The organism is Plectonema cf. radiosum LEGE 06105, assembly GCF_015207665.1.
Lineage (GTDB): Bacteria > Cyanobacteriota > Cyanobacteriia > Cyanobacteriales > Nostocaceae > Rivularia > Rivularia radiosa_A.
Window position 1 is genome coordinate 1 of the sequence record NZ_JADEWL010000024.1, and the last position, 57671, is coordinate 57671.

The following is a 57671-nucleotide window of genomic DNA, read 5'->3' on the forward strand; positions in this document are numbered from 1 at the left end:
GAAGATAATTCTTATTTTTAACTCCTAACTCCTAACTCCTAACTCCTAACTCCTAACTCCTAACTCCTAACTCCTAACTCCTAACTCCTAACTCATAACTCCTAACTCCTAACTCATAACTCCTAATTCCTAACTCCTAACTTTTATTCAATTAGTGCGTATTCGGACTGAGATTCTTCGACTACTGGTTTTTGTCCCCGCAGTACGGAGTTACCGCTAAATAATTGCCGCTGGTCGATTGGTGATGGATTTAACCAATCGGATTCCTGTATTTGACCACTTTGGCTGTATGCTGCGAGGGCGTTTTCGTAACAGGTGGCTCGGACGTGGGCTTCTGGAATCCCTCTTTCTATCATTAATTGAGCGGTTTTTGGTACGGCTAAGGGGTCACTTACTCCCCAGTCGGCGCTGCTGTCTACGATGATTCGTTCGCAACCGTATTGACGCACAACTTCCACCATGCGAGCGTTACCCATTTTAGTATTGGGGTAAATTGTAAACGCTGCCCAAAAACCCCTATCTAATACTTCTTTGACGGTTTCTTCGTTATTGTGGTCTACAATCACTTTTGATGGTTCTAACCCATGTTCGATACATACATCCATACTGTGACTCGTACCCGCTTTTTTATCGCGGTGTGGTGTATGAATCATCACTAACATATCTAATTCTTTTGCTAACTCTAGCTGCAAGCGAAAATACTTATCTTCCGCAGGTGTCATATCGTCGTAACCGATTTCACCAATAGCAACTACACCTTCCTTACAAGCGTACAAAGGTAGTAATTCCATTACCTGTTCGGCTAAAGGTTCGTTATTAGCTTCCTTCGAGTTCAAACCAATAGTGCAATAATGTTTAATGCCAAACTGCGATGCTCGAAAGCGTTCCCAGCCCACCAAGCTGCTGAAATAATCTTGAAAAGAACCAATATTAGTCCGGGGTTGTCCCATCCAGAAAGCAGGTTCAATCACCGCAACAATACCCGCATTACGCATTTTTTCGTAATCATCGGTAGTGCGGGAACTCATGTGAATATGTGGATCTATATACATAATTTGATAGTTGATGGTTGATGGTTGATAGTTGATGGTTGATGGTTGATAGTTGATGGTTGATGGTTGATAGTTGAGTGAGGAGTTAGGAGGATGGAAGTTGAATCTTCTATAGTCGTTCCAATTAATTTTCGTAGTGGAAGCGTCTCGCTCCCTGGTAGTAGCTAGCGAGCAAGATGCTCGCACTACAAAAAATATTTAACTTAGCAAAACTAATGCAATTGAGTACTAGTTACGAGAGAGCTTTTTAAGTGAGACTAAAAATATTTTATTAATTCATCACTACTAACTCCTAACTCCTAACTCCTAACTCCTAACATTCTTCCAAGTCAGCCTTCCTGCTTGAATATCAGCTTTTAATTCTGGATATTGAGCAAGAATATCTTGCGCTTGGGGTAGGGGACATTCAGCACAAGCTAAAGCAGCAGCTGTTCGCTCAAGTAGTTTCTGTTGCCCTTTTCCGTTTGAATAAGGTTGAGTGTGAGATTCTGTTAAAATACGCTCTAAATCTGTTAATATTTCATCGTTGGCAAATTTTCCGACGCATCGCCACAATTCGGGTGATACGTCGCGTCCGGCTGCCCAACGTTCGTGAGCGTAATCAACTAACATTCTTGCTAGTTCTGGGTTTGCTCGTTCGTCGAGTCCTTGAATTAAATGCAATGGACTACCGACAAACAAGGCTTTTAAGACCATCTGATTCCAAGCTAGATTGTCTAAATATTCTGCTGGATAAGGATTTTGCAAAGCAACGGCATTGAAAACCGCTGTCATATTACTCCGGATTCCTTCAGCAGCCCGATCGCGAAGCGCTGCTCCAAGCAGATCGCAAAGTTGTTCGGGATGAGCAAGCAAGGGTAATGCTTGATATAGTGCTACTAATTCACCCATATCCGCAGCGGCAAATACTTGGTCTAATGTCCGCAAATATTGTTCTACATCTTTGAACTGTAAATTTAATACCAGTAAAACTCTGGCGGCTTGGTCTACAGTCCAATTAGCAGGAAACCAGTTATTGCAAATATTAGAGGCTGATTCTAACTCTTCAACAGTTGGCTGTATATCCTTTTTACCCGTATAACGAGGTACCGCACTAAAAGCGGTAAAAAATACCCGCGTCGCTGCACCATCCCTTATTAACTGTCGCTTTTCGTTCAACCAATTAACAGCCTCAGTATTGACTAGTCGGGACACCCAGCGATAAAGTAAATCTTCGGCGCTAATATTTTGTGTTTTTATAAAACTTGTTGCCAAAGTCATTATTTTATATGGTAATAAAATTTTTCTTGCTCTTTTGATTGATTCCGCTTTGTAGAGACGTAGCACTGCTACGTCTCAAAATCTAGCTGAATAACGTTAAATCCTAATTAAGCAGATTGTTGCTTGTTCTTTCTCATTTTAGTCGCAACACCACCAAGTGCAAATACTCCTAGACCTAATAAGGCTGTAGGTTCAGGAACCTTCTTGGAATCTTCATCACGGTTTACATTCAATACCTGTACGCGACCTTGGAAAAAGTCACCTACATAAAGTTTGCCATCGTTTAGTGATGTACCCGCAGTCCAGTTAAATCTACCTGGTGTAAGGTCTAATGGGTCGCCAAAAGGAGGTTCACCAAGTTGAGGGGGAGCAACAGGTTGACCTTCTTCATTAAGAGCAGGTTCGCCATAAGCAGTTAAGAAGTTACCTTGTCTGTCAAATACCTGCACGCGGCTGTTGATCGAGTCAGCTACATAAATATTTTCTTGGTCGTCAACTTCAACACCAATCGGCTGATTAAATTGACCTTCCCCGGTACCTTGTTCCCCAAAGACCAAGAGGGGTTCTCCTTCGGGAGTGAGTACCTGAACACGGTTATTAAATTGGTCGGTAACAAAAAAGTTTCCGCTGGTTGGAGATATTCTTACACCTGCTGGACCTTGGAATTGTCCTGGTTCTGTACCAGCACTACCAATACTACCGAGCAACTCGCCATCCTCGGTAAATTTAAGAATGCGATCGTTACTGAAATCTCCTACATATACATTGTTAGTTTCATCGAATGTGATTCCAGATGGCCCAAAGAAAGCTCTACCTTCAATAAGACCGCCAAATAAACCTTCGCCAAAGCTATTGACAAAGTTACCTTTTGAATCGTAAACATTGACACGATTGTTAAAAACATCACCTACATAAAGGTTTCCGTTTTTAGGGCTAAATTCTAGAGCTGAAGGTTCGTCAAATTCTCCAGGTCCGGTTCCACCGCTACCAACTGCGCCAATATATTCACCACTAGGGTTATATATCTCAACTTTATTACCAAGCTCTGGATTGAAAGAGCCATCTGGATTAAGACCACGACCGTTGGATACATAAACATTTCCAGTATCGTCCTGTACGGTTATACCTTGGGGAACGAAAAGCTCTCCCGGACCGAATCCTGGCGAACCAATTTGGCTATCGTATGTTAAGTTGATTGCTTTAGCTTCGGCGGTAGCTGCCAAAACCATAAATCCTGCACTTACAAAGGCTAATGATATATTTTTGACTAATTTCATCAATGAACTCCCGGTAGGGGTGGGTTAATACGTCCAGGTTTAAACCTAAAACTCTCAAAGCAAATAGCTTTTTTTATACTTGTCTAGTCCTAAGTAATTTTGAAATACACAATTAGCGATAAAGTAAATCTTCAGCAGTAATATTTTGGATTTCTGTAGAAATTAAATTCTTTTTGTTCCTGATGTAGAGACGTAGCATTGCTACGTCTTAAAATCTACCTTAATACGGTTAAATCCTAAATTAAGCAGATTGTTGCTTATTCTTTCTCAATTTAGTAGCAGCAGCACCAAGGGCAAATACTCCTAAACCTAACATTGTTGCAGGTTCGGGTACTTTCTTGGAATCTCTACCTTCTACATTTAATACCTGTACGCGACCAGTGAAGAAATCACCCACATAAACTTTGCTATCGTTGTAGCTTAAGCCACCACTCCAGTTAAATTTACCTGGTTCTAAGTCAGCAGGATTAGTAGCAAAAGGTAATTCTCCAGGTGCGGGGGGACCGGCATTTTCTACAGGTTCACCAAATACGGCTAAGAAATTACCATCCTTATCGAATACCTGAACGCGGCTGTTTTGCGAGTCAGCAACGTAAATATTCTCGAATTCATCTACGTCAATACCGATTGGCTCGTTAAATTGTCCCAATTCAGTACCTTCAGTACCAAAAGCAAACAAAGGATTAGCTTTGGAGTCGAGTACCTGAATCCGGTTATTAAATTGGTCGTTGATGTAAATATTGCCTGTATTTTGAGATATAGCTAGACCGGCAGGTCCATCAAACTGTCCCGGTGCGTTACCCAAACCACCATAGGTTTTAACTAATTCGCCATCTCTACCGTAAACCTTTACTACGTCAGCACTAAAATCAGTGACGTGCAAATTGCCTTCTCTGTCAAAATCTATACCACCGGGTCCGAAGAACAAATCGCCAGGTCCTTGACCACTGAATGAACCAAAGGAGGTCACAAATTCTCCAGTTTGGGGATTATATACGTCAATTTCGCTGTTAAAAACGTCAGCTACGTATAAGTTGCCAGAGATAGTGTCAAACTTCAAATCTCCTGGTTCGTCTATACCCGCTCCTTTTTGCCCTGTAACACCAGTTCCAATAGCCCGGAGATAAGTACCATCAGGACTAAATACATCAACTCTGTTGCCAACATTAGGAAGAAAACCAGCTCCTCCTGGTGTTGGGTCAAAACCGCGACCGTTACTTACATAGATATTTCCATCTGCATTGTTATAAGCAACACCTTGGGGAACGAAAAGCTGTCCGGGACCAAACCCCGGTTCGCCAATTTGGGTATCGAAAGTCAAATTTACTGCTTTAGCTTCGGCTGTTGCTGCCAAAACCATGAATCCCGCACTCGCAAAGGCTAATGATAAATTTGTGACAAACTTCATTGTTGAAAATCCTGATAGTGCTAGTTATACTTTTGATTAGGTAATGCGTCCGGGTCTAGACCTGGAAATCTTAACAGCAAGTTGCTATGCCATTTTAATGAGACAGCAAGTTGCTGTTTTTACTTGGATTCTAAGTATTCAGTCATCGTTTACGAAATTTTTGTAGTGGGAGCATCTTGCTGCCTGCTAGAGCTTTGTGCTAAAGCATCTTGCTGCCTGCTAGCGACCAAGATGGTCGCACTACTGTGACAGCGACTAAGATGCTCCCTGCTAGCGACCAAGATGGTCGCACTACTGTGAGATGATAACTGTTAAAGAACTTCTACGTTGTCCAAGATTTCTTCTAGCTTGTCTTCTTGACGCTTACGCTTGGCATATTTAGAAGCTGCACCAGCGGCTGCAATTCCTAATAAACCAAGCATGGAAGCAGGCTCAGGAACTTTTGTGGGGTTGTCAACTCCACTCTTTAAGTCAATCTTGACTAATTGACCTTGTTCTGCTAAACGAGCGCGGTTTGCAGTATACAAAGCACCATCACGATAAGTTAAACCAGAAGCTGCTTCTAAGCCGTTACCGTTCCAAATGGTTTCGCGAGTTCCATCTGCGTTCACTTTGATAATCGAACTGCTGATATCACCAATTACTTCCCCACCTTGCAGAATGTTTTTCCATTCTGAGGTGTTCATGTGTTGCAGTACGTACAAGTTGCCTTCTTCGTCGTATGCGGTACCAGTTAACTGAGTAAAGCCATCACCATCATTGGTGATTGTCTCTTGGATATTCAAATCTTCCCCAACTGAATATAAACGCGCTCTACCTTCTGGATAAGGGAAGTAGGAGTATTCAGCTACCGTAAAGCCTCCATTGGGAGACTCAACAATACCTGTAGGTACCGATTGGAAGGTGATAGGAAAATCTTGGCTTGCTTCTTCTCCTTGTGGAGGACCGCTAGGTACTTCCGTATCGTCACCTTGACCATTGATTGCTGGAAGTCCAGGTGCGTCAGATGGAATGTCTCCTGGGGGTTCAAAGCTAGGAAATTCAAGTTCGCTTTGGCTGACTGGTAGGATGGGGAATGCGGCTACATTTTGAATTCCGCTACCATCAAGTGCTGCTTTCCAGATGACGTTTGCACCACCATCTACGACGTAAGCAAAATCGTCTTTAATGGTCATTGCGTAAGGATTGGTAATGATGTCAGTACCATCTGGATTAAAGTCCACTTCATACTGAGCAAAATCCGCAACTTCTCTTCCTAAAGCACCATTTACTAGGTCAACTTCAAATAGTTTTCCCAGGGTAGGAGTTTGTAAAATTGGTCCGCTGTTGGAAGGGTCTCCAGCATAACCCATTAATAAATAACCGTTTCCTTTGCCATCAAATTTGAAGTCAGCAGGACCTGCTGCTTGTTCCCCAAAGGGTGTTAATGCTAAGGACGCAAGGTCTGAAATAACTGTTTGTTTGCTACCGTCGGTACCGATTTTGAGTAAAGAACCAGTGCTACCCGCACACAAAGGAATAAATTGTGAACTTGGTGATGGAACGCATCTTCCATCTGTTCCATCTCCACCTCTACCGCTGGTTGTCAGGTAGATATTTCCTTTAGAATCAAAGTCAAAATTACGAGGATTATCCAGACCATCCGCTAATACTGACAGCGAGGCTGCTTGTGCAGCTGTGGTTCCAAAAATTGAGGCAATACTTACAGTAAAAAGTGTCAGAGCAATTGACTTGAACTTCATAATTTGTGAAATTGATTAGTAATTTATGGAATAAATGCGGTTCCCTGAAGAACAGCCCCAATTATTGGGATATGAAAATCAAGCATATTGTGAAACACTTGGCGGTGTCGGTTTCCGTCCCGCCAAAGTGTTGAACCCGGAGGGTTAGCTTGAAACTTGTTTTCCGGTGGATATCACAATCTAATCGCGGCTTAAAATTACTTAAGCCATAACGTGCTATTAAATGTGACGGGAAATCTTTTGCGGATTCTCAACTCGGATTACCTGTCCCTTACCCGGACGACCACCTCGATTGATGATATAAAAATCACCATCAGGTCCGATTGTGAACGCAGATGGCATCTCTAATCCATCACCCTCGATTAGCGTTGTACGTTCGCCGTTCGGAGCAATTTTAATCAATGCTCCCTCTGGTTTTCCTTTCCATCCTGATTGATTCATATGTTGTAAAACATACAAATTACCTTCAGCATCAAAAGCTAAATCTATTAATTGCGTAAATCCATCAGCGAAAATCTCTAATTCGCCACGTGCATCAATTCGATAGATTCTCGCGCCACCTTCTGGAAAGGGAAAGCCAGTAAATTCACAAACGTAATCAGCACCATCCGCACCTTTAACTACATCCGTGGGTACCGATTGAATCGGTAGTTGGGAGGGTGGCGCTTGAGGATAAGCACTAGGAGGTGGTACGTGTCCCCGGTCAAAATTCTCTGCTTTTTTACCAGGAAATATGGGATTGGTTAATATCCGATTGGGAATCTTAGCAATTTTCTCTAAATTGCTACCATCAGTATTTATGCTGAAGAGGCTATTTGCGCCTGCATCAACTACTACCAATTTATTATTGTTTACGTAGAAAGACAAGGGATTACTGACAACTTCACAATCCCTTGACAAAATCTTATTAGTAACTTCATAATAAGAGATATCAGCAATGCTTGACCAAGTGCTTGTACTCAAATCACAAGTAATTACTCTTCCTAGGTCAGTATCGCCGAGGGTATCACGCAAAGCTGGATTCGCTGCCAAGCCTAACAAAACGTAAGCTTTGCCGTTTGCATCAAACTTAATATCATGAGGACCAGCAGCACCTGTACCGTCTGCAAAAGCCACAGAAGGTAATCCCGTCAAAACACGTTTAGTAGTGCCATTCTCAACTTTGGTAATAGCACCACTCAGACCGTAACTTAAATTTCCCTGACCGCTAGGAGAAGGAATAGAGGCTCCATCTCCACCAATTCCTGCTTCTGCAATATAAAGATTACCATCGGGGGCAAATGTTAACCCTTTGGGATTATCAAGATTGGAAGCAAGTATTTTAAAAGATGTATTTGTAAGTTGTTGTACAGTCATTCGATTTTAGATTTTAGATTTTAGATTTACCAAACAAGACTTTTATTAAAAACTAAAAAGCGAATAGCAATAAAATAGGTTTGATTTCCTCATATAATTGGCTAAAGTTATACCTGTGAAAAATAGTAAATAAACACCCTGTTAAATAGCTTTAAAATTTAGAATTCAATTAAGAGATTTTGGATTTACTTTATTGCATTAATTTTAGAATAAAGCCTTGAGACTTATAACTTTTAAGGATGAAAAGCTGAAAAAATATTTCAATCCAAAATCCAAAATCTAAAATCTAAAATTCTATTGCGGAATATAGCTCATTCCTCGATTAAAGCTTTCCAAATTACCAGCTTTGCTTTCTAACATTCGTTTGATGTTCATGCTTTCAGCCCCCAAATCTTCCATTTGCAGCTTGCCATGAATTTGCGATTTATCTGCTTTCCAAAAACTGATTCTGTGCATAATAAAACCGCGTGCTTCTGGATCAGCAAAAGCATAGGAACATGGAATTAATAACATGGGAGTCCGCTGATAAAATTCGTGTTCTGGATAGTAAAATTCTTGTTCGAGTAAATAATATTTACTCAAACCATGTAACTGTACCCTTGCTTTTACCGTTTGATTGTATTCATCGAGAAACTCACCCTCTGACTGGGAAACATCGCCATTAGGTCTGAGCATATGCGCCCAATCATCCATATTCCGCAAATCTTGCAAAAATTCGATACCCATTTCAATGGGAGCATCGACATATATAGTGTCAGTATCTATAAAATACTTTCCTTTGGCAGCTGAGGTTAAACCAGCTTTTCGCTCTAAATTTGCTTTGAGCGATCGCGATTCAGAAGTATGGACATTATGAATACCTTGCATAATCATCCCAGTTTGCCGTTTGGGATCAACAAAACTCAACCAGTGGAAATAGACTCCTTTTTCGTCTGTTCCTGGTTCTATATAATCGGTAGGGAAAAGTAGAACTGGGTAAACTTGGTAATATTTTTGATATTCCAAACCACAATGCCACTCAATGCCGTAAAATTTGGGATTGTCCAGTTTTTTAACGTGATAATAAAGATTTTCGTGATAACCAGAAGCTGTTCCCAGCCAAGTATCTTCGTCAATCTGTTCTATCATTCGACTAAATAACGTCCATTCATCCAGATTCTTCAAACTACAAAGATAGTCAAAAGCTGTCTTTGGTGAAGTCGCAATATAAGCAGATGTCGCAAATGTGTTTTTTTCCATAATCACCCTTTTACAGTTAACAATTATCAGTTACCAGTTATCAATTACTTAGCTTTTACCGTTTGTTGAACCAGCAGTTACTAAAACCTTTTTCATATTTTTAGCATTAGCAATTCTTTCTTCTGCTAACTGTTTGGAAGCTGCATCTGTGGTAATTTGCTGCTTTTCGGCTCGGTCAAAAATATCTAGCAAAGTATTATAAATATTTCTTACTTGCTTAAAGGCTTTCTCTTCGTTATAACCAATCATTTCGTTATAAACGTTGATTAATCCTCCGGCATTAATGACATAATCGGGAGCATACAAAATGCCTTTTTCTACAAGCATCATTCCGTCTGCTTTTTCTTCTCCAAGCTGATTATTCGCAGCACCAGCAATTACACTCGCTTTGATTTGGGGAATTGTTTCGCTATTAAGAATTCCACCCAAAGCACAAGGAGATAATACATCTACATCAAGTCCGTAGATTTCTGAAGGTTCAACTACAGTCGCACCAAACAGACGTTGAATTTCCTCGGTTCTCTCTTTGCTAATATCAGTCACAAAAAGTTTTGCGCCATTTTCATGTAAATGACGGCAAACATTTGTACCGACATTTCCTAAACCTTGAACCGCTACTTTTAATCCTTGTAAATTAGAAGTTTTCAAGCGAAATTCCACTGCCGCTTTTAAACCTAAAAAGACTCCCCATCCAGTTATAGGAGCAGGTCCCCCGGACTTTTCTTCAACACCTACAACATAGCTGGTTTCTCTGCTAATTTTTCGGACATCTTCCGGGGTCATATTAACATCTTGACCCGTAATAAAACGTCCGTTCAAACTATTGACAAAACGCCCATAAGCATATAAAAGTTCGTCGGTTTTATATGCAGGGTTGCCAATAATTACGGCTTTACCTCCACCAACGGGAATATCAGCACAAGCGGCTTTATAAGTCATACCCCGACTTAAACGTAAAGCATCTTTTAAAGCGGCTGCTTCATTGACATAAGGCAACATTCGTGTTGCACCCATCGCGGGCCCTAAACTCGTATCGTGAATCGCAATTATTGCTTTGATATCTGGGTCTTTACCATTACAAAACAATACTTGCTCGTGTCCCATTTCGGTGACGTTTTCAAAAAGATTCAATCTAGCTGCTCTCCTTATTAGAGGTTAAATCATAACTCCGGTAAAGACGTAGCAATGCTACGTCTCTACAACTCTGTTAAATATTCGGGAATGATGCTTGTACTTTTGGCTTACTCTCAGAAGTCGATTTGATTCCTTGAGCCGCTAGACCTTTATTACGTCCTTTGGAAGGAGCTGGTCTATCTGGATCGATCAGAACATCTATTACTATCGGGCCTGTTGCTGCGATCGCCATTTCTAGCGCTGCTGTAATTTCAGATTCTTTGGTAACGCGGATACCTTTGGCTCCCATTCCTCTGGCAATCATTTCAAAATCTGTCTGAGGGATGATTGCATCTGCACCAGTCATACCCAACATTTTCATGCCTTGATGACACATATTGTACCGAGCGTCGTTGAGGACAATCCATATTGCCGGAATCTGATATTTAACTGCTGTGCTGATTTCGTTGTTCATCAACATGGCTCCGTCTCCCACAATCGCAACAGCTTTACCGTTACGAACTTGGGCTGCACCGACAACACCTGTGACTGCGTGTCCCATGGCTCCGACTCCGGTGCTAACTCGGTAACGATTGGTTTGACCAAATCGCAATAGATTTGTTGACCAAGTAAAGGAGTTACCGCATTCAGCCATTACAACCGCATCGCTACCCTCTACAATTACTTTTTGAATCGCTTCCATCAAAACTTCTGGTCTAATGGGTGATTCTTTTCCAGGTTCCACTGGGGAACGTTCCGGTTTGGGTAATGATGAAGGTTGAAGGGATTTGACTCGATTTAATGCTTCGACATCGGTTTCTAGCTGACGCAACAATTGCTGTACAAAAGTTTTAATGTCTGATTGAATTCCCAAAGTCTTTGCATGAGGATAAGCTACTCCCGGTACGCTGGGATCAATATCAACATGAATGAAACCTTGTGCGGGAACCATTTCTTGATTCCAAAATGATGTCGGTTCGCTCAAACGACTTCCCAACACCAAGGTACGGATGGGAGCTTGTTCCTGCATATAAGTCATTACCGAACCATGACCACCCAAACCTGTCACTCCAACGAATTGGGGATGGTTTTCGGGGAAAATTCCTTTACCCCTGGGTGAACACATTACCGCTGCTCCAGTTTTTTCCGCAAGCTGACGAATTTCGTCGGCTGCATCACGCGCTCCAAATCCCAACCAAATGGCGAATGTACCTTGTGAAAGTAGATCGGCAACCTTTGCGATCGCGTTTTCATCAGCTGCTACCAAAGAACAGCTAACACCTTGTGCTGGTAATCGAACATCGCTCATAGCCATGTTCTGCACAGCGGTAGGTATGCTCAAGTGAGCGACATAACCCCCAGGCTGGGCAAATCCCAAAGCAAGTTTACGAAATATTTGCGGTAATTGAGCAGCAGATTCCACTGTGCTAGCATAATTAAACACTGTACCCGTGGTGAATATACCACTACTGGGCAAGGTGTCGGTACTGGTTTCCTGAATTGCCCACCGTCCCCGTTGTGCTGCGGAAGTGCAAGCTGACAGCAAAATCACTTTTGCACCTTCGCCACGCGCAGCGAATAACCCGGTTAAGGCGTTGGTTATACCAGGTCCTGCTGTGGTAAATACCACCGTAGGACTACCGCTGGCAAAATAAGCTTCTGTTGCGGCAAATGCTGCTCCAGCCTCGTGGCGGAAATTTAACACTTCTACACTACTGTTGGATAAAGCGCCCCACAATGATGCCATAGCACCTCCGGAAACGCCGTAGGCGGATTTTATCCCTAAGTTTTCAAACATTTGCGCTACTGCGTCAGCAACCGTCATATTCTCGTTGCTTTCGTCAATGCGTTTACTTGCAGATGCCTCTAGATAACTTTGATGAAGAACTTCCTTCGGCTGTAAACTCACAGGAGAAGATGTTCTAGTAAAATTTTTAACCATTATTTAAATATACGCTCCCTCAATGAGGTTCCGGTGTAACTAACTATTTACGACTTACGACTTCTCGGATGCTCTTCCAATTACAGTCAAAACTTCTTATGGTTGTACTTCTGAACTATTTCCTTATAACTTCACACCCAGCTATACAAACACTGGGAATGGTTAATTACCACTTTTGCTGTCAATAAAAAAATTTTAACTGGAGAAGCAAAACAACCAAGACTCTGTGTTTATACAAGACAGAGTACATAAATCTTATAGATAGCTGCAATGAAAAATCTTTTGATTGGCTTGGCAATTCTTTTGTTTTTCTTTACATTAATCCTTGATATCCCGGACTTATAGTGACTATTGATACTTGCTTAACTCCAACAAACTGTGTATATCGGTAATTTACAAGTATTATTTAGTACAGAAAACCAGATGATCATCGTAAAATACTGTTTTTAAGTAGTTCAAAATACTTAAAACAATCAAAAGCATACTTACGATAATTGAGTATTACATAGTATCAACCATGACAAAAACTCTTGAGTCCGCAAAAATTCGTTAATATAACTTAATCTATCTCTAAGGATAGATGCGGATATAATTTTCAGTAATAATTCTAATCTGCAAATACTTCTAGTGATAGATGCTCTGGGAATCGGCTTTATAGTTAAATCTTTGAAAGAATAATGAGAGAATAAACTAACTGGTCAAAAGAAATTAGCCACTATTTATCACAAAGAGGTCAAAATTATTTCTATATAATACCCGAATCACTCCGTAATTTTGGCATTTTTATCACTAGCTTGACTCTATTTTATACTTCCTCTTCCGTAAATGCTATTTGTTTCTACGCTGCAACTAAGTTTCAACATTATGCCGGTAATGCTTTCATTTAAGTAGTACAATAAGGCTTGTTAACACAAAAAAAGATTGTATTTTTGTCCTTATCTAACCTGTTCTTGGGCAATTTTAAAATATTGCACTACCTTCTATTCTGGTTGTTTTTAAGAGCTTGTTTGTTTATTATTCATAATATATTAGTTTGATTGCAATCAGCTTATTTGTAAATAGCTAAATAATTCAGTGGCTCATGGAATGTAGCTAATTATACGTGGAGCTCTAATTTTGAAATCTTAAGGATAAAAACATAATTTTTTTTGTAAAGTTATATTAATTTCTTAATTTTTTTGATAAGTTATTTAAAGTAAAAATATTTAGTAAACTTATCGCCAAACAATTTTATGTCTAAAAATCCAAGTAATAATGCTTATCAATGCTAAAAACTTATCCAGGGATAACTTAGAATTGCTCAAACTTGATGACAACCTTTCGGGGATAGCAATTAAACCTTTAAAGCGTGAAACCAGTACAAGCCGAAAGTAACTTTGAACAAAACTACTATGATTATCGAACCCAACTCTAGATTCAGATTGGAGCTGCAAGAAGAGTTGAAATTAGCTCAAATATTAATTAATCATGCGAAAGATGCTGCTTTTTGCTTAGAAGAAAATGGGGAGTTTGTTTACGTTAATAATGCTACTTGTTCGCTTTTCGGGTATTCCCGTTCGGAAGTGCTTTCGATGACGTTACAAGAAGTGGATGTTAATTGGGAACAACACAAATGGCTAGAACAATGGGAATTACTCAAACAACAAGGTTCGATCAGCTTTAAAAGTTGCTATCGGAACAAAGCAGGTAAAGTATTTCCCGTTGAAATTAGTTTCGTGATGGAAGAATTGCAAGGAAAGCTGATTTGCTGCGGTTATGCTTGTGAGTTAAGCAGCGAATTGCCGCAATTCACGGTAGAATCTCCCAATATTCAAAATCATGTCCAGCAAAAAATCGTTGAATATCAGAAAATAGATGAGCAATTAAAAAACTCTCTATCTTTATTGACTTCAACCTTGGAATGTACCGCAAATGGCATACTTGCGATCAACTTTGAAGGAAAGATACTTTACTACAATCAGAAGTTCATAGATATGTGGCATCTTCCATCTGACGTGAGGATGTCAAGGAACTGTACTAAAGCCAAAGCTTTTTTTGAAAGTCAAGTCAAAGACGTAGAAATATTTCGTTCGCATATTTGGGAATTTCCTACAAAGTCCGATTCCGAGACTTATGATTTGTTAGATTTAAAAGATGGAAGAATATTTGCACATTATTCAGAACCTTATAGATTAAATGGTAGTATTATTGGTAGAGTGTGGAGTATCTGGGATATTACCGAGTCAAGGCAAACAGAAGAAGCTCTCAAACTGAATGAAGCAAGATTCCGTACTTTAGCTCAGAATACGGAAGCTGGTATTTTTTTAATTCAGGAGAATCACATTTGTTATGCAAATCCAGCAGCAGAAATGCTTACAGGCTATTCAATTAAAGAATTAGTTCATAATAGCTTTGATTTTGAGCAAATAGTTAAAGTCAAACAGTGCAGACAGGTACGCGAGCAAGATGGGGTAGCGAGTTGTCGATACCAAGAAATGCAAATTTTGACAAAACAAGGTATTTTGCGCTGGTTAGCTTGCACCATCGAGCAACTCGATGGAGTACTTGACTTTGCTGGAAAGCGAGTGAGAATGATTACGGCCATCGATATTACCGATTATAAGCAAGCCGAATCGGAACTTCGTCAAACATTAGAACAAGCAAGAAAATTAAGCGAACTCAGACAGCGTTTTGTTTCGATGCTTTGCCATCAGTTTCGTACTCCCCTCAACGTTGTTTCTTTCTCATCTGATCTGCTCACACGCAATTTTCATCAATGGAGTGAGGAGAAAAACCACTCTTATCTCGACTTAATTAAAGATGCTGTAGAGCAAATTAGCGAATTGCTTGATGAAATTTTGTTATTTGGTAAAGCTGAAGCAGATAAATTAAAGTGCCAGCCAAGACCATTAGATTTAAAGCAATTCTGTCGAGACATTATAGCACAGATGCATTTGGCATCAGGCAAGCAAAAAGTAATTAACTTTATCAGCGATGGTGAATGTGCCAGCGTTAGTGTAGACCCTAAATTATTACATCATATTTTAACAAACTTAATTTCTAATGCTCTTAAATACTCCGTGGGTAAGACTCCCGTAACTTTAGAACTTATGTGTAGAGAGGATAATGTGGTTTTTATGATTAAAGATGAAGGAATTGGGATTCCATCTGTAGATCAGCAACAAATATTTGAGCCTTTTTATCGAGGCAGCAATATTGACAGTATACCTGGTACCGGCTTGGGTTTATCGATTGTCAAAACTCTTGCAGATTTACACGGATGTGAAATTTCCTTGTCAAGTGAAGTGGGTGTTGGAACTACTTTTACTCTCAAAGTCCCATTAAACAAGCATTGAATTTTAAGTTGAATTTTAGGTTGAATTTAAAACCGATCGCTCTCCATATAAAATATAAAATTTTTGATCGTTGCTTATTAATAACTAAATTTGAATATTTGTTTTATCACTAACCAATTATATAGTCAATCAATTTCCATAAATTCCCATAAATTCTCATATATATTAGATTCCCTTTTTACTCGGCATTTAGTTTCAATTGTAAATTCTCTCATTATTGTAAATAACCATCATGGATGTAATTTCAAAAAAAATTCTGGTCATTGAAGATGATACTCGTACCCGTAATATGTATTTAGATGGTCTTGAAACTGAAGGTTTTGAGATGATCAGCGCTAAAAATGGTACTGCGGGAATTAGAGAAGCTCTTTTTCATTTACCCGACTTAATAATTTGTGATATCCTAATGCCAGATATGGATGGCTACACCGTTTTAGAAAAACTCCGCCAAAATCCACTTACATCAATTATTCCCTTTATTTTTCTGACTGGTAGGGGTAGTAAAGAAGATTTCCGTAGAGGTATGGAGTGTGGTGCTGATGACTATCTCACTAAACCTGCGACATTAGAGCAATTGTTAAGGGCGATCGCCATTAGGCTAGAGAGAAAACAGACCTTATTTAGTTATTGCTACTCCAAGTATAATAATATTTCACCATCGCGACTCAATGAAACCGCAGCATCAGACGAAGAACAATCGATTTTTCCTGTTGTTCCTCAGTTAAAAGAAGTTTTTGATTTTATTGAAGCCAACTATCATAAAGGAATCACCTTAAGCGATGTAGCTGATGCAGTTGGTTATTCTGCGGCATATCTAACTAATAGAGTCGCAAAAATAACCGGAGAAACGGTAAACTGTTGGATTGTCAAGCGTCGAATGGCAGCTGCACGTAGCTTACTCAAAAATACTAGCCAAAACATCGAAGAAATTGCTACAACTGTTGGTTATCAAAATGCCTGTCATTTTTCCCGACAATTTCGCCAACACCATGATATACCTCCCCAAAGCTGGAGGAAAAAGCATCAACTCATTGAACGCTACCCCGTGGAAGTATAGCACTTCACCACATTAATTATGAGGGGTCATTTATTCGTAGTGGGAGCGTCTCGCTCCCTGCTGATCACAACCCAGCCCCTCGCTCCCTGGTAGTAACATTGCAGACACCTTAAGCGAACTATCTGCACTATATAGTTATTTAGCTTTTGGCGTTGCTGATTTAATAGACATTTGGTGGAAATTAATTATGCGTCATCCAGAAACCTTGTAGAGACGCGAAATTTCGCGTCTCTACATTCTTTTTCGGAGATGTCTAATGTATGAACACGATTCGTCATCTCTTGTAGAGACGCTCATAGTATCGCCTCTCTACATTTTTAATTCGTACCACGATTCAGCAGCATCTAGCTTTTTAATACTTGCATTTGTAAGTATTATTTTTGTATTTATTTACCTGAGAATACTTAGGTATAATTCTTGAGAACTTAATCAAAACTTTATAAAAACGTCATTAAATTAAAATAAATTTGATTATTTTGTTCAGTAAAAAGATATATGTTATACGTAAATGTAGATAATCCTGATTAAAATTTATATTATGACAAGATAAAAAAAGTCGAGGTAAAAGATATTTTAATAAGTAGGACAACTAAAATAGCATTTTACAAAAGTTGAGTTCATTAAAGCCTGTTTAATAATTAATGCTTAACTTTAGAACAGTTGTCTATATTAAGAGGTGACATTTTTAATCAAAAAACGATTTACTATGTAAGTGAAAAATTGATTAATACAAAGTAATTCATAGTTATTTCAACCATCAACTTGATATACAAGTTTTTCTCCAATTATCTGGATTATTAACCCAATTAATCAATTATTTTTCGTCACAAATCAACTTGTTTCTCATTGATGCGATATTTTTTACAGGTCTTTTTGTATCTGTGATTATACTCTGTAAAAAGAAAATATGTTATGTGCTGTAGAACTGAAACTAATTGGTTTTTATCATCCTCTGAGATAGAGAAATCCAGTTTGATTGTTGAATAAAATTAATGGGATTACCCCTGGGTATGATATTGCTATGATAGAAAACTCTCTGCAATCAATCCTTCAATTCGTAAACTATACAAGTCGGGTTTTTATCAAATTTGTCAGCTTGTTACAGATACTGATTCTCAAATAAATAATTTTGTTTTGGAAAATAATAATTTAAGGTTATTGATTTATTGATTAGACAAATAATTGCTAAAAATAAATTAACATCTTGCTTGATAAAATTAATCACCAAATTGATAAAAACAAACTAAACTAGCAGTAAAATCTTCAAAACCTCAAATCCTCCAACTATATAGTCATGAAAAAATCCCATTTAAAAATGAATCGTCTGCAAGAAGTTTTAGTTACTGGTTTAATCGGAGAACTTCCTGGGATTGCTTTAGGACCAAAATTAAGAAAGTTAATATATCCAACTATATTAGCTCAAATGGGTAAATCAGTTTACATCCAAAATGGTGTTGAACTTTTAGGTGCTTGCAATATAAAACTTGGGAGTGGAGTACATCTTTTTAAAGGAGTTCGTATAGATGGTTTGGGACATGAAAACAATCAAATTATTATAAAAGAAGGAGTTGCTGTTGAACGTAACGTTGATATTGGAGCCTTAGACAACACACAAGTATATATTGACAAAGGTACATTTATTGGTGTAGGTGTTTGTATTGCTGGACCAGGAAACATTAAGATTGGTAAACGTTGTTTAATTGCAGCTCATAGTGGAATCTTTGGTAATAACCATATCTATGCAGATCCATTAAAATGCATTGCCGATCAAGGAGTGATTCGTAAAGGAATTACCATCGAAGATGATTGCTGGTTGGGACATAATGTCACGGTAACAGATGGAGTAACTATTGGTAAAGGTAGTGTTATTGGTGCGGGTGCGGTAGTTACTAAAGATATTCCTGCTTATTCAATCGCTGTGGGTATACCAGCACGAGTTATTAAAACTCGTCTTCTCAAAGAATCGATAAATCCTCAAGAGTTGCAAGTAATGTCAGCTAATTCTAGATAAAATCGCGACTCAGCTAGGGACAAGTTCTAATTTCATCGCCACAGAGTAAGTTTTAAAATTAGTTCGAGCATTGCAGCTTTGTTACACAAAATCAGGGAAATATAATTATGAATCGTAAGCAAATTCCAGCAAAATTGAAGCGGTTACAAGAAATAGTTTTAATCGTCCTGTTAACAAATATTCCTACAAAATTTATCGGTTCTAGATTACGAACTTTTTTCTATCGCAGTATCTTCAGAAGCTTGGGTAAACAAGTTTATTTACAAGATAGCGTTGAATTTATTAATACTAATTGTATAGAAATTGGCAATGGAGTACAAATTTTGCGAGGTGCAAATATCAATGCTATAGGACATCCTAACAATAAAATTTCTATTGGTGATGGGGTACAAATTCAACAGGGTGTTGATATTAGAGCATTGAATGATACTCATATCAAAATTGCAGAAAACACATTTATCGGTCCTTATGTTTGTATCGCTGGATCGGGAAACATTCAAATAGGTAAAGGTTGTTTAATTGCAGCCCATTCGGGATTGTTTGCCAACAACCATAATTTTACAGACCCATTTGAATATATTGCCAAACAAGGTATTACTCGTAAAGGAATTATTATAGAAGATGACTGCTGGCTCGGACATAATGTAACGGTAATAGATGGAGTGACTATAGGTAAAGGTTGCGTGATTGGTGCTGGTTCAGTGGTAACAAAAGATATCCCTCCTTATTCCGTAGCCGTAGGTACTCCAGCAAAAGTTGTAAAAAGCCGTATTCAACAGAAGGAACTGGTGAATCTGAATTGAGATGGGAAAAAGTATACCCGACAACTGGAAGTGCGGGGCTATACAAGCAAAGCCCAGCGGAGGTGGTTAAGTGGATATTCATACAGAAAAAGTATTAGAAGTCGGATTTCGTCACAGTTACTCGACTTCTTTGCTCAAGAAACATATTTATTTAAATCAACGTCGAAAAACAACAAAGCCGCCGATTACACTTGGATTTGTCACAAGTAAGTGGTAAGCGTTGAGTGAGGGATTGATTTTCCCACTACTACTCACTACTACTTCCAACTTCCTTCTTGTTTGTGAGAAATGGGGGTAAAGTGCCAAACTTCGATCTAAGAAAATAATTGTAGGGTATCTATCATTATATATTCTCCAAAAATAGGTCTATTTTGGGTAATATAAAGAAGTTATCTTTTCTGCAACAGCAGATACTAAAAAGAACTTTTTCGATTAGCCCTGTGGAGAAATTGCTATGTTGAGTTTAAAAATCGCTGTTTATGTTGTTGTTGGGTTATTTTTAGCTACATTTATCTTTGGATTTTTGTCAAATGACCCAGCTCGTAACCCCGGACGTAATGATTTTGAATAAATATAGTCCCTTTCGTCCATAATCCCTGCTATATTGGCAGAGGTTAGTATTAATACCAAGGACACGTCGAAAGAATCGTCAGTAATTGTTTTTTAACTATTTTCTTTCGTAAACGTGTCCTTTTTTGGGCGGAATCTGCTCGTAGGCTAAGTAGAAGGCTTTAGTTAGAAGTTTATTTTTAAATTTGTTTGGAAATTTCTTTAGAAAATTTTCTAAATATTTTATGCTTCTAACTTGTTTATTAACTGTTCTTTAGCTTGCCTTAAAGACTGTTTGTTGGCTTATATAATGCGTAAGTATGCTTCATCCAGTTCTACCGCCCGAATTACCACATTTTCTCGAAACACCAGCCGTAGTAGATGTCTCTGTAAATACTAGTAGCACAAAAATTAGTACTTTACCCCAACAATCTTCTACAAGAAAACCGATTTTTCACGGGCAAGATAATTCTTACCCACCCGAATCTTTTGGGAAAACCCAAAATCCATCGAAAACTGCTATACCCGAAACTATTCTCCCACCGGAATTTTCACCAGTTACTGTCTCTAGAGATGCAGCATCTTTAGGGAAAAATTTGAGTATTGGCTATCAATTGGAGACTTTTGAAGCTGAAGCTGTTACTCAAACGGTGAACAAAGGTAAGAATTTATCTCAACCTCAAGCAGAATCTATTACTAAAAATTTAACTAAAGCACCGCAGAAAATTGCTAACAACAAACCTACGAAAATAGAATTTTATTCTCAAAATACAAACTCGACAACAGCACCAGCGACAATAGAATTCAAATCACGTTCTCAGGTACAAGCTCAAGAAGAAACTATACCCGAACCGCAACCAGAAACAAACACTCAGCCAACCGACGAGCAACAACCACCATCACAACCACCATCACAACCACCATCACAACCACCAGCGGAAACCAGAAGAGTAATTGAAATTCTTGCAGATAGGCAGATTTACGATGAAAATCGTCGGGTTGTCACGGCTGAAGGTAATGTAGTAGTAAGATTTGATGGGTCTGTAGTAGATGCCGATAGTTTACAGGTCAATATAGATAACTTAGTTGCAGTGGGTGAAGGAAACGTTGCAGTCACCAGAGGGGAGCAAGTTTTAAGAGGAAATCGGTTTACATACAATTTTATTCAAGATACCGGGGATTTAGAAGGGGGAAGCGGCGAAATTAACTTAGCCCAAGCCCCAGAAGATTTTTCTTTCACTTCACCAGAAGTAGCAGCTGGTGGCGTACCTCGTCGTCCTCTGAGCGATAGAATTAGAAGAAATCAACCTTTAACTGGTATTGGTAGTCCTGGAGGGATTGGGGTTCAACTGGGTGGTAGAGATGCTCGAAATTTACCATCGGCTCAACCAACTGGAGGTGAAGTTAGACGTGTCCGGTTTGAAGCCGCACGAGTCGATTTTTATCCCAGAGGTTGGCAAGCAAGAGATGTCCGTATTACTAATGATCCCTTTTCTCCCCCAGAATTAGAGTTACGTGCAGACTCAGTTACTTTAAATCAAATTTCCCCTCGCCAAGATAAATTAAGATTAAGACGACCCCGTTTAGTCTTTGACCAAGGCTTAACTTTAGGTATACCAGGTTATACAAGGACTATTGATCGTAATCAGCGCGATGCTACTCCCGCTCCAGTTTCCATCGGTTTCGATGGTGACGAACGTGGTGGTTTATACCTAGAACGCTCCTTTCAAGTATTAGATACACCCCAGCTAAGTTGGAAAGTTACACCCCAATTTTTTGCTCAACAAGCCATACAAAATAATAACGGCAACTTTCCGGCATTATTCGGTTTGAAATCAAGCTTGAATGCTACCTTGAACGAGCGATCGCAAATTAATGCATCCACATCTTTAACAAGTCTGGATTTAACAGAATTAGAAGACAATTTACGTGGCAGCGTGCGATACAACTATTTATTAGGCAATATTCAAAATCCCTATCAAGCAACAATAGAATACAGCTACCGCGATCGCCTTTATAACGGTAGTCTTGGTTTTCAAACTGTACAAAGCAGCTTCGGTGGAGTTATTATTTCTCCAAATATACCTTTAGGTAAAACTGGTTTAAACTTGAGGTATCAAGCAGGCGCTCAACAAATCAGTGCTAATACTGACCGTCAAGACTTACTCGATATAAATCGCAGCAATGACCGAATTTCCCTCGGACGCTTACAAGCCAGCGCTACCATTGGTGGAGGTATCACTCTTTGGCAGGGTAAGCCTTTACCAGCAACCAGAGAAGAAGGATTAAAATATACAGCTAATGTCGTAGTTCCCTACGTCCAAACATTTGGTTCAATAACTGGAACTGGTAGTTATTACAGCAACGGCGAGAACCAAAATACCCTAGTAGGTACAATTGGATTGCAAGGACAATTCGGTCATTTTTCCAAACCATTTTTAGATTATACCGGCTTCAATATCAGTTATTCCCAAGGTACAAACGACGGATTATCACCTTTCTTATTCGACCGCTATGTTGATAATAAAGTTTTAAGCGCTGGTATTACCCAACAACTTTACGGACCATTTCGTTTCGGATTTCAAACAAGCATCAATTTAGATACTAGTGAACGTACTAGCACTGATTATATTTTAGAATACAGCCGCCGTACTTACGGTATTAGCCTGCGTTATAATCCCGTATTAGAATTAGGTGGTATAAGTTTTCGGATCAGCGACTTTAACTGGAGTGGTGGAACTGACCCATTTTCCGATGATACAGGAGGAGTTAAACCTGTTGTGGGAGGAGTTGAACAACGGTAATGGGGTATTACAAGACAACTGTTCGGCTACCAAAGAGCGAGACGCGGACACACGAAATTTATTACCCAGCATAATTAACGTAGTGGAGTACTAGTACTCCACCACATTAATTTTGAGGAGTTAAAATACCTCTTCGTAGGTTGGGTTAAGCGTTGGCGAAGCCTGTCCGACAGGACATAGCGCAACCCAACGCGGGTGCCGAGGCTCCACTACGTTTTGCTTCGCAACGCTTGCGCGAACAGCCCAACCTACAATATTACATTGATTACCCCTCATAACTTATGTGACAGACTACTAGTACTTGACCACATTAATTTTGAGGAGTTAAAATACCTCTTCGTAGGTTGGGTTAAGCGTTGGCGAAGCCTGTCCGACAGGACATAGCGCAACCCAACGCGGGTGCCGAGGCTCCACTACATTTTGCTTCGCAACGCTTGCGCGAACAGCCCAACCTACAATATTACATTGATTACCCCTCATAACTTATGTGGTGGACTACTAGTAGTCCTTTGCATTAATTTTGACTGGTTCGTTTATTGCCGAAACCATGTAGAGACGCGAAATTTCGCGTCTCTACAACCCCTTAAAATTAATGTGATGGAGTACTAGTTTATAAATGTTTATTTCCCACAAGCAATAAATTTAATTAGTTAAATTTTGGTAATATTGTAACCTTAACAATATAAGACAATTGTACTGATGTGACAAAAAGGCATATTGCTACATTGCAACAGATTGTATTTTAATTTCGCTTACTCCTCACGCTCATGACAACAACCATTGACTTTTTAAGTCACCTTAACCCCCATCAACGTCGCGCTGTCGAGCATTTTTGCGGTCCCTTGCTAGTTGTTGCTGGTGCGGGTTCTGGTAAAACACGAGCCTTGACTTATCGCATTGCTCATTTAATTGTCGAACATAAAGTTAATCCTGAAAATATTTTGGCGGTTACTTTCACCAATAAAGCCGCACGGGAGATGAAAGAACGGATTCAAAAATTATTTGCCGAACAAATGGCAATGATTGAGTTTGGCAAACGTTACGATTTACTATCAGAATACGAGCAAGTAAAGCTAAGGTCGAAAGTTTATAAACATATTATTAAAGATTTATGGTGCGGTACTTTTCATAGTTTACTTTCTCGGATTCTTCGCTTGGATATTGAAAAATACCAAGATGAAAAAGGACGCACTTGGAAGCGTAATTTTTCGATTTTTGACGAATCTGATGCTCAAAGTTTGGTTAAGGAAATTGTTACCAAACAGTTAAATCTCAGCGATAAAAAATTTAATCCTCGTTCCGTTCGCTACGCCATCAGTAATGCGAAAAATCAAGGTTTATCGCCGCAAGAATATGAGAAAGAAGAACCAAATTATAAAGGAAGAGTAATTGCAGAAGTTTATAATTGCTATCAAGATAAATTAGCTGAAAACAACGCCCTGGATTTTGACGATTTGATTTTGGTTCCGGTAAGATTGTTTCAGCAAAATGAACAGGTTTTGGGTTATTGGCATCATAAATTCCGTCACATTTTGGTAGATGAGTATCAGGATACAAACCGCACTCAATATCAATTGATTAGCTTATTATCTACCTACGGAGACAATAAAAGTCAGTGGAATTGGCAAAACCGTTCTGTGTTTGTAGTCGGCGATGCTGACCAATCAATCTATTCTTTTAGAATGGCTGACTTTACTATTCTGCTCGACTTTCAGCAAGACTTTGGTGATGGTTTAGAGGATGATGATACCCGTTCCATGGTCAAATTAGAAGAAAACTATCGTTCCTGTGAAAATATTCTGCAAGCTGCGAACTACTTAATTGAAAATAATACTCAGCGGATTGATAAAGTACTTAAAGCAACTAGAGGTCAAGGCGAACAAATTTTTTATTTTAAAGCAGATGATGAAGTAGCTGAAGCTGACTTTGTAATTAAGAAAATTTGTGCTTTAGAGAAAGAAAATCCCAATTTAAATTGGGGAAGTTTTGCGATTCTTTATCGTACTAACGCTCAATCTCGCCCCTTTGAAGATGTTTTAGTGCGGAATTCCATTCCCTATACTGTTGTTGGTGGATTAAAGTTTTACGATCGCAAAGAAATTAAAGATGTTTTGGCTTATTTAAGGGCGATCGCCAACCCCGCAGATAATTTAAGTTTATTAAGAGTAATCAATACACCCCGACGCGGGATTGGTAAAGCCACCATCGATAATTTAACAAACGCTGCTCAAGAATTGGGTATAACCATGTGGGAAATACTCAGTGACGAGACATCAGTTAATACCTTAGCAGGACGTTCGTCAAAATCGGTAAATAATTTTGCGAAGATGATTGGACGCTTGCAGCAACAAGCTGAAAATACTAGTGCATCAGAAATATTGCAAATTATTTTAGATGAATCCGGTTACGTCCAAGATTTGCACAACCAAGGAAACGACGAAGCAGAAGATAGAATACGCAACGTCGGAGAACTTTACAATGCTGTCCGTCAATATGAAGAAGAAGCAGAACAAGATGCTTCCCTGCAAGGATTTCTCGCAAGTACCGCTTTGAGTTCCGATTTAGATAATTTAAAAGACGGACAAAGCGCGGTATCTTTAATGACATTGCATTCTTCTAAAGGATTGGAATTTCCTGTAGTCTTCTTAGTCGGGTTAGAGCAAGGATTATTTCCCAACTATCGTTCTATAGATGACCCAGCAGCTTTAGAAGAAGAACGTCGTTTATGTTACGTCGGTATTACTCGCGCTCAAGAAAGGTTATTTTTGTCTCACGCACGAGAACGCAGGCTGTATGGAACCCGCGAACCCGCAGTCCGATCGCAGTTTCTTGATGAATTACCCAAGGAATTATTAGCTACTGAATATCCTCGTAGTGTTACTTATACAAATAATGGCGGTCGTAGTTCTGCTAGTTACGATAATGGTTTTGATAATACAAGTAATGATACAGCAACCCCAAACTTCAATTGGCAAGTTGGCGATCGAGTAATGCATAAATCATTTGGAGCAGGTGAAATAACTCATATTTTTGGAGGAGGAAACAAACTTTCTGTAGCCATTAAATTTCCCGGTTTAGGTCAAAAAATCATCGACCCCAGAGTTGCTAAGTTACAAAAAATGGAGTAGTTTCAACTATCAACTATCAATTAAAAATTGTTTATTGATAACTGATAACTGATAACTGATAACTGATAACTGTTAACTGTCTCGTCTTACTCTTTCCCAATTCTTAGCTTGCTGAATTTGTTCATCGGTGAAATTTTTAGCTTGGGAAAAGTCTGCTATATCCAAGTTAGCATTTTTGAAATTAGTTCCTTTGAGATTGGCTCTAAAAAGGTTTGCTCCTTCAAGATGGGCATTATCGAAATCAGCATTTTCTAAATTTGCTGCTTCCAAATTAGCTCTATAAAGGTCGGCAAATTGCAGATTTGCTGATGTTAGGTTTGTCAATTTTAAATTAGCTTTTTGCAAATCGGCTTTTTGTAAATTAGCTCCGACTAACTTAGCTGATTGCAAATTCGCTCTGTAAAGGTCTGCTACTTGTAAATTGGCTCGATGCAAATCGGCTCTATAAAGACGAGCTTCTCTAAGAAAAGCGACTCGAAGATTAGCATCTAAGAGGTCAGCTTCTTCAAGATTACTGTATCGGAGGTCTGCTGCTTCCAAATTAGCTGCTTTCAGATTTGCTTTTACCAGATTTGCTTTTTGCAGATTAGCTCTTTGAAGTTTGGCACAACTGAGGTCAGCTTTTTCTAAGTTAGCTTCTTGAAAATTTGTGACTATAACTTCTTCAAATTCGGTTACTTCTCTTAAATCTGCTGCGATAAAACTCGCATTTTTCAGGTTAGCTTTTTTAAAATTAGCTCCTTTGAGGTTCGCTTCTTGGAAAGTCGCAGCTTCAAGATTAGCTTCTTGAAAATTCGCTTGCTGTAGTCTAGCGCCACGGAAATAAGCTTGTTGTAAATTTGCCCCTTGTAAGTTAGCTCTTTGCAGATTAGCTACTTTTAAATTGGCTCCTTGAAGATTAGCTCCTTGTAAATTAGCTTCTTCCAAAGTAACTTCTAATAAGTCAGCTTTTTGAAGATTACTATGTCGTAAATCCGCTTGTTGATGAAATTCAGCTTCTTTAAAATCTACCCCTTCTAAGTTCGCTTTTTCAAAGTTAGCTCCTTGTAATTTAGCTCCCCAAAGATTTGCTCCTTGTAAATTAGCTTGTCTTAAAATAGCCCCTTGTAAGTTAGCTTCCTTCAAATTAGCTTTTTGCAGATGAGCTTCACTCAAGTTAACTTGTTGCAAATCAAATTTACTTAAGTCTCGACCTTCAACTATTTTATTAACCAACTCCCAAACTAATTTCCATTTTTCGTCGAGTTGAGTTTCAGCACTAATTTGACTACTTTTTAAATTCACTCCTTCCAAAGCAGCATTACGAAAATCAACACCACAAAGGTTTGCATCTCTAAGATTAACTTGCTTAAGATTGGTATTGACCATTACAGCTTCCCAAAGATAAGCTCCTTTGAGATTTGCACCTTCTAAGTTAGCTCCTTGAAGATTTGCTGCTTCCAGATTTACTCCTTCTAAAATAGCCCCTTGCAAATTGGTTTCTACCAAGTTTGCTTTCGACAAATTAGCGTTAAATAAATTTGCTTCTTGTAAATCAAATGTACTCAAATTGCGATTTTCAAGAGGCTGATTTACAATTTCCCAAACTAGTCTCCACTTCTCATCTAATAAAGTATCACTGTTGATTTGAGTAAATTTAAAATTTACCCTTTCTAAAGCTGTTTTTTGCAAATTAGTCCCGCGTAAATCCGCTCTTCTAAAAGATGCTGAGCGCAGATTTGAACCATAAAGGTTAGCTTTACATAAATCCGCTTCAAAAAAGTCAACTGCTTCTAAATCAGCAGACTTTAGAGTCGCACCTTGAAGATTTGCTTCTTGAAAACTTGCGTTTTTCAAACAAGCTTGATCAAAAATCGCTCCTTGAAGACTTGCACTAACAAAAGTCGCTCCTTCAAGATTCGCATTTGTAAAATCTTTACCTCGCAAATCTTGATGGTCGAAGTTTTTATCAGCTAAGTCTTGACCTTTATAGGAGAAAGGTTGAGAATTATCGCCTAACATATCTCAGTAATAGATAAGCCTACATCGACATTTTGATACATAATCCCAATAAAATCAGCCAGTGTTGAATACAAAATGATTAAAGGTTAGGAGTTGTAGCATTTTTGGATTATTTATTAGCACTATTTTCTTTTTGTCAAGTACTATCATTAAATCGCTCTTAACCTCTATTTCTCTAGGTTGATGCGTAATTTCGTCGCTTTAGATACAATTTAAAAGTAAGGAGCGCGAGGAGAATGTTCGTGGTGCTATCAAAAGGTTTTGAGATTGAGATATATACTGGTACCCCTCAAGGTGATATCGTTGGTCTCTCTGACAAAATTACATCTGAATTGGATGGATTCATGCGGGAACCGGATAGCCGGAATGTAGAATACGTAACCGCTCCATTTTTCGATTATGAACAGCTTTTATGCGGTTTATTGTGTCCTCGTTTGAAGTTAAGAAAATATCTTCAAAAACTAGGTAATTATACTTTAATTCCCGGAAGTACTTTGTCATTGGGAGGAAGCGATAAATTCTTGCGTTCTGACCCCAACAGTGCCTATCACGAATATATCGAACAAACTTACGGAACCAAAGTGGTTACTGCCAGCGTTCATATTAATGTAGGTATTAGTGACCCCGAAATATTGATGCGGGCTTGTCGCGTTATTCGTTTGGAAGCACCTTTGTATCTCGCTTTAAGCGCTTCATCTCCCTTCTTAGATGGCAAAGCTAGCGGATACCATTCCACCCGCTGGGGTCTTTTCCCGCAAACTCCTTCATATGTGCCTTTATTTACAAGCCATGCAGACCATATTAATTGGGTAGAACAACAGCTAGAATCCGGGACAATGCAAAACGTGCGACATTTATGGACATCCGTTCGACCAAATGGCGATCGCCGTCCTTACGATCTAAATCGTCTAGAATTGCGAATTTGTGATTTAGTCACCGATCCCATAGCATTGTTAGCCATTTCAGCTTTATTAGAAGCCCGTTTGTTACAAGTAATTGATAATCCTAACCTCGATCCCTTGATCAAAAGTAGCTTCTCTCCCGAAGAATTAATCGCAATTACAACCCAAAATGAAATTGCTTGTGCAACCTCTAGCTTGGATGCTCAATTAATTCATTGGGCTGACGGAAGAACTATTAAAGCCAGAGATTGGATTAGCGAGCTTGATGAAAGTGCAACGGCGATCGCCAAACAATATGGCTTTAGATGTTTCCTCTCACCGCTACAAAAAATCCTTCGTGAGGGAAATCAAGCTCAAAGATGGCTACAACTTCACAGTTTGGGAGTTAGCAGTCGCAACGTGATTACCCAAGCTATTAGCTCAATTCGAGAACGAGAGTTAGAACTAGAGGATAAATTGTGTTCCTCTTTAGTGGCTTAACACCACTCCCTATTTTCTTGAAAAAAATGGTATGCTCTTTTGTCGGAAAGATGACAATCGACTTCCTCAAAACTTTACTATTTTTTTATATTGTCTTTAAAGACTCTTCATACAAGGATTTTAGAAGTGTTTTTATTAGTTTTATTTTTTTTATCTATTGTTGTCTTGAGAGAGTGATTAATAAAAACTATATGTGTCTTCTATCGTAAGATGGTCTTGAAAAAACAAACACATTGTGCTTTAAAATATTTTTTGCTCAATTGCCAATGCCACAAATAGTTTTAGTTCATCCGCAAATCCCTCCAAATACAGGTAATATTGCTCGGACTTGTGCGGCTACAGGCACCGAATTGCACTTAGTTGGTCCTTTAGGATTTGAAATCAGCGATCGTTATTTAAAGCGAGCAGGCTTGGATTATTGGCCTTATGTAAAGCTACACCATCACGAATCTCTAGAAGCATTCAAAGCCTTGTATCAGCAGCGGGGAGGAAGGCTGCTAGGATTCAGTGTTAGGGGTAGTTTAAATTACGTTAATTTTGAGTATCAAGCAAATGACTGGCTGCTATTTGGTAGTGAAACCACCGGCTTACCTAGCGATGTGTTATCGGATTGTGATGCGACTCTTTATATTCCGATGAAAGAACAAAATGTCCGGAGTTTAAATCTATCTGTAAGCGTTGCTGTGAGCTTATTTGAAGCCCGACGTAGATTAGGATACTTAGAGTAATTTTTGCTTACGAATTTAGCTAAATATTGATTGGGGTATTTTACTTGAGTATTTATGCTTTGCAATCTAAAAAAATTGATTTTATTGAGTTTTTCTCCGACTAAATACTTAATTATTATTTTAAAAAATGTTTTAAATAGCACTTGATTCGTGATGAGATTTGTGATAGTTGGTTGAAAATACTTACGTATCAAGGCATTGAAAGATAAGAAATTTGTATATAAAATTTGAAGTTTTGCCCAAATTGAATTATAGATTTTTGTTAATTGGAATTATCCCGATAATTTGATTTAGTGCGGGTAAAGTTTGTCATAACAAGCAATTGAGCTTCTATTCTCCTGCTTGAGATTGTTTTTGCAGCGTAAATGTACTTGCGAATAAATACGGTTGTACTTTATGGAAAAATCAACGTAAAGTCTCGGTTGGGAAGATGGAATAAAATGCGATCCCTGGTTGATTTCTTCAGCAAGAGATATGCTTATTCCAGAAAATTTGACATTGGACTGGGACAAGAATTCAAATATGATGTTTTCTTGAAGCAGACGTAAATGTTAAATATAACCGTATCGAGGAAAACCAAATTTTGGGTGTGGGCAGTAGAACAGACAAGTAAGCACAAAAATTTTAATTTTACTAGTACAGTGTTAACTTGTCTAAAACAGAGAACCGGGTTAATCTTGCGTAAGTATCTCTGGTAAATGTGATCTCGATCTATTATTCTGAGTGATCTAGATCATTGACTACTGGATTAAAAATCGAGATCGGTTAAGCGCTAGTGATCATAGGAGGTCGTCTTTGAAACGAGCATTGAAGAAGAAAATGAAAACTGTGTTAGAAAGTACCATTAACAGTAGTGATGCTTCCATGGATCACAGTAGCGTAGTTACTCCACAAGTAAAAAATCGGATGCCAAAAGCCGCAATGATCGGCTTGGCAATCTCGATGGGAGCAACCAGTCTTTTCGTGACTCGACAAAGCGACCAAGCCCTAGCAGCAGAACCTGTAGGCAATCAAAATACTGCTTCTACAATTCCTGCTGCATCTGATGAAGTGAAGTTTGCTCCCACACACAAGCAGTCGTTTAATGCTATCTCTAACGAGATTGGGGCTAAAATCCCTGCCGTAGTGGAACCAACAGCAATTTCACCTGTAAAGGGGCTTGGAGCTAAATGGGAAGTTGCTTCTAGTCTGAAGTCTGCTCGGTTTGCGACACAAACACCCAGCTTAAGTTTAACTGCGGCTAAGAATAATACAAATTATTCCGCACCGCAAGTGGTCGAAGCACAGGTTTTTCCTGAAGCAAGTACCACCACAGTGGGCAGTGTTTCTAATAACAGTTTTACAAACTCTACACAAAGCTTGGATGCTAGTGGAGCTGTAACAACCTCGAAAACTGAGCTTGAAGCTCAGCAAAAGTTCGCCCTTGAGCGTTTAAAACAAAAATCGAACCGCTTAAAAGCAAGTTTAAATCAACTGCGTTCGACTCCTGTTGAGGATGTCAAGGAAGTTGCACTGACTACTCAGTCGGCAATTCAAGTTGAAGAAACATCAACTGTCAACGCCGATCTAAGTGCTAGCCAAAACAAACTTGTATCAAGATTAAAACCGCAAACGGTTCCAGAGCAAGCACAACCGGCAGTTACAGTACCAACACCAGTTGTACCAACTGTAACAGCACCAAAAGTCATTGCTGCCGCACATCTGGTTAAGTCTGGAGATACCCTAGCTAAAATTGCTGACAATTACGGGACTTCAGTTTCTCAACTGGCTAAGACAAATCATTTGTCTGATCCCAACCAACTACAAATCGATCAACAGCTAATTGTTCCTGTTGCTCAAACTCCTAACCTTCGGATAGCAACTAACTCAGGAAACATAACTTCTTCAACACAAGAAGTTTCAGTCCAAGTTGATAGTTCCGATGAAAATGTAAGTTCTTTTGGTGTAGGTGGTGACACTCCCATCCCAACAGTATTTACAGAAATGCAACTGGCTGATAAACGTAATGTTTTAGCCAACAACGTTTCCAGAAATGACCGTCTTCGCAGCTTAAAAGAAGAAATCGAAAGATTACGGGAAAAATACCGCACCCAAGAATCTGGTGTAGTTATACCACAGATCGATCAAAATACAAATTCCGTATCTGTTCCCGTTAACAGACCTCAATCAGCTTCTATACCTATTCCGATTACAACACCTACAACTGGCAAAGCTGCGGTACCAATTCGCGTTGCTAGACCAAATACAGCATCAGTTCCGATTTCCGTTCCGACACCGAACCAAGACATTAACCCCAATTTTTCCCGCGACAGGGGTATTAGAGTAGCGACACCTCCCGCAAGCTTCAATGATCGTTCTCAATCTTCCTCCGTCGTACAAACAACAGTATCTCCACAGCTACCCCCATTAGCAGCAGTTGATAGATACTTGCCCAAACCTATTGACGAATCAATAGCACCTGAAACAGGTTATATATGGCCCGCTAAAGGTGTCTTCACTTCTGGCTACGGTCCTCGTTGGGGAAGAATGCACAGAGGTATTGATATCGCTGCTCCCACAGGTACTCCCATTCATGCAGCTGCTGCTGGTGTAGTTGCATCTGCTGGTTGGAACCGGGGTGGTTATGGTAATTTAGTTGATATCCGTCATGCTGATGGCACCTTGACTCGCTATGCTCATAATAGCAAAATCTTGGTAAGCAAAGGTCAGCAGGTAGAACAGGGTCAGAAAATTTCCTTAATGGGTAGCACTGGCTTCAGTACTGGTCCTCACCTGCATTTTGAAATCCGTAAAGGTGGCACACAAGCAGTTAACCCTGTAGCTTTCCTTCCACCTCGCAAATAATTTCTATTTTCTATTTCTGTAGCATCTAGATAATTGTCTTGGAAGATTGAGGGAGTATGTCTCCCTCTTTTGCTTTTTCTGGGGATTAGGTAATAGGTAATAGGTAATCGGTAATCGGTAATCGGTAATAGGTCAAAGACCGTCTTGCAATAAACAAAACTACTTAGGAAGAAATTAGTTTATTCAGATGCTAGCCAAGATTTTAGTTTTATGATATATATAGTATCTAGTGAAAGTAAATCTATCTTGGCTCAGTAGCTCAGTTGGTTAGAGTAGGGGACTCATAAGCCCTTGGTCGTGCGTTCGAGTCGCACCTGAGCCATCCATCTAGACCTCCGAGGTACTCCCGCCACAGCGCAGCTTGGCGGTGAGGGAGATAGGAGGGCTAATTGAGTGGGGTTCAACACCCCCGAAATTAGCAGATTGGAGAATGCTGGTTCTCAACATATTTTTTAAGTTGTTCAATGGTTACACCTCCAGAAGATGCGACGAAATAAGCGCCACTCCAAAACACGGGTTTGAAATATACACTCTTCAACTGCTCCGCAAAATCCTTACGGATTAATCGACTAGATACAGTTTTGAGATTGTTAACTAACTTGCTCACTTCAACATCCGGTGGATAGTTAATCAGCAAATGTACATGGTCTTGTTCGCCGTTAAACTCGCGCAATTGACTTCGCCACTTAGTGCAGGTTGATTCAAATATTTCTTGCAGCCTAACTAGCATTGCCTTGTTGATTACCTTTTTGCGGTACTTGGTTACAAGCACTAAATGAATATTGAGGTCGTAAACGTTTCGGTAGCCTTTATTTAAAGTCATGGCGGTAAGTGATATAATATCTATATGCTACTTACCTACCAGTACAAACTCAATCCCACAAATGACCAGGCGGCAACTATGGCGCTCTGGGGTGAGTTGTTACGTCGGCATTGGAACTATGCACTAGGGCAAAGGCTGGACTGGTTACGTCGTACCCGCCAATCAATCGACCGTTGCAGTATAGTAAGTGAGCCAATTGGGGAGATTCCAGAAAAAGTAGATTATTGCACTCAAGCATCGGGGTTACGCCAAACAAAAGAACTGTTTTCGGAATATAAAAACATCTATGCTGATTGCCAACAGCAAAATCTAATGCGGTTGGATAAAGCGTGGAAAAAGTGGCGCAACGTTTACGGGGGAAGCTTCCCCCGCAAAGCTTGCTTGTTTATACCAGACTCGAAAGGCAAGAGAGGAGGTAAGCCACGCTTTAAGAAACAAGGTGATATTTGCTCATTTACCTTCCCCAGAGTCAACTGTCCTAAAGCTGGAGCGCATTTAAACGGCAACGTCCTCAAGCTCTCCAAGATTGGCGAGATTGAAGTAATACTGCACCGTCCAATTCCTGATGGGTTTGTAATTAAGCAATGCACCTTAGTCAAGAAAGCTGATGGCTGGTATGCAAGCTTCGCTTTGGAAGATGGCACTGTTCCAAATCCCTTGCCGATTGATGAAATAAAGTCTGCTACTGGCATAGATGTAGGTTTAGAAAAGTTTTTAACAACGGCGGACGGTAAAAGTATTGAAATCCCGCAGCATTACCGCAAAGGGCAAGCTGCTTTAGGTCGCGCACAAAGGCAACTTGCCCGCAAGGAAAAAGGGTCGAATAACTATAAAAAGCAGGCAAATATTGTGGCGCGGCATCACCTTCATGTTGCTCGTCAGCGCAAAGAATTTCACTATGCTCTCAGTCATTGGCTGACTAAAACTTATGACTTGATTGGTTTTGAGAACTTGACAATCATTGGCTTGGCAAGAACCCGACTTGCTAAATCGATTTTGGACGCTGGGTGGCGAAGCTTCCTGACTATCTTGCAAGCAGTTGCGGTAAAACGCGGCAAGCATACAGTTGGAATTGACCCACGCGGCACGAGTATTGAGTGTTCCAGTTGCGGGGAAAGGGTAGAGAAACAACTGAGCGATAGAGTTCATAATTGTAGCTGTGGGCTAGTAATCGATAGGGACTGGAACTCTGGAATTAACATCTTAAATCGAGTAATTAGGACGGTTGGACTACCGTTTTCTGGCTGCGGAGGCTTAGGGGATACCCAGCCCGTGAAACAGCAAGTCTCATTTGTAAATCTGAGAAGCCCCCGTCAGAGCGTACTCGCTTGACGGTGGGAGTTGTCACTATTCAAGCATTAAAAGCCCGTTCACCAACTAAATTTTTAATGTTTGTTAGCTTATGGTGACCGCTAGGTCATAGCCCCCGGTTTTATCCGTGGATTAGACATAGGCGAAGCCCCTAAATTTTATTTATGGGGCATTAATTACGTAGCTTGCGTGGCGCGAATGCACCATATTACGTAGCGAAGCGTCACCCGGAGGGTGATATTACGAATTATACTCACCAAGGGCTTTTGTTTTGATTCGGTCTTTTTGGGTATTTGATTGCCGTTATGAACCAAAGTATGAAGGCGGTCAAAGCTCGTTTTGTTGTGTAGGAGTATGGCAAAGGTTGACTAATTCTAACTTTTAACCTCATCTTTATAATGCCGAATCACTTCAGCAACTGACCAAGCTTGAGCAACTGCTCCCTTGGGAGCGTGCGGTTGATCGCCGTCAAAAATTTCCGAAATAGAACCAATACAACCATCTAGCAAAAAATGATGCATTAGAGGTTCCCAATCAAAGGGTAATGGTTCATTTTTATGAAAACGCTGCCAAGCACGAATAAAAGGACCAATCAGCCAACTCCAAACAGTTCCTTGATGATAAGCGCGATCGCGAGTTGCTGAATCACCTGTATATTTACCTGTATATTCTGGGTCTGAAGGCTCAAGAGAACGAAGACCGTAGGGAGTCAGTAAGGTTTTTGAAGCTCGTTCTAGCACTTGATATCCTTGTTGAGCAGAAAAACCACAATGGCTCAGTGAAAGCGCTAAAACTGCATTTGGTCTAATTTGAGAATTGCGACGGTCATCTGGTTCAATAGTGTCGTATAAATAAGCAGCTTTGGGATTCCAGAATTTTTGCAGCGACTTTTTTACCTGCTGTGCTTGCTGAGTATATCTTTGCGCTTGCTTAGCTAAAACTACTCCCTCTCGATCATTTGCTTGTTCGCTTAAAACTTCTGCCCATCGCGAAGCCCAACACAAAGCAGAATACCACAAAGCATTTATTTCCACTGGCTTACCACGACGAGGAGTAACTGGTACACCTTCAACCACCGCATCCATCCAAGTCAGAGCCACACCACTAGCATCCCAACTTAATAAACCATCAGTAGAATCAACATTAATTTTGTAGTTAGTTCCACCTACAAATGCTTTATAAATATTACGTATAATCGGATATTGTTCCGCTAAAAATTGCCAATCTTGGGTAGCTTCCAAGTAAATTCCCAAAGTTTCAATCCACCACAATGTTGCGTCTATACTGTTGTAAAAAGGTTCTCCCCCAACATCGGGAAAAGCATTAGGAATCAACCCTTGACGACAGTAATGTCCGAAAGTTCGCAAAAGCCCTTTAGCTATTTCAAAACGTCCCGTTACTATCGTTAAACCCGGTAAAGCAATCAAAGTATCCCGTCCCCAGTCATTAAACCAATGGTATCCAGCAATCGCAGTTGGACCGGCAATCGAAGCTCGATAAACGATGAATTGGTCGCTTGCCCGTAATAGTTTTTCCCAGATCACAGATTTTGAAGGAAGAAGAGAAGAGGAGGACGAATTTTCTACCTTGTCTTGTTGTCTACGGACACTTTCTTCAACCCAGGAAACCCCCCCACGCAAGTTTTCTCCCCTTGTCTCCTTGTCCTTGATTTCCCATCCAAAAATTTGCGATAACCTTTTTTGCTCTACTAGGACTTCTCGATTAAAAGTTTCCCAGTCCAGAGCAACATTTGATTCATCTGGAACACCTAGCTTAGCCTCCACTGTTACCGTATCTCCCGGTTCAAGAAAAATACTTAAGTAACCCGGACTGTAAAGGTCTTCTTTGTCTGCTAATCCTCGTCGTGTTTCTTCTGGTAAGCCATAATTCCAGTACCACATACCGCTCGATTCATAACTACCTTTACTCCATCGTAAATGCCAAGGTATACCTAATTCTCCGCCATTATTTGCTTGCAAACAAAGTTGTTCCTTTTCACCCAATTGCCAAAACTCTAATTGAGAACTATATTTTTGCTGATGATGAAAATCGCGATCGCCAATTAGTAACCGCAGCTTCAAAACCGCAGCATCTTTACCTTCATAGCAATATTTAATCAATACACGATGGGAAAATGCCTTTTGATCGGGTACTTTTAAAGAATCAGCTTCTACCTCGGCTTCTAAGCCGTAAGGCATGAGTATTTCTCTGCTCAATTGCCAGTGTTGTTCACCCCAAATCCATTGGGGAATTGGGTTAATCTCAAAAGAGCGTAGCAACTTGTAGCCTTGTGGCTCTATTTCACCACTAGCCCAAAAATTATTCCCTAATGCCATCACTCCATCAGCTAGTTCCAAGCTGGCTTCTAGATGCGACATTAGCAAAGTACGCCCAGAAGGTGGGTTGGTTGCAGCAAATAACCAACCGTGATAACTGCGAGTGCGAACATCGCAAACTGTACCACTTGCGAAACTTCCCAAGCCATTAGTCAACAACCATTCTCGAATATCTAAATCTCCCATTGCCTACTCAAAATCGTTATGAGTATGATATTATTTGTAACAGTTCGTAATTAAATAATCAAAGCGTGGATCGGTGAATTTAATCAAAAACCACCATTACCACGCTTCAAAAGTATAGCTTCAAGGAGAATTAGTATAATGCCCCTTACTTATGCAACAGAAGGATGCCTACGTGTAGGTCAACCGGCTCCAGATTTTACAGCTACAGCCGTAGTAGAACAAGAATTTAAAACAGTAAAACTATCCGACTATCGTGGTAAGTATACCGTTTTATTTTTCTATCCTCTAGACTTTACCTTTGTTTGTCCCACAGAAATAACGGCATTTAGCGACAGTTACGACAAGTTTAAGAATCTTAACACAGAGATACTCGGTGTTTCAGTTGATAGCGAATTTTCCCATCTAGCATGGATTCAAACAGACCGTAAGGCTGGTGGAGTCGGCGACCTGAATTATCCATTAGTATCGGATATCAAAAAAGAAATTAGCGCTGCTTACAACGTCCTAGACCCAGAAGCAGGAGTTGCTTTGCGCGGTTTATTTATTATAGATAAAGATGGTGTAATTCAGCACGCTACCATTAACAACTTGTCTTTTGGTCGCAGTGTAGAAGAAACATTGCGGACATTGCAAGCAATTCAATATGTCCAATCTCACCCCGATGAAGTTTGTCCTGCGGGTTGGCAACCTGGAGATCAAACCATGAACCCCGATCCAGTCAAATCCAAAGTATATTTTTCAGCGGTTTAAGTCCCATTGTTTAATTAAAGTGTGTTTAATGGTAACTTGATTGCAATTAATCACACTTTAATTAATTAGTGGTATCAATGAATAATTCAACTAAAAAATGTACACAGACTAATGGGGATATAAATACAAGGCTTTAATCCACGTCTATCTGTGTTTTTTCTTGTGATTTTTTTTGAGAGTATACATATTAAATAGGTATTAAAATGTTAACTTCAACTGATTTTAGTGGTTTATTTAACGAACGTTTTTTACAAAACTTTTTGCCAATTCCGGCTACAAATAGTTTGCAATTGGGACAGTTAACACCTCAATTTCAACTACCGGATATAACTAGTGGTAGCTTGATTAAATTATCCGATTATAGAGACAAGCAACCCGTAATATTGGCATTAACTAGAATTTTTACTGAAAAGCAATATTGCCCCTTTTGTTTTCCTCATATCAAAGCTTTGAATGAAAATTACGAGCAATTTAAGCATCGTGGTGTAGAAGTTTTAATGATTAGTAGCACAGACGAACGTCAAAGTCAAATCGTTGTCAAAGATTTGAATTTAAAAATGCCGTTGCTCAGCGACCCTAGTTGTCAAGTATTTCGCAATTATGAAGTTGGACAAGCATTAGGTGCGCCTTTGCCTGCACAATTTATTTTAGATAAACAAGGAAAACTAATTTATAAGCATTTATTTTCCTTTTTAGACCATAATGCTAGCATCGAAACATTGCTTTCTTATATTGAAAAAATTTGATAAGAATAGTATTGTGTTTATAATTAAGGAAACTGTAAAACTTGGATTTTTCGTGGGGTTAGAAGTCGGGTTTTTATAACCATTGTCTGTAATCACAAATATTTATCCTAAAAGCCCGACTTCTGTGCTAGTTGTCGAATTGACCTTAATTCATAATTCATAATTATTGTGACTCATTTAGAAGTCGGGTTTTTATAACCATTGTCTGTAGTCACAGAGATTTATCCTAAAAGCCCGACTTCTGTGCTAATTGTCGAATTGACCTTAATTTATAATTCATAATTCATAAAACATAATTACAATTATTACAATTATTACAATTATTACAATTTAACTTGGTGTAAATTACTGCGGGGATTGAAAGTACGGATATCTCGGATTTTTTCATAATATTCCCGTTCTTCCTGGCTGATATCTTTAGGTGTCGCGATCGCAATCTTGACTAATTGGTCAGTGCGATCGCCTTTTGGGTTGCGCCAGCCTTTATTACGTAAGCGTAACGATTGACCAGCACGCACTCCAGGTGGAAGTTTAACATCAACCATACCGTCAGGAGTTGGGACTTGAATTGTTGCTCCTAATACAGCTTCATCAGGAGTAATTAATACTTCACATAGCAAATTATCGCCATCAAATTTGAAAAATGGATGAGTTCCAAGTTCAACTACTAAATATAAATCGCCACGTCTTTGATTGAGAGAGCTAAGGGGACCTTTACCTTTGACTCGTAAGCGACTACCAGGTTTTGCACCAGCAGGTATGCGAACATCAATAGTTTCACCACCCAAGTTAAACCGCTTTTGTACACCATTAAAAGCTTCTGAGTAAGTTAAAGTAATCGTGGCTTCGCTATCTTGAGCCGTAGCACTACCCGTATCTTGGAAACCACCAAAGTCATTAAATCCACCAAAACCACCCGTACCACCAGGAGAAGTCCGGTAGGAATAACTTTGTCTTCCTCCAGGGTTTCCACCAGCAAAACGTCCTAATAATTCATTAATAAAATCATCAAAACTACCATATTGACCAAAATCAAAGCCATTCATATCAACACCAGCAGCACCACCAGGAAAGCCCTGTCCGGCTTGTTTCCAATATTGACCAAACTGGTCATACTTTTGACGCTTGTCAGGGTCTGATAATACTTCGTATGCTTCGTTTACTTGCTTAAAACGCTCCTCAGCATCCTTATTACCTTGGTTCACGTCGGGATGATATTTGCGGGCTAATTTACGAAAAGCTTTTTTAATGTCTTCTTGAGTAGCGCTTTTATTTACTCCTAAAATCTGATAATAATCTTTAAAGTCGGTTGCAGCCATGTACTAGCCTCCTGTGTGATATTTCCTGAATATTTTTTAATGTATTTATCGAGCCAATACAACGCAAAAACTATAATTGCGGACATTCGGACTCTGACTTTAAATTAACAAATATTAAATAATTGCCAAGTGCGGTTCTTGCTATTCAAGAGCAGGGAAATTTCCGTACTCAAAGAGAGTAGGGAGTCGCGGGAGGATAAGTAGTTTTGATTTCCAAAATTTGCAATGATCTATTTTCTGGAGTTACCTATTCTTCCTGTTTAATGTTAAATAACAAGACTTACGCACTCGTGACAAAAATTAGGTATTTAAGACAGAGGAGCATTGCTTATCTTTCAAATAAATAAATTAAAAGATGCGTAAGTCCTGATTATCTAAATGATTGGTGATTATTGATTAAATCACTGTTCCGTCGGCAATCACGGCATTTTTAAGTACCACTATAATACCGCTACGGATATAAAAGCCTTGACTTTCACGGTCGGCTTCTTGAACATTATCTTTGTTGATAATTTGTACATCACAGCCGATGTGAGCATTTTTGTCAATAATCGCACGGCGAACAGTGGTGTTTGCTCCGATACCTAAACTAGCAGGACCTTCGCTACAGTCTGACTGACGTTCAGCATAAGGCTCGTAAAAATCCGACCCCATAATCAACGTATCTTCGATATTGCATCCAGATTCAATACGCGATCGCACTCCCAAAACCGAATTGACAATTCGGCAATCTTTGAGTATGCAACCTTCTCCAATCATTGATTGTGCTATCTGGCAATTTAATAGCTTAGAGGGGGGTAAATAGCGAGAACGAGTGTAAATCGGGGCTTCTTCATCGTAGAAACTAAAAGGAGGTCGTGGTTGCTGAGTTAATGCTAGGTTGGAATTGAAAAATGCTTCAATGGTTCCAATGTCTTCCCAATAATCATCGAACAAGAAAGCTTGAACGTTGTAACCATCTAGTGCAGCAGGAAGAATTTCCTTACCGAAATCAGTTTGGTCTTTTGATTGTTTTAACAATTTGAGTAAAACATTTCTTTTGAAGACATAAATTCCCATTGAGGCAATGTATGGCTTTTCTTTGGCTTGTTCTTCATCCAAACCAAGTACAGTTGTATCAACAGCCATTTTCTTTAAAGCTTCACCCTTGGGTTTTTCACTAAAATCAATGATTCTGCCAGTATCATCAATTTTCATCAAACCAAAGTCAGAAGCACGACGTTCTTCGATCGGAATCACTGATAAAGTGACATCAGCTCCAGTTTCCCGATGACGTTCGACAAACTCACGGTAATCCATCCGATAGAGGTGATCGCCCGATAGAATCAGATATTCCTCTACATCCCATTCTTCAAACAGCCAGAGATACTGACGCACCGCATCGGCTGTACCTTGAAACCAATTTGAATTATCTAAAGTTTGCTGTGCTGCGAGGACTTCTACAAAACCTTCAGTAAAACCAGCAAAGCTGTAAGTGCGAGCCAAGTGACGGTTTAGGGAAGCGGAATTGAACTGCGTCAACACATAAATTTTAAATATTTCTGAATTTATACAGTTACTGACCGGAATATCTATCAAACGGTACTTTCCAGCTAATGGTACTGCTGGTTTAGCACGGAACTTTGTCAACGGATAAAGACGGGTACCCGCACCACCACCAAGAATAATACCTAAAACTTTTTTCATTTATATTTCTCCAGACTGCCTATCTGCTCTCACTAATCAGTTTAGGACTGTGTGTGGCAGCTCGCACAGGGGGAATTAAAGATTAAGGTAAGTTAATAAAAACACGATATTTACTATATTGGTAGTTAAGAATAAAATTTTCAGGTATCAATTGATGTTGATACTCAAATTTCTCGACCAACTACATCCTTATTATCCTAACCCGCACTAACCAAACGCAATTCCTGAGAAAGCCTCAGATACTGCACCCAAGGCTGTTCCGAAAGTTCAGAAACTGCATTTAGCGATAATGTTGCCGTATACACATCTTTTCCGGGCGCGATACCATTGACACCAAAACTTTCTAAGACAGCAGTTGCCCTAGAGTCCAGAACTGGTTGAGTATGAATAAAAACTACCAAACAATATTCTGATGGATCTTTAATTTTTTTCAGTGCCAATATCAAAGCGGTATCTAGCTTAGTAAAGTTCATAAACTGTTTAAATCAAGAAGGGGCAAGTAATAATAATCTTAGTTGCCCCTTCTTCAGCCTATCAAGTATAAACTTAATTCCAATCCATCCTTGAGTAGAGTTAGGAGTTAAGAGTTAGTTTCTCCTCATGCCCAATACCCAATACCTACAGTTGAACTTAAATTTACAGGTTTTCGGTATTAATTAAGCCAAATCCCCACTTATTATCAAATGTTCCTTTTTCTTTCCCAGGGATAGAAGAATTTTTCCGTAGCAATTCTTTGATTGCTTCAGGGTCGAGTTTGGGGTTACGCTGCAATAGTAATGCGACTAAGCCAGTCACGAAGGGTGTTGCCATACTGGTACCCGCTAATGCCACAAACTTAGAATTAATAATCATTGACCGATCTAAATTGGCATCGCTAGAAAGGGCTGAAATAATCATTGCTCCTGGTGCAGCAATATCTGGTTTGCGATCGCCATTTCTTAAGGGACCTTCACTGCTAAATTCTGAAATTGTATCTGGCTCTAAACCCATTTTTCGTTCTTTGCCATCAATATCTGTATATTCAGCTTTAGAAGTATAAGAAGCAACTGTAATCGTACTGCTGGCGCATCCGGGAGAACCAATTTTTACTGAATCAGCAATACTTTTACCTGTAAAAAACACTGAATTTGTATCATCTAAAGTCCAAACGTCTACGCGAGTTTCTTTTGAAGCCGGATTGCGTAACCGTAATTGCCACACTCCACCAGGTACAGGCTGATTAAATTGTCCTTGACCAGTACCGCGAATTTGCACGAAGAAATTATAATCGCCGTTGATTGGGTCTTTACCCGGTGTGACTATTTCTACTCGTGCATCCGACAGGTTGTATTCTTTTGCCGGATTATCGTCAGTAATTACTGGTTGGAAAGGAGTAACAAAACCATTAGGACTCCGCACTGAAACTTCTAGTTCGGAATCTCTGGAGTACCACCCGTTTAACCACACTATACCTACTTGATTTAGCGGTGCAGAAAAACGCATGGTACTCGTTTTGCCTTGACAAACATTGGTTTGACCGTGAATATTGTCGTTACCTTCGTTACCCGCAGCAGTGCAAACAATCCTTCCCGGACCAGTTTCGGCGTTGATAATTTTAGAGAGAGAATCGCTACCATCATGACCGTCTGCGTGTCCACCCAAGCTCAAATTTACTACAGCCGGAAGTCCCATGTCGCTAGCAACCCGGAATACATACCGAACAGCATCGGCGATATGAGCATCCTGTAAATCGGTTTTTACAATCACAAATTCCGCTTGTGGTGCAACACCGCAAAATTTCGCATCAGAACCACCTGCAATACCCGCAACGTGAGTACCGTGTCCGTCAGTATCCAGAGACATGGCAAGTTGTTCGCCAGTCAGTTCGGCACCGTAGGTACCTTCTGCAACTCCTTTTCCCGATAATGTTTGGTCCCAAATACGTAAAATACGTCCGTCGAAGGCAGGATGTTCCGAATCAATACCGCTGTCTATTATTCCGATGACTACACCTTTACCGCTAAGTTGGGAGTTTTTTTGCTGAAATTTGGGTAATGTCACTTTTTCTGGTGCAACATCCATCCGCCGATACAATCTTCGCGATGGTTTGATACGCTCAACTGCTGGTTCTTCGGATAAACGGTCTAAACTTTCCATAGGCAAGAATGCGGTTCTCACTCGACCTCTATTTTGATTGATTTGAATGCCATATTGTGATAAGTGGCTTAAGTCAGCTTGTTCGTCACAGTAAATAAAAACTACAGTCCGAATTGGTTTTAAGGCACTTCTCGGCGAAATTATACCCAGGGAGCGTGTGTGAATTGTTAATGATTCGTCTCCTTCTCTGTGATAGTCTTCGTAAGCTAGCAATATTCCCGGAGAAAGTTTTTCGTGTCTCATATTAACCTCTACTTAACTTTAAGTGCTGCAAGATTTTACCAGGATAAGTCGTTTAAAATACAATGGCTACAAGTATTTTTTTGACCTTTAATTGCTTAATGAGAACATAGTTATATTTTTCTGCAATCAAATTATTTATTTTGCAACTATATCTCGATCCTTGATAAGAATCTATGCCCAGAAATACAGTGCTTTGTTTGTCAATTACAGATAATCGAAATAAAATTAAAAAAATAGCGCCATACATTTGATGCGCGTTAATATAGGTTTGTTTAATTCTTGGCGATAGACAAATGTAGGAATACTACGTCTGTTACAAAGCTGGGGCAATGTAATGTGTAAAAAATTTTTATTATTCAAAGTGATAGTTGCATTATTTGAGTAGTGCCGTATTATTTTGGGTTTGCTGGAAGTGAGCAAACAGCAGAATTGAAACTCAAGCGTACTAAATATTACTGGCTATTTCCAAGAGCTATAATCATGTCTTCAAACTTTATCCTCATTAATACTCTAAAAGTCTTACCTCAAGAGAATTTCTAAAGACAGAAAATTATTTATTTCAAATCATCTAATTCCGTATTTTCTCTGTATTCACTAGTATAAGTGATTTGTTATACTTTTTATTGATGATTGTAATTAAGTTATTTGAGGCTGATTTTAAATTTAGCAAAAGCGCACTCTTTAGGGAGAAGTTTATCTGGTTAAAATGTTAAATTATGCTTAATTTTTTGAAAATAAATTAGTGTAACTACTCATTACCCGCATTTCTCACAAACAAGAAGGAAGTTGGAAGTAGTAGTGATTAGTGAGTAGTGAGTAGTGGGAAAATCAATCCGCCATTCAACGCTTACCACTTACTTGTGAGAAATCCATGATTAAACCTAGACAATTAATTTGTAACCTATCAAGTAGCACTCTATTAAAATCAGTTTTGCGGGAAATTTAGTGAAGATTAGGTATCTTATTTAAGTTATTAGAAAATGTCCAGTTGAGAGTGATTTGAATTGATGGTAGAGTAATTTTTTTCAAAAAAGCTAAATATTGATTAAGATGGAATCTCGTTAATTGTTATGAAAAATCAAATTGAATAACCAAAGGTTTGCGAATATAGTTAAACAAAAGAGTTCAGGTAGATTGAGGATGATATTTTTTATCATTTCTCTTTCTTTTTTGCGGAGTTAAAATCATATCCATAATTGTCTTTACGATATTTTTTTATCTCTAAACAAATTTAATACAATCTTAGCAATGGAAACTACAAATACTTCATAATATGGCATAAGCTGGCATATAAGTCCGAGATATTTTGATTCTATAAAATTTCAGGAGTTGACAGTAAAACACAATTAAATTTAATTGACTAAAAGTTTTATTTGATTGTTCCTATAAGTATAAATATCAAGTATTTTCTGCCATTACTAAAGTCCCATAATTCTACTAATGGTTAGTTTACTTTCCTGCTTGGGAGCTAGAGAAGGTGTGTTCGTGTATGACCAAATATAAATTGCAAACACTACTCAAGCAACAAACGGTAAATCGACATATTTGCTGTCGAATTTACCCAAAAGAATTACAGCTTTGCAAAGATAGATTTTACGGAATTTCTGATATTTGTGAAGAGATATTGTTGAAAATAGATAATTCGGAAAGATGGACATTTTTAAATTCAATTTGGAGTGAATTGACTGGATTCACGGTACCCGAAAGTATTGGTAATAGTTTTCTAGATGATGTTCATCCCGGCGAGTATCAAGGCAATTTAAAATTATTTCAAATTGTGAAAGCACAACAAATAGAAGAAAGTGCATACAAAACTCGTTATAGAACTAAGAGCGACGATGTTTGTATTGTAAAAATTCATAATAAACTTTTAATTGATAATCAAAGTCAGATGATTGGCACTTTTGGTAAGCTCAAATTAGTTGATTTTGAAAACCAGTCAGAATCTCATAAAAAAGAGCAGCATCAAGTCGATAATCAATATCATGGAGAAGTTATTTTAGGGACTCATCGAAAGTTCCTCGAAGCACTTGTTAATCTAGAAACTGCTTTACAGACTTTTGATGGCAGCGATGAATCTTATAAGGAAATTTTGTCCATTTTAGGATTAACTTATCAACCTAGTCGAGTTTACATATTTGAAAATCATCGCTCTAAAAATGGTGATTTATTAATTCATCAGAAAGCTGAATGGTGTAACACAACGATTGCATCTAAACTCGAGCAAAAAAATTCCCAAAATAAACCAATTGCAGAAATTCTTCCTCATTGGGAAAAGATATTAGCACGGGGTAATGCTGTTTGGGGTACCTTGGGGGAATGTGGTTTTGAAGAACAAAAGTTTCTCGAAGCAAGAGGAGTAGTTTCTATCTTACTTTTACCTATGATCATTAAAGGCGAATTTATTGGTTTTATAGGGTTGGATGATTGTCTAGTAAATAGAGTTTGGCAATCAACAGAAATTGCTTTTTTACAAGCTACAGTAGGTGCTATTTGTCTAGCTCATCAAAATTTCTTAACTAAAAAAGACCTGTTTAAAACTATTAAAGAGTCTCAAATTCTCAACTTACAATTAGAAGATAAAATTAATCTGTGTACCGCTGAGCTACAAAAAGAACAGAGGAAACGCCAGGGTATAGAAAAGAAATTAGAAGAATCGGTGTCTTTACAAAAAGCCACTTTAGAAACTACTGCTGATGGTATTTTACTTGTAGACAGTCAAGGGTTTATTGCTGGTTACAATCATCAGCTTTTAGAGATGTGGGATATTCCTCAATCGCTGATCAAATCAGGTAATTATGCACAGGTATTAGAATTTGCTACCAGTCATCTAAAAGACCCTCAAGAATATATAATTTCTGTAAATCAGCTACTGGGTTATCCCGGTGCTGAAATTGATGATTTAATTGAATTGAAGGATGGTAGAGTATTTGAACGTTATTCTCAACCGCAGTATATTGGTGGTAAAATTGTCGGTAGAGTATGGAGTTTTCGAGATATCAGCGAACGTTTTCAAGCAGAAGCGACAATTAATCATCAAGCTACCCATGACCTTTTAACCAATTTACCCAATCGAATGCAGTTTAATCTAAGACTGCTGGAATCTTTAATTAAAGCTAATCAAAGTAATAGTAAATTAGCTGTATGTTTTTTGGATTTAGATCGATTCAAAACTATTAACGAAACATTAGGTCATGGGATTGGTGATAAGTTGTTAAAAAGTGTTGCTCATCGTTTAAATAAATGTTTACGTTCCCGTGATATAGTTGCTCGCTGGGGAGGTGATGAGTTCACTTTATTACTATCTGACATCAATGGTGTGCGGGATGCTGCTAGTCTTGCAGAAGAAGTTTTAACCGCTTTGAAACCAGGATTTTTGATCGATAATCATCTTTTACATATCAGCGCTAGCATTGGAATTGCTGTTTATCCCAATCATGGAAAAGATGGAGAAACTTTAATTAAAAATGCCGACGCTGCATTAAATAGAGCCAAATTACAAGGAAGAAACCACTATCAAATTTATAACTCGGCTATTAATTCTCAAGCTTCAGAATTACTGAGTTTAGAAAATAGTTTACATTACGCTTTAGAGAGAAATGAATTGAGGTTGTATTACCAACCTCAAGTTGATATTACTACAGGAGAAATTTGTAAGTTTGAAGCTTTATTACGTTGGGAACATCCTAAATATGGATTAATTTCTCCGAGTAAATTTATTCCCATTGCTGAAGAAACTGGATTAATTATACCTATTAGCGAATGGGTTTTAAGAACTGCTTGCGTTCAAAATAAAATTTGGCAAAATCTTTTGGGATTATCATCTGTGGGAGTTGCTGTTAACTTATCTGCAAGACAATTTCAGCAATTGAATTTAGTTAACACAGTCCGACGTATATTAACAGAAACAAAACTATCTCCTCAATATTTAGAGTTGGAAATTACTGAAAGCGCTGCAATGCAAAATGTTGAATTTAGTAAAGAAATTTTAACTCAGTTGCATGATATGGGTGTTTCCATCTCGATAGATGATTTTGGAACCGGATATTGCTCGTTTAATTATCTCAAACAGTTCCCCATCCACTGTTTAAAAATTGATCGCTCTTTTGTGCGAGATTTAACTAACGATACTAATGATGCCGCTATTATTACAGCAATGATTGCTTTAGCACATGGGCTGAATCTTTCTGTTGTTGCTGAAGGTGTAGAAACTGAGGAACAACGCAATTTGTTAAGAATTTTGGAATGTGAATTAATTCAGGGAAATCTTTTTAGCCCTGCTGTTTGCGCTCAACAAGCTACAGAATTATTATTAAAATCTCATTCCCGATTAATTAATACTTCTGTTTTAGTTGCTTAAAAGTAAATAGTGAGGAGTTAGTACCACCGGAGTACCCCTGAAGACGGTGTACTCAAAAAAATGGTACATTTACCTCTTTAAGCCTTTGGGCTTCTTCGGGTAAACTTAGGTTGTTGATAAATTTCCATTCAACATCAGGAATTGCGATCGTCATTCCCGTATAAGTGGTTTGAATTTCCTCAACTAAATAGTAATTGGAAATATCCGCATCAATTTTTTCGTGTCCATGAACGCTACGCAATGCTGCTTTAATTACAGACAAAATATTGTAGGCAACTAATGCCATACAAAAGCTGAATAGAGCGGCTCTGGGATAACCTAAAGTCTTAATTTCACATTTATCGTTACCTTGTAAACTCATAATCTCATGTTTGACCAACTCGTTTGTTGTTTATTTTTCGCCCTTTGACGATTACTATTGATATAAATCTTTGTAGAATAAGGATTTTAGCTTTTTATCAAATCGCTGTAATACCCCTGCCTCAACGCTTCGTAGGCAGGGGATGTAAAGCGGTCAAAAACGAAACACCTTCTGACCAAAATTGAGCGTAAGCGAAATTAGGGAAGAAGGTAGTTGAGTTTTTGACAATCATGATATATTATTTATGTACCAATACTAGACATAAATGATTGTATTTGAGGCAAAACTTGAAGGACTTGACGAGCAGTATCGATTGCTTGATGAAGCAATTAGAACTGCGCGTTTTGTTCGTAATAGTTGCCTGAGATACTGGATGGATAATAAGGGCATTGGACGCTATGACCTAAATAAATTTTGCGCTGTACTTGCAAATAATATTGAGTTTCCTTGGGTATCCAAGCTCAATTCAATGGCAAGACAAGCTAGTGCTGAAAGAGCGTGGTCTGCAATCGCTCGATTTTTTGACAACTGTAAAAAAGGTAGACCAGGGAAAAAAGGATTTCCAAAGTTTAAGAAAGAACTTACCCACGGTTCTGTTGAGTACAAAACCTGTGGATGGAAACTTTCTGATGACCGCAGGTACATCACCTTTAGTGACGGATTTAAAGCAGGAACCTTCAAACTTTGGGGAACCCGTGACCTGCATTTCTACCAACTTAAACAGTTCAAAAGAGTGCGGGTTGTGCGGCGTGCCGATGGGTACTATGCCCAATTTTGCATTGACCATGAACGAGTAGAAAGGCGAGAACCTTCCGGTAAAACTATTGGTATTGATGTTGGACTGAACCACTTCTACACCGATAGTAACGGGGAAACAATCGCTAATCCTAGACACCTGCGTAAAAGCGAGAAGTCTTTGAAACGGTTGCAACGTCGTTTCTCTAAGACCAAAAAAGGTTCTAAAAACAGAGTTAAGTTTAGAAATAAACTTGCTCGTAAACACCTCAAAGTAAGTCGCCAGCGTAAAGACTTTGCTGTTAAGACAGCAAGGTGCGTGGTGAGGTCTAACGACCTCGTGGCGTATGAAGATTTGATGGTGCGGAATATGGTCAAGAATCATCGCTTGGCTAAGTCTATTAGTGACGTTTCGTGGTCGCTGTTTCGTGAATGGGTTGAGTATTTTGGCAAAGTGTTTGGTGTGGTAACAGTTGCAGTTCCACCTCATTACACTTCGCAGAATTGCTCTAACTGTGGCGAGGTTGTCAAGAAGACTCTTAGTACCAGAACTCATATATGTCCTCACTGTGGGCATACCCAAGATCGTGACTGGAACGCGGCGCGGAACATATTAGAAAAAGCATTAAGTACGGCGGGTCACGTCGGAACTAACGCCTCTGGAGACATCGACCTCTGCTTGGGTGGGGAAACTCCTTCAAGTAAGTCGGGTCGTGGAAAGAGGAAACCCAAGGAGTGATTCTTGGAATCCCCACCCTCTACGAAGTAGGGTGGGGAGGATGTCAATAGTTCATTTTTTAGTACACCGTCTTCAGGGATACTCCGGTGGTACTAACTCTTCACTCCTCACTCCTCACTCCTCACTCCCAACTCCTAACTCTTCACCAAGTAAATTTTTAAGCTTTGAAGCCCCCGGATTTATCCGTGGATTAGACATAGACGAAGCCCCTAAATTTTATTTATGGGGCATTAATTACGAATTACGAATTACGAATTACGAATTATACTCACTCCTAACTCCGGTGGTACTCACTCCTCACTCCCATTCTTGGGCGCAAAAACAAGAAGATAAATTTATAATTATTAAAAAATTATTAATAAGATTAATTTTTGTAAAAATCATGGCATTTAGCAAAATAGGTAATAGACTAAAATCGTAGTAGAAAAGCAGATTTATTGGAGTGTAATCTAGCTTTAGCAACAGCGAAAACCCGACTTATTTTAGAAAAATTCTGTCTAAAGGTACTACTGCCTGAAACATAGCCAGCGTAAATTAAAGAGATGAAATTAATTTTGATTTTGTGCTAAAAATAAGTTAAAAATCGGGAACTTTATTTTAGCTTTGTGTTTCTGTAGTAAACAAAACAGTTTATCAGGAGATTGCGAAGTTAAATAATTAATATCAAAAGCATTATCAAATAGAATAAATCTAAATGCTTTTGTGCTATTTTGGTCGGATTACTAGGAACAATCTGAGGGGAAACTAACAATAGTTATGTTAGAAGTAATTAATAATTTTACACTATTCAATAATCAATCTAAAAGTCAAAAGCAAACGAACAAGCCCGATTTTGATTTTTTACAGCCTTTACGTAAATGGCTAGATTCTCTAGAAATTCAAAATCGTAAATTAGCACATTTTATCGCTAAATTAATTCCAGCGGACTGTCCGTTTGAACGAGACATTGTATTGCTAGGACGCAAACTTGTTCATATCCCGCCTTTATGTAAAATAAATCCGCTTTACGAGCAGTTTGTCGGTTTGCGTTTTCGCGCTTTATGTTATTTAGTAGACCAGTGTGGTGAGGATATCCAATCCTACTGTTAAAATTTCATTTAATTTCATTTAATTTAATTTAATTTAATAATTGAGCGTCAAGCTTTTCAGAAGTAGTATTTAGATTTTTTTGAAGTTATGACGCTCGATATATTTAGATTTTGATGAGAAAGAATTATAAATGTAGAAATCCTGGGACAAAACGAAAAAGATTTGTCAGAGCGAGTTAAAGCGTGTATATCAATAAAAATTGTTCTTTGATCAAGGTTTAAATACCTATATATAATAAAAGGCTGGAATCTAAATTGAATGGTTATTTTCTCAATGGTTTAGTTATGATTGTTTCTTGTAACCATTTCCTTTAACTATCACGTACAAGATGTCTGCTCATTCTCTGATCGAACATGAAGCCGTTTGGCATAGTTTAGAAGTCGATGAAGCAATAAAACTGCTTTCTGTAAATACGGACACTGGCTTAACTTCTGAAGATGTAGAGTCTCGGCTGCAAAAATATGGTACTAACGAATTAGAAGAATCCGGCGGGCGCGGAAACTGGGAAATTCTACTCGATCAGTTCAAGAACATTATGTTATTGATGCTGATTGCTGTGGCTATTGTTTCGGGGGTTTTGGATTTACTGGCTTTGCAAGCAGGGGATTTAAAACCGGGTGAAGTTCCTTTTAAAGATACGATCGCAATTATGGCGATTGTAATTCTGAATGGTATCTTGGGCTATCTCCAAGAAAGCCGCGCTGAAAAAGCTTTAGCGGCGCTGAAAAAGCTTTCTTCTCCTAATGTGCGGGTGATTCGTAACGGTAGATTAGTGAATGTGGAAGCTAAGAACGTAGTACCGGGAGATATCATGCTGCTTGAAGCTGGTGTGCAGGTAGCAGCAGACGGACGTTTGATAGAGCAATCTAATTTACAAATACGAGAATCGGCTCTGACGGGAGAAGCGGAAGCTGTAAATAAACAGGTACAAATTAAGCTACCTGAAGAAACAAGTTTGGGTGACAGAATTAATTTAGTTTTCCAAGGTACGGAAGTTGTCCAAGGACGTGCCAAGGTTTTGGTTACTCATACCGGCATGAAAACTGAGTTAGGTAAAATTGCTCAGATGTTGCAATCGGTAGAAACAGAAGACACACCATTGCAGCAGCGGATGACTCAACTTGGTAACGTTTTGGTTGGAGGTTCTTTAGCCTTAGTTGCGGTGGTAATTGGCATCGGTTTGTTGCGGGGCGGCAATTTACAAGAGTTATTGGAAGTTTCTTTAAGTATGGCTGTAGCTGTAGTTCCCGAAGGTTTACCGGCGGTAATTACGGTAACTTTGGCTTTGGGAACTCAGCGCATGGTACGTCGCAATGCTTTGATTCGCAAGCTACCAGCGGTAGAAACTTTGGGTTCGGTAACTACTATCTGCTCTGATAAAACTGGCACCTTGACTCAGAACAAAATGGTAGTGCAGTCAGTTTACACCAGCCAGCATTTATTAAAGGTGACGGGGGAAGGTTACGCTCCCAATGGTGATTTTGAGCTAAATGGTAAAAGAGTTGAGATTGAAGATTATGCGGAAATTCCACCTTTATTGATTCCTTGCGCTGTTTGTAATGATGCAGTTTTGCAGCAGGAAAAAGATGATTGGATAATTCTCGGCGACCCTACGGAAGGAGCCTTAGTAACATTAGCTGCAAAGGCGGGAATCGAACAAGACCAGTGGAATAGTAAATTACCCCGTGTTGGGGAGTTTCCTTTTTCTTCTGAACGCAAGCGGATGAGCGTGATTTGTCGTGTAGAACAGGTAGATACTGGTTCAACTGTTGGTGATGTTGACCCTGCAATCAGTAATTTACTGACATCAGATGAAAAGTATTTGATGTTTACCAAGGGTTCCCCAGAATTGATTTTACAACGCTGTACCCAAATTTATACAGGAAATAGTGCGGTTGAATTGACTCAAGAACAGCGAGACAAAGTTTTAGCCCAAAACGACCGCATGGCTGGTGAAGGTTTACGGGTATTAGGTTTTGCTTACAAACCCTTGCAGGAAGAACCACCGGAAAATTCAGAGGAGCAGTACGAACAACAGTTGGTGTGGTTAGGATTAGTCGGAATGCTCGACGCACCACGTCCGGAAGTTAGAGCAGCTGTGAAGGAATCTCGCGAAGCGGGAATTCGTCCGGTAATGATTACTGGAGACCATCAATTAACAGCAAGAGCGATCGCCATTGATTTGGGTATTGCCAATGCTGACGATAAAGTACTCACTGGTCAAGAATTGCAGCGGATGACCGATGCTGAGTTAGAGAAAAATGTTGTAAATGTGAGTATCTACGCTCGAGTTTCTCCCGAACACAAATTACGCATTGTCCAAGCATTACAGCGTCGCAATCAATTTGTTGCCATGACTGGGGATGGTGTTAACGATGCACCTGCTCTCAAGCAAGCTGATATCGGCATTGCCATGGGAATTACGGGTACAGATGTCAGCAAGGAAGCTAGCGATATGGTGCTGTTAGATGACAACTTTGCGACAATTGTTGCTGCTACTAAAGAAGGTCGGGTAGTTTACACTAATATTCGCCGCTTTATTAAATATATTCTTGGTAGTAACATCGGCGAAGTGATTACCATCGCGGCTTCACCGATTCTGTTACCGATGGGTGGTGTACCTTTAACACCATTACAAATTCTGTGGATGAATTTAGTTACAGATGGTTTACCAGCTTTAGCGTTGGCTGTAGAACCTCCCGAACCCGACGTAATGAAGCGTCCACCATTTAGCCCCCGTGAAAGTATTTTTGCTAGGGGTTTAGGTTACTACATGGTTCGTATCGGAATTGTTTTTGCAATCATTAGTATTGTTCTGATGCAATGGGCTTATTACCATACTCATGGAGTAACTGGTAGTGCTAATGGACTCAATCCTGAACGTTGGAAAACCATGGTATTTACTACCTTGTGTATCGCTCAAATGGGTCATGCGATCGCGATTCGTTCCAACAATCAACTAACTATACAAGTAAATCCCTTTTCCAATCCCTATCTATTAGCTGCTGTTGGTTTAACTACAATTTTGCAACTAATGTTAATATATGTTCCACCTCTGAGAGCTTTCTTCGGTACTTATATTATCAGTTTGCCGGAATTGGGAATTTGTTTGGGCTTTAGTTTTTTAATGTTTGTTTGGGTTGAGTTGGAAAAAATATTCTTTAAGGTGATTGGGAAGAAAAACGTTTAACAGGTTAAAGGTTAAAGGTCAAAGGTTAAAAATTACTGATAACTGATAACTGTCCACTGTCAACTGTCAACTCCTTTATGTTTCTCAAAACCCTGACTCTCCGACATTTTCGTAATTATAAAAATATTCATGTAGAGTTTACTGCTCCAAAAACAATTTTGGTCGGTGATAATGCTCAGGGAAAATCTAATTTACTCGAAGCTGTAGAGTTATTGGCGACTTTGAAAAGTCATCGTACAAATCGAGATAAAGATTTGGTCAGGGATGAGGAATCTTTAGCTCAGGTTGGTGCTAGTTTAAAACGAGATACTGGAGTTAGCGAACTTATTTTAACTTTACGTCGCAATGGTCGCCGTACTGTTAATTTAAACAGCGAAAATCTTCGCCGTCAGATGGATTTTCTCGGTGTACTTAATGCGGTAGAATTTTCCTCTCTGGATTTAGATTTAGTACGGGGTAGTCCCGAAAGTCGTCGCAGTTGGCTGGATACTTTATTAATTCAACTCGAACCTATATACGCCCATATTTTGCAGCAATATCAAAAAGTGTTGCGACAGCGTAATGCTTTTTTGAAAAATAATTTGGAGAATTTGTATGACAAGTCTCTACAATCCCAATTAGCTCTGTGGGATACTCAATTAGTTACCACAGGTACGCGGGTAATTCGACGACGAGAACGTGCTATACAGCGACTCGCTCCAATTGCTAAATTATGGCACTCTCAAATAAGTGGTTCTACTGAAAATCTTCAGGTGAGTTACGCACCGAGTGTACCTTTGTTAGAAAGTCATCCACAACAGGTACAGCAAGCATTTTTAGAGAAAATTCAACAGCGAGCGGTTGCTGAAATGCATCAAGGTACTACCCTTGTCGGACCTCATCGAGATGAAGTGGAATTGACAATTAATCATACTCCCGCACGTCAGTATGGCTCGCAAGGTCAGCAGCGAACTTTAGTGTTAGCCTTAAAGTTAGCAGAATTACAGATGATTGAAGAAGTTGTCGGAGAATCACCCCTGCTTTTACTCGATGATGTTTTGGCTGAGTTAGACCCCTCACGTCAAAATCAATTGCTTGATACTATTCAAGATAGATTTCAAACTTTAATTACTACTACTCATTTAGGTTCTTTTGATTCTCAGTGGTTAAATTCCTCGCAAATTCTTACCGTTAGTGGAGGAAATTTATCAGCGAAAGCGAATGTTTTGTAATTCAAAAAAAATTCCCAAAATTCCCAAAATTCCCAAAAATTAATAAACCTTAACATAGTAACAAGATTATTCCATATTTTAAACAAAGTAATTACTTTGTTTTACTGTGATATAATGTTAAAACCTTAATCAGCTTAGATTTAGATTAAAAAGATATTTTAAAAGTCAACACAATCTCAGTTTTCTAGTTCTAAGTTAGATAAGTTGGATATTTAGGTTAAGTATTAAGAATAGAATATAATTAATAATATATTCTTGATATAAGCAACAAATATTATTTGTAGAATACCTCTACAGATAGATGCAAAATTTAAAAATAATTTATCTAATTTTAATTTAAATAAACTTTTTCCGTCTGGCTCTAGTTTGCGAGTCTTAAAGAATTGGAAGAGTTAGTATTAATCATATTATAGAATGATGTGATATCAGTCATTGCCAAGACGGTAAAACAGCAAGAAAATAATAACTGGTAATCAAAACAACTGACTTTTAAAACGGTAAAGGTAGCTCGTATTAGTAATCAGAATTATTTGAGTGGATAAACTTTACTGGCTGAACGAAATAAAACCATCACATCGCACTCAAGTTGGTGATAAAGCCTTGAACTTGAGTATCATGATGCAGCATGGGTATTCAGTAATACCCGGATTTGTAATTGCAGCAAATATTTTGCATGAATATTTGGAAAAGGATTTGGCTTCTCAAACCTTAGTTGCGGAATTAGCTAATTCTTCCTTGCATTTGGATGTTGATAATTGGCGACAATTACAGCAAGTAGCTTTACACTTACGTCAAGAAATTATTAGTTCAAATTTATCTGAAAGCTTAATTAATACAATCAATTTAGCAGTAAAATCCTGGGAAACTCCATATTTAATTTTTCGTCCAACGGTTGCATTACCTTATGATTTAGATAATAGAGAAAATATTTCTGGATTGTATGAATCTGTATTTTGTCGTAATGAAGAGAAGGAAATAGCCTTAGCTTTAAAGCGTATTTGGAGTCAATTATTTAGTGCTAAAAGTCTGCTTTATTGGCACAAGTCAAAAATTGATTTGCGTTCGATTAATTTAGGCGTTTTAGTACAACCAGTCAACAATATTATTGCCAGCGGTTGTTTAAATGCAAATTCCTCTCGATGGGAAATTCAAGCAACTTGGGGGTTAGGAGTTGCAATTAACTGGGGTGAAGTTCAGCCAGATGTTTATTATGTAGAACCCAAAACCGGCACTTTATCAGAGCAACATTTGGGTAATAAAATATTAGCTTATCGTTGTGAAAATGCGGCGATTAACGAAGCTTATTGGGAACACCGACAAACATCAGTAATGACGGTAGAAAGGACTTGTTTACAAGTATGTATCTTAGAAGAAGAAAAACAGCAACAGTACGTATTATCAGAACCACAATTGCAACAA

Annotated in this window: 37 protein-coding genes and 1 tRNA gene (1 of these 38 running past the window's edge); 21 read left to right on the forward strand and 17 right to left on the reverse strand. The window is 38.9% G+C overall.

The genetic code is table 11. The features are described 5' to 3' along the window. Nucleotides 1-143: 143 nt before the first annotated feature. The 9 genes from IQ247_RS10240 to scyA form a co-directional block, all read right to left on the reverse strand. Nucleotides 144-1238 carry a TatD family hydrolase gene (locus tag IQ247_RS10240; protein WP_322745482.1) on the reverse strand — a complete coding sequence of 365 codons (1095 nt, stop codon included), beginning with the start codon at nt 1236-1238 and terminating at the stop codon, nt 144-146. Between the two features lie 120 nt (nt 1239-1358). Further along, nucleotides 1359-2312, reverse strand: coding sequence for an EboA family metabolite traffic protein (locus IQ247_RS10245; RefSeq protein ID WP_193919531.1), 954 nt, complete (start codon nt 2310-2312; stop codon nt 1359-1361). Nucleotides 2313-2419: 107 nt separating this feature from the next. Then, nucleotides 2420-3589, reverse strand: a complete 1170-nt coding sequence (scyF, locus tag IQ247_RS10250; RefSeq protein ID WP_193919533.1) for a scytonemin biosynthesis PEP-CTERM protein ScyF — start codon at nt 3587-3589, stop codon at nt 2420-2422. A 241-nt stretch (nt 3590-3830) separates the two neighbouring features. Further along, entirely contained in the window at nt 3831-4997 is a 1167-nt protein-coding gene (gene scyF / locus IQ247_RS10255) for a scytonemin biosynthesis PEP-CTERM protein ScyF (protein ID WP_193919535.1), read from the reverse strand. Nucleotides 4998-5308: 311 nt separating this feature from the next. Then, nucleotides 5309-6739, reverse strand: a complete 1431-nt coding sequence (locus IQ247_RS10260; RefSeq protein WP_193919537.1) for a ScyD/ScyE family protein — start codon at nt 6737-6739, stop codon at nt 5309-5311. Between the two features lie 219 nt (nt 6740-6958). Continuing rightward, nucleotides 6959-8095 (reverse strand): ScyD/ScyE family protein, encoded by a 1137-nt coding sequence (locus IQ247_RS10265; RefSeq protein WP_193919539.1) that lies wholly within the window; start codon nt 8093-8095, stop codon nt 6959-6961. Between the two features lie 294 nt (nt 8096-8389). Then, entirely contained in the window at nt 8390-9334 is a 945-nt protein-coding gene (gene scyC / locus IQ247_RS10270) for a scytonemin biosynthesis cyclase/decarboxylase ScyC (RefSeq protein WP_193919541.1), read from the reverse strand. A gap of 48 nt (nt 9335-9382) precedes the next feature. Further along, a complete protein-coding gene (scyB, locus tag IQ247_RS10275) occupies nt 9383-10465 on the reverse strand; it encodes a tryptophan dehydrogenase ScyB (protein ID WP_193919543.1) in 1083 nt (360 codons plus the stop codon). A 76-nt stretch (nt 10466-10541) separates the two neighbouring features. Continuing rightward, entirely contained in the window at nt 10542-12389 is a 1848-nt protein-coding gene (scyA, locus tag IQ247_RS10280; protein ID WP_193919561.1) for a scytonemin biosynthesis protein ScyA, read from the reverse strand. 1376 nt (nt 12390-13765) lie between these two features. Between scyA and IQ247_RS10285 the strand changes: the two genes are divergently transcribed. The 8 genes from IQ247_RS10285 to pcrA all read left to right on the forward strand — a co-directional run bounded on the left by IQ247_RS10285 (nt 13766) and on the right by pcrA (nt 26076). Next, complete coding sequence (locus IQ247_RS10285) at nt 13766-15724, forward strand: scytonemin biosynthesis sensor histidine kinase (RefSeq protein ID WP_228059633.1); 1959 nt, start codon at nt 13766-13768, stop codon at nt 15722-15724. A 232-nt stretch (nt 15725-15956) separates the two neighbouring features. Beyond that, on the forward strand, nt 15957-16781 hold the full coding sequence (locus tag IQ247_RS10290) for a response regulator transcription factor (RefSeq protein ID WP_193919563.1): 825 nt from the start codon (nt 15957-15959) through the stop codon (nt 16779-16781). A 1294-nt stretch (nt 16782-18075) separates the two neighbouring features. Continuing rightward, nucleotides 18076-18792: an acyltransferase gene (locus IQ247_RS33380; RefSeq protein ID WP_322745483.1), complete on the forward strand. Its 717-nt coding sequence runs from the start codon at nt 18076-18078 to the stop codon at nt 18790-18792. A gap of 107 nt (nt 18793-18899) precedes the next feature. Continuing rightward, nucleotides 18900-19595: an acyltransferase gene (locus tag IQ247_RS10300; protein ID WP_193919567.1), complete on the forward strand. Its 696-nt coding sequence runs from the start codon at nt 18900-18902 to the stop codon at nt 19593-19595. Nucleotides 19596-19665: 70 nt separating this feature from the next. Next, entirely contained in the window at nt 19666-19812 is a 147-nt protein-coding gene (locus tag IQ247_RS10305) for a hypothetical protein (RefSeq protein ID WP_193919569.1), read from the forward strand. Nucleotides 19813-20049: 237 nt separating this feature from the next. Beyond that, on the forward strand, nt 20050-20166 hold the full coding sequence (locus tag IQ247_RS10310) for a photosystem II reaction center protein I (RefSeq protein ID WP_193919571.1): 117 nt from the start codon (nt 20050-20052) through the stop codon (nt 20164-20166). A 298-nt stretch (nt 20167-20464) separates the two neighbouring features. Then, complete coding sequence (locus IQ247_RS10315) at nt 20465-22948, forward strand: DUF3769 domain-containing protein (protein ID WP_193919573.1); 2484 nt, start codon at nt 20465-20467, stop codon at nt 22946-22948. A gap of 767 nt (nt 22949-23715) precedes the next feature. Further along, on the forward strand, nt 23716-26076 hold the full coding sequence (gene pcrA, locus IQ247_RS10320) for a DNA helicase PcrA (protein WP_193919575.1): 2361 nt from the start codon (nt 23716-23718) through the stop codon (nt 26074-26076). 72 nt (nt 26077-26148) lie between these two features. On the opposite strand, the gene IQ247_RS10325 is transcribed toward pcrA, so the two are convergent. Next, the gene (locus IQ247_RS10325; RefSeq protein WP_193919577.1) at nt 26149-28077 is read right to left on the reverse strand and encodes a pentapeptide repeat-containing protein; all 1929 of its coding nucleotides are present in this window, start codon (nt 28075-28077) and stop codon (nt 26149-26151) included. A gap of 242 nt (nt 28078-28319) precedes the next feature. On the opposite strand from IQ247_RS10325, the gene gshA reads away from it, so the two are divergent. From gshA to IQ247_RS10345, 4 genes are all read left to right on the forward strand, one after another. Beyond that, nucleotides 28320-29459, forward strand: coding sequence for a glutamate--cysteine ligase (gshA, locus tag IQ247_RS10330; RefSeq protein ID WP_193919579.1), 1140 nt, complete (start codon nt 28320-28322; stop codon nt 29457-29459). Between the two features lie 266 nt (nt 29460-29725). Then, nucleotides 29726-30187: a tRNA (cytidine(34)-2'-O)-methyltransferase gene (locus tag IQ247_RS10335; protein ID WP_193919582.1), complete on the forward strand. Its 462-nt coding sequence runs from the start codon at nt 29726-29728 to the stop codon at nt 30185-30187. A gap of 819 nt (nt 30188-31006) precedes the next feature. Beyond that, nucleotides 31007-33031 carry a peptidoglycan DD-metalloendopeptidase family protein gene (locus IQ247_RS10340; protein WP_228059635.1) on the forward strand — a complete coding sequence of 675 codons (2025 nt, stop codon included), beginning with the start codon at nt 31007-31009 and terminating at the stop codon, nt 33029-33031. A 248-nt stretch (nt 33032-33279) separates the two neighbouring features. Beyond that, nucleotides 33280-33353, forward strand: a tRNA-Met gene (locus IQ247_RS10345). 93 nt (nt 33354-33446) lie between these two features. Here IQ247_RS10345 and tnpA read toward each other — a convergent pair. Further along, nucleotides 33447-33854, reverse strand: coding sequence for an IS200/IS605 family transposase (gene tnpA, locus IQ247_RS10350; protein WP_193919586.1), 408 nt, complete (start codon nt 33852-33854; stop codon nt 33447-33449). 24 nt (nt 33855-33878) lie between these two features. Here tnpA and IQ247_RS10355 point away from each other — a divergent pair, with 24 nt between their 5' ends. After that, nucleotides 33879-35186: an RNA-guided endonuclease InsQ/TnpB family protein gene (locus IQ247_RS10355; protein ID WP_193919588.1), complete on the forward strand. Its 1308-nt coding sequence runs from the start codon at nt 33879-33881 to the stop codon at nt 35184-35186. Between the two features lie 353 nt (nt 35187-35539). On the opposite strand, the gene IQ247_RS10360 is transcribed toward IQ247_RS10355, so the two are convergent. After that, nucleotides 35540-37687: an amylo-alpha-1,6-glucosidase gene (locus IQ247_RS10360; protein WP_193919590.1), complete on the reverse strand. Its 2148-nt coding sequence runs from the start codon at nt 37685-37687 to the stop codon at nt 35540-35542. Nucleotides 37688-37825: 138 nt separating this feature from the next. Here IQ247_RS10360 and IQ247_RS10365 point away from each other — a divergent pair, with 138 nt between their 5' ends. After that, nucleotides 37826-38437: a peroxiredoxin gene (locus IQ247_RS10365; RefSeq protein WP_193919592.1), complete on the forward strand. Its 612-nt coding sequence runs from the start codon at nt 37826-37828 to the stop codon at nt 38435-38437. 203 nt (nt 38438-38640) lie between these two features. After that, the gene (locus IQ247_RS10370) at nt 38641-39183 is read left to right on the forward strand and encodes a peroxiredoxin family protein (RefSeq protein WP_193919594.1); all 543 of its coding nucleotides are present in this window, start codon (nt 38641-38643) and stop codon (nt 39181-39183) included. Nucleotides 39184-39506: 323 nt separating this feature from the next. Here the strand turns inward: IQ247_RS10370 and IQ247_RS10375 are convergent, their stop codons facing one another. The 4 genes from IQ247_RS10375 to IQ247_RS10390 form a co-directional block, all read right to left on the reverse strand. Then, nucleotides 39507-40502 (reverse strand): DnaJ C-terminal domain-containing protein, encoded by a 996-nt coding sequence (locus IQ247_RS10375; RefSeq protein WP_193919602.1) that lies wholly within the window; start codon nt 40500-40502, stop codon nt 39507-39509. A gap of 396 nt (nt 40503-40898) precedes the next feature. Next, a complete protein-coding gene (locus IQ247_RS10380) occupies nt 40899-42188 on the reverse strand; it encodes a glucose-1-phosphate adenylyltransferase (RefSeq protein ID WP_193919604.1) in 1290 nt (429 codons plus the stop codon). 197 nt (nt 42189-42385) lie between these two features. Beyond that, the gene (locus tag IQ247_RS10385) at nt 42386-42661 is read right to left on the reverse strand and encodes a hypothetical protein (protein ID WP_193919606.1); all 276 of its coding nucleotides are present in this window, start codon (nt 42659-42661) and stop codon (nt 42386-42388) included. A gap of 163 nt (nt 42662-42824) precedes the next feature. Continuing rightward, a complete protein-coding gene (locus IQ247_RS10390; protein WP_193919609.1) occupies nt 42825-44567 on the reverse strand; it encodes a S8 family peptidase in 1743 nt (580 codons plus the stop codon). 1489 nt (nt 44568-46056) lie between these two features. On the opposite strand from IQ247_RS10390, the gene IQ247_RS10395 reads away from it, so the two are divergent. Further along, nucleotides 46057-48927, forward strand: a complete 2871-nt coding sequence (locus tag IQ247_RS10395; protein WP_228059636.1) for an EAL domain-containing protein — start codon at nt 46057-46059, stop codon at nt 48925-48927. 52 nt (nt 48928-48979) lie between these two features. On the opposite strand, the gene IQ247_RS10400 is transcribed toward IQ247_RS10395, so the two are convergent. Continuing rightward, on the reverse strand, nt 48980-49288 hold the full coding sequence (locus IQ247_RS10400) for a hypothetical protein (protein ID WP_193919611.1): 309 nt from the start codon (nt 49286-49288) through the stop codon (nt 48980-48982). A gap of 265 nt (nt 49289-49553) precedes the next feature. On the opposite strand from IQ247_RS10400, the gene IQ247_RS10405 reads away from it, so the two are divergent. The 5 genes from IQ247_RS10405 to IQ247_RS10425 form a co-directional block, all read left to right on the forward strand. Continuing rightward, nucleotides 49554-50762, forward strand: coding sequence for an RNA-guided endonuclease InsQ/TnpB family protein (locus tag IQ247_RS10405; RefSeq protein WP_193919613.1), 1209 nt, complete (start codon nt 49554-49556; stop codon nt 50760-50762). A gap of 756 nt (nt 50763-51518) precedes the next feature. Further along, entirely contained in the window at nt 51519-51851 is a 333-nt protein-coding gene (locus IQ247_RS10410; RefSeq protein WP_193919615.1) for a Mo-dependent nitrogenase C-terminal domain-containing protein, read from the forward strand. 328 nt (nt 51852-52179) lie between these two features. Further along, a complete protein-coding gene (locus IQ247_RS10415) occupies nt 52180-55041 on the forward strand; it encodes a cation-translocating P-type ATPase (protein ID WP_193919617.1) in 2862 nt (953 codons plus the stop codon). A 77-nt stretch (nt 55042-55118) separates the two neighbouring features. Beyond that, nucleotides 55119-56252, forward strand: coding sequence for a DNA replication/repair protein RecF (gene recF / locus IQ247_RS10420; RefSeq protein ID WP_193919618.1), 1134 nt, complete (start codon nt 55119-55121; stop codon nt 56250-56252). Nucleotides 56253-56786: 534 nt separating this feature from the next. Next, nucleotides 56787-57671, forward strand: partial view of a putative PEP-binding protein gene (locus tag IQ247_RS10425; RefSeq protein WP_193919619.1) — the beginning only. The gene runs 1506 nt beyond the window's last position; 885 of the gene's 2391 nt are visible here — the first part of the coding sequence; the start codon lies at nt 56787-56789; its stop codon lies beyond the right edge, outside the window.

Bases quoted from the DNA above. Each gene is read 5' to 3' on its own strand.
- IQ247_RS10245 (WP_193919531.1), bottom strand. From the start codon at position 2,312: ATGACTTTGGCAACAAGTTTTATAAAAACACAAAATATTAGCGCCGAA.
- scyF (WP_193919533.1), bottom strand. From the start codon at position 3,589: ATGAAATTAGTCAAAAATATATCATTAGCCTTTGTAAGTGCAGGATTT.
- scyF (WP_193919535.1), bottom strand. From the start codon at position 4,997: ATGAAGTTTGTCACAAATTTATCATTAGCCTTTGCGAGTGCGGGATTC.
- IQ247_RS10260 (WP_193919537.1), bottom strand. From the start codon at position 6,739: ATGAAGTTCAAGTCAATTGCTCTGACACTTTTTACTGTAAGTATTGCC.
- IQ247_RS10265 (WP_193919539.1), bottom strand. From the start codon at position 8,095: ATGACTGTACAACAACTTACAAATACATCTTTTAAAATACTTGCTTCC.
- scyC (WP_193919541.1), bottom strand. From the start codon at position 9,334: ATGGAAAAAAACACATTTGCGACATCTGCTTATATTGCGACTTCACCA.
- scyA (WP_193919561.1), bottom strand. From the start codon at position 12,389: ATGGTTAAAAATTTTACTAGAACATCTTCTCCTGTGAGTTTACAGCCG.
- IQ247_RS10290 (WP_193919563.1), top strand. From the start codon at position 15,957: ATGGATGTAATTTCAAAAAAAATTCTGGTCATTGAAGATGATACTCGT.
- IQ247_RS33380 (WP_322745483.1), top strand. From the start codon at position 18,076: ATGAAAAAATCCCATTTAAAAATGAATCGTCTGCAAGAAGTTTTAGTT.
- IQ247_RS10300 (WP_193919567.1), top strand. From the start codon at position 18,900: ATGAATCGTAAGCAAATTCCAGCAAAATTGAAGCGGTTACAAGAAATA.
- IQ247_RS10310 (WP_193919571.1), top strand. From the start codon at position 20,050: ATGTTGAGTTTAAAAATCGCTGTTTATGTTGTTGTTGGGTTATTTTTA.
- IQ247_RS10315 (WP_193919573.1), top strand. From the start codon at position 20,465: ATGCTTCATCCAGTTCTACCGCCCGAATTACCACATTTTCTCGAAACA.
- pcrA (WP_193919575.1), top strand. From the start codon at position 23,716: ATGACAACAACCATTGACTTTTTAAGTCACCTTAACCCCCATCAACGT.
- IQ247_RS10325 (WP_193919577.1), bottom strand. From the start codon at position 28,077: ATGTTAGGCGATAATTCTCAACCTTTCTCCTATAAAGGTCAAGACTTA.
- IQ247_RS10335 (WP_193919582.1), top strand. From the start codon at position 29,726: ATGCCACAAATAGTTTTAGTTCATCCGCAAATCCCTCCAAATACAGGT.
- IQ247_RS10340 (WP_228059635.1), top strand. From the start codon at position 31,007: ATGAAAACTGTGTTAGAAAGTACCATTAACAGTAGTGATGCTTCCATG.
- tnpA (WP_193919586.1), bottom strand. From the start codon at position 33,854: ATGACTTTAAATAAAGGCTACCGAAACGTTTACGACCTCAATATTCAT.
- IQ247_RS10355 (WP_193919588.1), top strand. From the start codon at position 33,879: ATGCTACTTACCTACCAGTACAAACTCAATCCCACAAATGACCAGGCG.
- IQ247_RS10360 (WP_193919590.1), bottom strand. From the start codon at position 37,687: ATGGGAGATTTAGATATTCGAGAATGGTTGTTGACTAATGGCTTGGGA.
- IQ247_RS10365 (WP_193919592.1), top strand. From the start codon at position 37,826: ATGCCCCTTACTTATGCAACAGAAGGATGCCTACGTGTAGGTCAACCG.
- IQ247_RS10370 (WP_193919594.1), top strand. From the start codon at position 38,641: ATGTTAACTTCAACTGATTTTAGTGGTTTATTTAACGAACGTTTTTTA.
- IQ247_RS10375 (WP_193919602.1), bottom strand. From the start codon at position 40,502: ATGGCTGCAACCGACTTTAAAGATTATTATCAGATTTTAGGAGTAAAT.
- IQ247_RS10380 (WP_193919604.1), bottom strand. From the start codon at position 42,188: ATGAAAAAAGTTTTAGGTATTATTCTTGGTGGTGGTGCGGGTACCCGT.
- IQ247_RS10385 (WP_193919606.1), bottom strand. From the start codon at position 42,661: ATGAACTTTACTAAGCTAGATACCGCTTTGATATTGGCACTGAAAAAA.
- IQ247_RS10390 (WP_193919609.1), bottom strand. From the start codon at position 44,567: ATGAGACACGAAAAACTTTCTCCGGGAATATTGCTAGCTTACGAAGAC.
- IQ247_RS10395 (WP_228059636.1), top strand. From the start codon at position 46,057: ATGACCAAATATAAATTGCAAACACTACTCAAGCAACAAACGGTAAAT.
- IQ247_RS10400 (WP_193919611.1), bottom strand. From the start codon at position 49,288: ATGAGTTTACAAGGTAACGATAAATGTGAAATTAAGACTTTAGGTTAT.
- IQ247_RS10405 (WP_193919613.1), top strand. From the start codon at position 49,554: ATGATTGTATTTGAGGCAAAACTTGAAGGACTTGACGAGCAGTATCGA.
- IQ247_RS10410 (WP_193919615.1), top strand. From the start codon at position 51,519: ATGTTAGAAGTAATTAATAATTTTACACTATTCAATAATCAATCTAAA.
- IQ247_RS10415 (WP_193919617.1), top strand. From the start codon at position 52,180: ATGTCTGCTCATTCTCTGATCGAACATGAAGCCGTTTGGCATAGTTTA.
- recF (WP_193919618.1), top strand. From the start codon at position 55,119: ATGTTTCTCAAAACCCTGACTCTCCGACATTTTCGTAATTATAAAAAT.